Source organism: Listeria immobilis, from assembly GCF_014322845.1.
GTDB classification, from domain to species: domain Bacteria; phylum Bacillota; class Bacilli; order Lactobacillales; family Listeriaceae; genus Listeria; species Listeria immobilis.
This window is the reverse complement of record NZ_JAASUA010000015.1, coordinates 1-41,220: the sequence shown is the minus strand read 5'-3', so window position 1 is coordinate 41,220 and position 41,220 is coordinate 1. Positions and strand designations below refer to the sequence as shown.

Here is a 41,220-nt window from a genome sequence, read left to right as displayed (position 1 = left end):
TATTTAAATAATACTATATATATTTAATACCTGTCAATATAAAAATGAAATCGTTTTCTTTTTATAACAAAAAAACTCTGAGTGAAGCTTCTCAGAGTTTTTTCTTATTCAAATAACATAGCAATAATTGCTTCTTTTTTAATATTTCCAAAGTATTTTTTCATATCGACTGACTCAAAAATATTACTAACCGTTTGTCGTTCGAAACGAATTCCACTCATTTGATTAGCTAATTCAGCAACATCTTCTGTACCAAAAAAATCACCATAAATTGTCACTTCTTTTATTCGACCTTTATTTAACTCCAATTGAAATTCAATTGTGCCTGCTGGAAATCTTTTTTTGCGTTTTATGCTAGCTTTAGGTGACTTTCCATAGGTCCAATCCCAGTTGCGGTAACGTTCCACACGTAATTTTTCGATACCGTCCATATCCGCTTTTGTAAAATGATACCGCGGAATATTTGTTGTACCAAAAATTGATTCTAATAAAATTTGTTTAAAAGAGTGAATATCCATATCTTCTGCTAAATGTTCACGTATCGTTGTCACTCGGCTTCGGACAGATTTCACGCCTTTCGATAGATACTTTTCTGGGTCAACTTGCAATGCAGCTTCAAGCCTATCTAGATCAACATCAAAAAGTAGCGTTCCATGGCTATAAAGTCGACCTTTTGTGACAAACTGGGCATTACCACTTATTTTCTTTCCATCTACCTCGATATCATTACGACCACTTAGCTTGGCATTAACACCTAACTTTTGAAGGGCCTGAATAACCGGTTCTGTGAATTTAGCGAAATTTTGAAAGCTATCTCCATCATCTTTGGTAATCATACTAAAGCTGATATTTCCCTCATCATTATATACCGCTCCACCACCAGAAAGCCTTCGCAGTACATCAACATGATGCTGCTCCACAAATGTCTGATTGATTTCTTCTAACGTGTTTTGATTTTTACCAACAATAATCGTTGGCTTCATGCGATAAAACATAAAATACGTTTCATTTTCATCTAAAAAACGCAAAGCATATTCTTCCATTGCAAAATTATATGCTTGATCAAGCACGTCTTCATTATCTAAATAAATCACGTTTTTAAGACTCCTTTTTTGCTTTAAGTGTAATCTGTATCACTTCTGGGTCGTTGAAAAGTCGTGGGATTATAGTAGCATTTCCAAGTCCACGGCTAACAATTAGCGCTTTTTGGCCAGCACGATGAATACCTGCTGTCCATTTTGGTAAAAAGCCTTGACCAGGAGCGAATAATCCTTCTGTAAGCGGAAATCTAAATTGACCTCCATGAGCATGACCAGATAATACGACATCAACCGGATAGGCTTGATATAAAGGCCAAAACTCCGGTCGATGCGCAAGTAAAATCGTAAAGTAATCAGGTGATAAATGATACGTTGCTTCGTCAAGTGATGCCGTTAATGCTTCTTTTTCCCATTCGCTTTTTGGTAAATCGGCTGCTAACCAATCCTCTTTCGAAAAACGTGGATCCATTACGCCTGCAATCATAATAGCAGCGTCATTTTTCTTTAGAAAGTAGCGTTCATTCTCAAGTACTGTGACTTGATGGGCTTCCATATCCGCCTTAAAATCTTCATAAAAAGCGCTTCTACCTTCATGATTTCCGCTCACATAAAATGTTGGAAAAGCTTTTGCAAGTTTTCGCACTAAAGCCATTGCGACAACAGGAGATTCATCCCCGTCCAGTATATCGCCTGTTAAAAATACGGCATCTGGAGCTAGTTCATTCACCATACTTAACAAAGGATTATTATATAAACCAAAACTTGCACTGTGCTGATCTGAAAGTTGAACAAAGCTTGCTCCATCCCATTCTGCTGGTATTTTATCAGACACTATTTCATAACTAGTGCATGTTAAATGTTTTGTCGACCAATACGCATACCCTGTAAAAGCAGCCACTGCGCCAAGTATACCCCAACCTGTTTTTTTCATAGATAGAATGCTCCTAACTAAATTTGCTGTATGGTTCATTATAGCAAATCTAATAAGAACTCGCTTTATTTAATTACACTTCTATCTGATATTTTTTTAATTTTTGTAGGTCTGCCGGGCTCACTTCTGCTAAGATTTTTGTTCCATTTTCCAGATACTCAGTCTCCAAAACTTTGGCATGATCATTTAAATAAGCAACAATTTGTCCTGCTTCAAATGGAATCAGATATTCACATTTTTCATAGCTCGCGAATAGTTCTTTTTTAATGATTTCAGTTAAAAATGCTAAACTTGGTTGTTCTCGTGCGGAAAAAACTATTGTATTGTCGGTTTGTTTTGGATAGATTTCGTCCTCTAAAAGGTCTGCTTTGTTATAAGCATAAATAACGGGAACATCTTCTACACCAACAGCTTTCAATGTTTCTTCAGTTGTTTTCATCATCGTTTTGTAATGCGGGTCAGAATAATCAACTACATGAATGAGTAAATCTGCATCACGAGCTTCTTCTAGCGTGGAACGAAACGCTTTGACAAGTTGATGTGGTAACTTACTAACAAATCCAACTGTATCTGTTAGTAAAAATTGTTTATTGTCTGGTAACACGATTTCGCGGACGCTTGTTTCGAGTGTCGCAAAAAGCATGTCCTGCTCAAAAACTTGTTTATTTGTTGTTTCACTATAAGCTCGTACCAAACCGTTCATTGTAGTTGACTTCCCAGCATTAGTATAACCAACAAGTGATACGACCGGAATTTCATTTTTCTTCCGTTTACGACGACGTACTTCGCGGTCATCCACAAGCACGGCTAACTCTTTTTGTAAATGACGAATTTGATCTTTAATCGTTCTGCGGTCTGTTTCAATTTTCTTTTCTCCAGATCCCCGGTTGCTAAGTCCGCCTTTTCCGCTTTGTTGATCCATATCTTCGCCTTGCCCAAAAATTCGTGGTAGTTCATATTGAAGTTTTGCAATTTCTACTTGAAGTTGGGCTTCTTTTGTTTTTGCTCGATTCGCAAAGATGGCTAAAATCAAACCCGTTCTGTCCATCACATCCAGTTCAAGTGCTTCTTCTAAGTTTCGTATTTGTGACGGCGATAGTTCATCATTAAAAATAATTAACTGAGCTTCTTGCATTTCTGCTAGCCCTTTAACTTCATCTACTTTTCCTTTACCAACATAGGTTGCTCGGTTTTCACGATCCATATTTTGTCGCAGTTCTCCCACAACTTCCATATTATTTGCAGCCGCTAAGTTGGCTAATTCTTCCATTGAATAATCAAAATCTTTTTGTTTTTGGCTCACACCAACGATTAATACTTTTTTCTCCATAAAAAAGGACCTCCTGAAATAGATTCAGCGCGGTCAGGGTTTCTGAGTAAAATAAAACACAAAAATAGCATCAAAAAGATACTAGCTTGCTGTTAAAAAAGGGAAAACTCCCCCTTATTCTACCCATATTTATTTTGGGTGCCATACATGCACGCAAGACCAATCCCGTTATCCATACTAAATAAGCATAGATATTCCCGCACTATTAAATTAGTTGCATAGATTCTTTGGGAAACGTAGTCTAATGTAACGCATGATGGACAACCCTCCGTTCGATTTAAGTTGCTCTTAGTTTAACATGATGGCTATTGTTTCGCAACTACTTATTACTAAATTGGCCGTTCCAACTGAAAAATTTCACCTAGTTTTGTATAATCATTTCCAGCCATTCGTCCAACTGGTGCCAGTGCTTCTGGTAAAATGTATCCATTCTCTTTATCAAAAACTGTATCGTCTACTTCATATGTCTCTACACGCGCAAGTATTAAGTCAGCCACCACTTGTCCTTCATCATCAGCAATTGGAATTAACGCCTCTAACTTAGTCGTTAATACGATCGTTGCTTCTACAATTTTAGGTGTTTTCATCTCTTGTACAGGCGCTAAATGTAAATTAGTAAGTGTCATTTCACTAACGTCAGGAGCCAGTCTAGCAGCAGTTTTATTTACTTCTTCTACTATTTCTTCATTCACAATATGAATATTTAGCTCTTTAGTAAAAGCAGCATTTCTTGCAGTATCTTTCTGCTCTCCGTTTACACGCTGAACGGCAATGGAAATAATGGCTGGATCACTTGAAACTATATTAAAAAAACTGAATGGGGCAGCGTTCACCGTCACCCCATCTTCAGCAAGTGTTGTTACAAAAGCAATTGGTCGCGGAATAATACTTCCTGTCAAAAATTTATAATTCTCTTTTTGTGTTAAATCAGCACTTTTAAAAATAGCCATCTGTCTACCTCACTTTTGGTTGTTTTGATACCATTTTTTTGCTTCTTCTAATTCTTCCATTGTTAATGCATGCCCTGCAGCTGTCCAAACTGTTTCTACTTTTGCTCCACGTTTTTCTAGAATTTCCACAAGTTCTTTGGAAGCTTCCGCGGTAATTAGTGGGTCATTTAAACCTGCTGATAAAAAGACACTTCGATGGTTAATTGAAAAATCTGGTTGGTTATTTCCTGCTGGCATTGCATGAAACAAAATTGCTTGGTGAAAACTATCTTCTGCTTGAAGTAGGGCATTAGCTGCAATATTGGCTCCATTAGAATAACCAACTGTAATAATTTTTTCAAAATCCAGCTCATATTTCTGCGCTAATTCCCGTGTTGTGTCAATTAGCTCTTTTGTTTTAATCTCTAAATCATTTAAATCCAAACTGCCATCATGGAATCGTTTAAAAAATCGATTTGCACCGCCCTCTTTAATATCACCCCTTAAAGAAAGAATTGGCGCATCACTATTGATAAATTCAGCTACTTCGATAAGTGATTTCTCATCTCCACCTGTACCATGAAGTAATAACAATGGTGCAAGGTCGTTCTTCTTACCTGGAATAAAAAGATGTTCCATGGATATTCAACTCCTTTTTGTATCAATGGGACGAACCATTTTTTCGATTTCTGCTCTTTTTGGTTCTAAAAATGGTGGTAAAGCAAGTTTTTCTCCTAGCGTTTCATAAGGTTCATCGTTTGCAAATCCTGGACCATCTGTTGCAAATTCAAATAAGATTCTCTCTGATACTGGAACATATAGCGATTCAAAATAAAAACGATTTACATAGCCAGAATTTGGTATTTCAATGGTATTCATTCGTTCAATCCATTTTTGTAATTCATCATTATCTTCTACACGAAAGGCTACATGGTGAACGCCGCCATATCCTTGCATCGCTGCTGGAATATCGGTTCTTTCTTCAACGATAACTTGTGCGCCATTTCCACCTTCGCCAACTTCATATAAATGCAGACTATTTTCTTCTGCTACTTTTCTAAAACCAAATATTGATGATAAGATTGCCTCCATATTAGCTAATGAGCCTACTGTTAAAAATACTGGTCCTAAACCGTAAATAGCATATTTTTCTGGAACAGGTCCATTTTTCCAAGGGGTTCCTGGGGCTACACCTTCATCATTTTCATCTGAAATAAGTTGTAGCTGTTGATCATCAAAATCCTGGAATGTTAGGTATTTTTTTCCAAATAGCGTTTTAATATCACCATGCGGAACTTCTAACTGGTTAAAACGATTAAGCCAATATTCTAATGCGGCATCTGTTGGTACACGGAAAGAAACACGCGAAATACTATCTGTACCATGTCGTCCTTTTGGTAAATTAGGAAAATCAAAAAATGTCATATCTGTTCCAGCAGACCCTTTATCATCTGCAAAAAACAAGTGATACGTATGAATGTCATCTTGGTTTACAGTCTTTTTCACTAAACGCATCCCTAAAACTTCTGTGAAAAACGCATAATTTTTTTCGGCACTACTTGTCATCGCTGTTACATGGTGGATTCCTTTTAACTCTTTAATCATTATTTTTCCCCTCCAAAATAAGTTTCAATTTCCGTTCTTTTTTCTTCTAAAAAGCTTGGTAAAGCAAGTTTTTCTCCGAGTTTTTCTAGTGGTTCATCCAGTGTAAAACCTGGTTCGGCGCTGGCAAATTCAATACGCAGCCCACCCGGTTCTCTGATATATAAACTTTTAAAGTATTCCCGGTCTACAAATTCTTCTATCGTCAGTTGGTTTTGAAGTGCGATTTTGTGCAGTTCATCAACATCTGCTTTTGTCGCGACTGTATAAGCAATATGGTCAATCGTTCCTCGTCCAGTTCGTGATTTTTTCTCTGAGAAAGTTTGATGGAGTCGTGTAAAGCTCATTTGGTTTCTATCTACTAATACCCCATTCTGGCTTTCTAATCCAAAATAAGTCATGAAAAAATGGCTTGATTTGGCTGGATCCGGCACATGATAATCAGCCCCTAGTATCCGAACGACTTGTTTCGCTTCTGGTATTTCAGTATGGATAGTTGGGTGCGATGTGGTTTCGGCGATTTCCGTTAGGATGATACCCATTCGGTCGGGATCGTATAAGCTTAAAGCCTTCTCTGTTTTTTCAAAAGGTATAGCAAAATCGGTTAGCCTTTTTTCCCAGTAGTTGGTTGTGTCTTTAGGTATTCCTAACGTGATATTGCCAAAATAGGAACGTTCGTAATAACTTGAACCAATTTTTGGAACTTCAAAAAATGTGAGCAAAGTTCCTGGAGTACCTGCATAATCTCCATAAAACAAATGTCGCATCTTAATATTTGCTTGATTGACTGTATTTTTGACGAGCCTAAGCCCTAATATATCTGAATAAAAATGGTGATTTAGAGTAAATGATTTGGTTAATGCAGATATGTGATGTATTCCTTGAATCATTGGTTTATACCTCCTTTTTGATTACTAACTACAGTTTATAACTAAACTATTGAAAAAGAAAGCGATATGCTCACAAAAAGTAAGTAACTTTTATTGCACGTAAAAAAGAGCGCTAATTTACGCTCTTTAATAAACATCTCTTTTAGTAAAAATAAAGTAGGATAAGATGAATGCGACTAACATCCAAACTGTTAAAACGAGCATCGAAAAATTCAACGTCATTCCTTCAACTGGTGGACTCGAACCGTTTAAATAGTTGGTCAGTTGTAAATTAACCATAAATAAATATTTCGCACTTGGCCATGAGCTGACGAGATTGGTTAGGATAGTTCCGGTAATTAGAGAAGCAAGCATAATCCCCATTACGGCTGCGGTTGAGCGAACGAGAACCGAAACAAACATGGTTAACACTCCGACAACGACACTAACAAACCAGGCAAGTCCAAATTCCATTAATAAAAGTCGCCAAACAGGAAGCTGATATACATCTGTTGTACTTATTGCACCATCTTTTATACCAAATCCAGTGAGGACAGGAGCATTCCAGCCACCATAACCGAAAACAATTCCTGAAATTAAGTAAGCAATAACTGCCGATAAAATCATAATCGCAGAGATGGATAGAAGCATAGAGATATACTTACTTGTTAATATCCGCCATCTTTTTACTGGTCTCGTAAGTAAGAATTTCATCGTCCCTGCGCTCGTTTCAGCAGAAATTAAATCTGCTGCTATAACCATAATAAACAGCGGAAATAGTAAGCTAATCCCATTTTCGACAAATGTTTTTAAAAATGTTGGTGCGCCTGGTGCATTTGGATTAATATCATTATCTAAATAATATTGGAGTTGTCCGACTAACACTTGGAAATATTTTTGATATTCTTCTGGAAGTCGTCCTGTACCAAGCCTGTTTTCAAGATCGACAATCTCTTGTTGCGTCTGTACATGCCAATCACTTGTTCCCGCTTGTTTTTCATCTTCTTGATACTGTCTAAACTGCGCATATGTAAAAATAGCTACGATGATTGCAACTAATGCTAGGATAACTATTAAACGCTTTTTGCGCCATAGTTTTAGTTGTTCGTTATAAACTAAATTAATCAATCGACTGACCTCCTGTTAACTCTAGGAATAGGTCTTCCAAAGATGGTTTACGTTTATCAATTTCGTGTACTTGAATACCTTGTGATACAAGCTGCTCGTTCCATTCCGCACTCTTTTCATTAACAGGTGTAATCAAATATTCCCCATCAATTTCGAATTTAGTATATTTTTTAAGAATATTTTTTGCGCTTTCAAAAGGAGTTACCCGCCAGCGAAGTTGTTCGCGGGAACTAAGTAAATGCGCTACTTGATCTGTTTTAATAATAGTTCCATCTGTCATAATTGCTACCCGATCACATAATAATTCAATTTCACTGAGTAAATGTGATGAAACGAGTACACTAATTCCTTCATTTTCAGCAAGTGCACGGATAAAATCACGCATTTCGTGAATACCTGATGGATCAAGTCCATTTGTTGGTTCATCCAGAATTAATAATTTAGGATTAGAAAGCAAGGCTTGAGCAATCCCAAGCCGCTGACGCATACCAAGCGAATAGGTAGACACACGGTCATTTATTCTTTTTTCTAAACCTACTAATGCAGTTACTTCTTGCATTCGTTCTTTTTTTATAGATGGATCCATTCGAGCAAAATAAGCGAGATTTTCTTGACCAGTTAAAAAACCATAGAATTCCGGATTTTCAACAATAGATCCAAGACTGCGCATCGCTTCTGTGAAATTTTTTTGAATATCTGCCCCATTAATTAGAATCTTTCCTGACGTTGGCTTAATTAAGCCAACGATCATCCGGATGGTTGTCGTTTTCCCCGCTCCATTCGGTCCAAGAAATCCAAATACTTCTCCTGGCATAACCTCAAAAGAAATTCCTTTTATTATTTCCCGCTTACGAATTTTTTTGTATAAATCAGTTACTTGAAGTGCTGGTGCTGCCATCGCTTTTTTCTCCTCCCGTTTGAATTACCTCGGTTACCCGTTTGCCAATCAATTGATACCCGGCATGATTCGGATGAAATTTATCTGTGGCTAAATAGGCTGCTCCATTTTGTTGGAATAAATCAAACGTCGGAATATAAATAATATCCGGCTCTTTTTGCGTTAAGTTTTGGCTCTCCATATTCCAATTCGCTACTACACTCGACATTTCTGTTGCATTTTCCAGTGTCATAAATGGATTATAAAGACCAATATGAAAAACTGGGGCAGTTGGGCTTAATTTACGAATCGTTTGATAGATTTGTTGCAGATTTTTTTGATAACTAGTTTCTGCTTGTTTAATAGCATCACTTGCAAAATCATCTAAAGCTTCCCCACCACGAAATAAATCATTTCCACCGATTGTCATTAAAATAACATCCGCTGACTTTATTTGGTTTTGTACTTCTTTTTGATCTAACTGTTTTAATAATTGCGCTGATTTTGCACCACTAATTGCTAAATTTACATTTTCCACATTTTTAGTAGTTTTTTTGTAAAAGTCGTCTACTACTCGGACATATCCGCCACCTTCGACATCCCCTACTCCATAAGTAAGCGAATCCCCAAGTGCTGTAATTTTAAAAGTAGTTTGTTTTTCACTCGCTTTTGACTCATTTTGGGTTGGTTCTTTTTTAATTTCGTTTGCTTGATGGTTTTTCTGCCCCAACCAAATGGACGCAACGCCAATCATGCTTAGAATAAGTGCTATAGCTGAAAAAAACAACAGAAATTGAACCGCCTTGCTTTTTTTCATTGCCTCATCGCCCACCTTTTTATGCGGTTTATTTAGGGTTAAGTATACCATATTTCGAGTTTTACCTCTTTTATTTATCTTACAATCTGGAAGCCACTTAAATCTTCCTCCGATTAAATTTTAACGCAAATTATAAATGCCGTTTTTCCTAAATTAAAAAAGTGTCATATGACAAAAACCTCTTGTCATATAACACTTTTTTCATTCTAGTTACTGTAAAATCGCCTTTGTCAAATCGTCCACAAAGTCTTGTTTATTCTCGCTTTTTGAAGCTTCTGAAATTGCATCGATATCTTTTGGTTGTTTATCCCAACGTCCAGAATCAGCGGTAACTGCGATATGGATACTTTTATCTTTGTTATCATTCATAAATGTAGTGACATTTTCAGGAATATCATCGGATTGAACGGTTGTAAATAGGACTACTTTATCATAATCATCCGCACTTACTTTATCTAATTTGGTTGTATCCATAATCGAAATATGCACATTTTTATTCGCCATATCTTGCTCAATTTGGTCGATAACACTATCTTTAAAATCGCTTCCTTGTGTAGCTAATAATACGTGATCTCCTGTTGCTGATTCATTTATTTCCGTGTTTGGAGTAACATCCATTGATTTTAAGAAGCGATATGAAAGCATCACTCCGGCAAAGATAACTACGGCAATTCCTACAATTATAAGACTGATTTTTACTGGTTTTTTCATTTTTAAATTCCTCTTCTCATTTTATTCTGATCGTAAAGCTTCTGCTGCGTCGAGTTTTGCGGCTTTTGTACTCGGATAGATGGAGAAAATAAAGCCGATAGTAATGGTTATTGCAAGTGTTACTAGGAAATTCCAAATAGAAATATGAATCATTTCTTCAAAGCCAATCCTTGTTTCTAAAATCGGACTCACAAGTTTTGCGATAGTAATTGCTACTGCACTTGATAACACGTTGGCTAAAATAATGATATAACTTGCTTCCATCATAAATAGTCCGCGGATATGGCGCTTACGATAACCAATCGCTCGAAATACACCAATTTCTCTTGTCCGTTCTACAACACCGATATAAAGTACAATTGCAATCATTACTCCAGCAACTGCTAAAGAAAGACCTGCAACAAAAGCAATTAAATACACGATGATGTCAGTAAATTGACTAAAAGTATCTACAAAAGCATTCGCATTAGTAATCGAATAGTTTGCCCATGACTTATCATTCTCGTATTTTTCCACTACTTCTTCGGCTTGTTTTGTTGTTTTTGTAAAAGCATCTACAGAAAGAATCGGTTTTTCAATTCCTGTATTTTTTATAAAATCATTCATCGTTTTTGTAGAAACATTAAATCCACTTGCAAACCCTTCTTTAGACGGATTTGTAATACCAGTAATAACTGTTTCTGTTTTTACAGTATTGGTCGTTTCGCTATTTCTACCGGCAAATAGTAAAGTTATTTTTTTACCGATTAGTTTATCAGCTTCTTTTTTAGTTAATTCAGCTGTATCTGATTTCCCAAGCGCTTTTTTAGCAACACTTGACGGAATGACTACTCCTGCTTCATCACTTTGAACCATTTCCCCGCTCAGTAAATATTCATCTTCTACTGTTAAATCTTCATAACGTGCTGGTTTAAAATTCGCTTCTTGCATTTCATTTGATGCACCTTGCAAATCTTTTCCATTGTATTCAAATTTTATTCCTTGAATTGTTGTGCGCTCATAAACTTCCGAAATATCTTCATCCTGATAAAGCTGCTTAATTTTTTTAACTTCACTTTCGGTTAATGGTGTTGTTGGTTCGGGTGACTTTGATCCACCATCTTCCATATAGTAGGTGGTTATTTGATTAGGGGAGAAAGTTGTTCCGAATATTTGAGACAAACTTTGGTTAACACCATTCCCAAGACCAAAAGCTAATAAAATGGCGATAATTCCAATGGATGTTCCAAGTGCAACAAGCAAGTTTCGAAATTTCCGATTAAAGAAACTTCGAAAAGAAATTTTAGCAATCGCCCAGCCATTTAACCGCAACTTCTTTCCTTTTTTCAGAGTGAATTTTTGCGTTATTTCTTGCTTTCTTTCAAATGAAACTACTTCCCCGTCCGCAAGTCGAAGGACCGCATCGGTTTTATCAGCAATGTTTAAATCATGTGTAACTACAATAACGGTTGTGCCTTGTTTAGTTAAATCTTTTAACAATTTAATAATCTCAGCGGATGTAACACTATCAAGTGCGCCGGTTGGTTCATCAGCAATAATCATATCTGGGTTATTAGCTAATGCTCTTGCAATTGCGACTCGCTGTTTTTGTCCGCCAGAAAGTTGTGACGGTTTTTGCTTCTCAAAATCTTTTAAACCAACTTGTTGAAGCAAATCCTTTGCCCGTTTATTTCGTTCGCTTTCCGATAACTCTGGATTTAAATATAACGGAACTTTTACATTTTCTAAAACAGACATATGTCCGACTAAATGGAAGCTTTGGAAAATAAAGCCAATATGATTAAAATGATATTTATCCAAATCAATTGTTTGTAAATCTTCCCCATTATATAGAACTGATCCGTCATAATCCGTATCTAACCCGCTAATAATATTTAGCAACGTAGATTTTCCACTTCCACTTTTGCCGATAATGGTAGCGAATTCTCCGTCTTGAATTGTAGCATTAATATTTTTCAAGACAGGAACTTCATTTTTCTTTCCTAATTTATAGGATTTTTGTAGACCTTTAATTTCTAACATTTAGTTCTCTCCCTGTGTTTAAATTGTGTCGACTTTTTTCGTTTTATAATAAAGATAACTTCCTGCAATAATCGCACATAAAGCTCCATTCCAAACAATCGATAGTAATGAAATCTCAAAATGACCATTTGGCAAAATTGAAATAACTCCTGCGCTATTATAAATATGCAAGTAGTACTCTGCTAATAAATTGAAGATTAAGATGCCAAACAGAAGAAAAATCACGCCTGCTTTTTGAACATAGCTTGTCTTCACATGGTCCTTCAACCAACTTACTGGAATCACAAAATAACAAACAAACATAGAGATAAACAAAAACATCATACCTATTCCTGATACAAAAGCTAGTGCATCGCCTGCTTCCATACGTCCAGCTTCCAGTCCGTAATACCAAATAAACGCACTTTGAACTAGAATTATGACAACTGCTGCTAAATAGGCAGCGAATAGTTTTCCAAAGAATTTAGTTGTTTCTGAGTGCCGTGAAAGAGATACAAGTGTTAAGTTTTCTTTTGAAGTGTCTAGTTTAGTAATTTTCCATGTTGTTATAAGAACCAGTAGCAAGCTCATTACCGTCGTTCCTCGGATGGCTCTAAAAAGTAAATCCGAACCTTCCAATAGGTTCATTGTCACTCCAACTAAGTTAAGTCCTAAAATTATTGCAAGCCCGATAACAAGAATTGGGCTGATTTGTTTGAGATAAAAAGTAATCATTTTTTTCATTTGTTCATTTCCTCCTTATAAAAATCAATTAATGAATTGCCAGTTTCTTCGCGGTAGCTTTCTGTATCAATTGTTTTAAGCGCACCTTTTTTAATAAGCCATAGCTGATTGTAAAGTTGCTCGGTTCCTTCTAGATGATGTGATGAAATAATAGTTATTCCATCTGGGTCAGTTCCACTTATAATTGCTTTCATTACTTCTGAACGAGCTAGAATATCTATATTGGCAAAAGGTTCATCGTAAAGGTAGAGCTTCACCTTCCTCGCTAGAACACTACCAATTTTCACTTTCATTAGCATGCCAGTAGATAATTCTGCTAACTTCAATTGTTTATCAATTTGCCAAGTAGCGAGTAACTTTTCCCATTTTTCTAATTGAATATCTTCAAAAAGAAAAGCATGTTGTTTCATATAAGCTTCAATGGTGATATTTTTTGAAGTAAACAGATCGTTACTTAGATAAGCTATATGCTGGCGAATATCATTATTAGTGAACATTTGCCCATCTAACTCAATCGTTCCATTATCTGGTTTATTCAAATTAGCTAAGATATTTAGCAAAGTTGTTTTACCACTACCATTTTCTCCTGTAAGCACAATCATATCGCCAGGTTTTGCTGTAAAATCAACTTGCTGAAATATTAATTGATTGGAGTATGATTTTGAAATATTTGTTCCAATTAACATTAATTTACATCCTCCTTTGTTTTTTTCACCCAAGCGATTATTTTTTCTTTGTTTAAACCTAGTTTCAGCATTTCTCTAATGAAGGTTTCTGTAAGTTGTCTTGCTGTCTCGTTTTCCAATTGTGTAATTCTCCTCTTATCTTCTGTCAAATATTTGCCAGTCCCGCGAATAGTGTAGATAATTCCTTGCTCTTCTAATTCAGCGTAGGCTCGTTGTACTGTTGTCGGGTTTACTTCTAGTTTTAAAGCCAACTCTCTTACAGACAATAATTTGTCGCCACCTTTAAAAACTTCTGTGATTATTTCTCTATGAATAAAGTGAACTATTTGTTTATAAATAGGTTTACTATCATCAAATTTCATAATTGCCTCCTTTCGTCCGTGTCACTGTATCACTTAGGTCACACTGGCTATGCATGTAATATACCAAAAGAAAATCCGGTCATTTATACATAATATATATTTAAAAGCTGACATTCTGCTTGTTTTACTCTTTTTTAAATTTAAAAGCCTGTGTTTACAATCAATTAGACATAGTCACAAACCTTTCACAACTAATTTTTAGGGAAAATAAAGTATAATAAAGAAAATCAGATGGAAAAGGAGTTTTTATATGTCTGCCAAACTGGATACCGTTCTTAACTATTTAAAAGAGTTTCCTGATTACTATAAATATGTATCTAAAAAAACGTATACAATGAACGATAAGATTATTTTTAAAGAAGAAAAGTCCAAACATATTTTCTTTGTCGTAGAAGGTTTTGCTGCTGTGGAACTTGAGGATTCGCTTAGGAAAACAAATTATATTTCGATTTTTGTATTGCCGAGTAATATTTTAGGTATTGATACTTTTTCTAGCTATCCGAAAAAACAACATAGTATTACTGTCATGAGCAATAGACTTGTTCTTTATAAAATCGAAGTGGAGTTTTTACTAAATGTGTTAGCAATGAAACCTGACGTAAATGATTTCTTATTATCAAGTATGGCGGACGTTTTTGCGAGGCACTATGCGTTACTTGGAATGATTGCCAAAACACCAACAGAACGTATTTATATAGCTTTCAAGAATCTAGCTGCGGAAATGGGGATAGAAAGCGAAAATAAGGAAGAGATTATTCTACCGGAATTTATCAATCAATCCGTTTTAGCAAGATATTGTCGAACAACACAACCAAATATTTCTAATTTATTAACGGAATTAGTGGAAGAAGGATTTTTGCTAAATAAAAAAAGCCCTTATCGGATCGCACAGCACTTCCACTAAAAAGAAAATAAAAAAACGTTATTCGCCGTATATCCTAAACAGAACACCAGCAAATAATGTTTTCATTACTTACTAAATCTATAATAATCCAACTCATAAAAGATGAACTTAAATAGTATAATAAAAAAATTAGGCTGTTTGTTTCCCATTAATTTCAGGAAACAAACAGCCTAATCAAAAGTATTTTTATTCCATTCTCCCTTTTTCATGTCAATGCATTACATAATTTCACGTGTTTCAATTATAATTAATCACTTTCCAATTATTTCAATCACTTTTTATCCGTTTTGTAGCCTAATTGTCCATGCTCACATTGTAATTAGTTTATCGCCAATCTGAGTATTTCCTTGTGTAGCTAGCTTCACTTCTTTTTGCGGATTAGTAATTAAAATTGGCGTAATTAAATTATATTTTTCCTCTAATATTTTTTCTCTATCAAAAAGAACTAATGTATCTCCTTTTGAAACGTTCTGTCCTACTTTTACTTTAACATCGAAGTATTTACCAGCTAATTCAACTGTTTCAAGGCCAATATGCATTAAAATTTCCGTCCCTTTGCTTGACCTCATTCCAATTGCATGTCCAGTTGGAAAAGCTACCACTATTTCGCCATCCATTGGAGCAACTAATTTACCTTCTGATTTAAAAATAGAACGTTTTAAATCTCTACCATTCATTTGTTCAAAATCTTGCTTGGATGCACTGATAAGTCTCGTTACTTCTTTGTTCATTGTAATTCCTCCTCAGCTTCTATATCGGCAATCATTTCCACTCGTTTTGCATGACGTCCACCTTCAAATTCTGCTTCTAACCAATTTTGAACGATCATTTTTGCCAGCTCAGCGCCAACTACTCTAGAGCCAAATGCTAAAATATTTGTATTGTTGTGTTCGCGAGATAATTTAGCAGAATACGGTTCGCTACAAACCACTGCACGAATTCCTTTGACTTTATTTGCGGCGATAGAAATTCCTACACCTGATCCACAAATAAGTATTCCTAAGTCTGAATTTCCAGACGCAACATCTTCTGCTACTTTTTTGCCGTATTCTGGATAATCCGTTCTTTTATTTGAATAAGCACCAAAATCTTTCACTTCATGACCTAGTTCTTGTAAATACTCTATTATAACTGGTTTTAGTTCGATACCAACATGATCATTTCCGATTGCAATTTTCATTGTAATTCCTCCAATTTGTCACTTTTTAATTTCTGGATAATTTCTTGATAACTGGCAGACTTTCCAAATAGCGAAGATGTACCAAGAACGAAACCTTTTACACCCATTTTAGAAAGTTTAGCTATTTTATTTGGAGCAATTGCCCCATCTACCATGATTTCAAAAGAATAATTCTGTTTTACAGTTAATAATTCACTAATTTTCTGATCGACATAATCAAGGTAAGCTTGGCCTGCAAAACCTGGGTTTACGGTCATCACCATGACATAATCAATAAGTGACAATAATTCTTTTACAGTTGTAATTGAAGTCCCAGGATTAATCGCAATTCCAGCTTTTTTCCCTTTTTGTCTTATTTTATCTAATGTTCTTGCTGGGTGGGTGTCTGCTTCTGGATGAATATAAATAATATCCGCTCCCATATCTGCAAAAGTCTCGACATAATTCCCAGGATTCCTAATCATTAAATGAACATCCACTAATTTCTTCGTCTGTTTTCTAATCTCTTCAAAATCTTGTAATCCCATTCCAAAATTCGGTACAAATTGTCCATCCATAATATCAATGTGGAAAATATCGCTTCCCGCTTGATCTAATGCTTCTACTTCCTGCTTAAGGCTAGCAAAATCTGCACACATCATTGAAGGACATATTAACTTATCGTTCATTATTAGTTCACTCCTTTGAGATAACGATTACTCATGGATCAAATAAAAAAGATGGTTTATTTTGAGTAATCGTTTTACCATTTCGAATTAAATATATCACCATAATTTAATTATGTCAACGCTTTATTTTTTATTCTATTTGATAAACTTAAATTTCTGTGCGAAAATAGGGTAATGAAGAAAAACGTTTACTCATAAAAGGAGGACACGATGAAAAAAACTTCCATAAAAGATATCGCAAAATTAAGCGGTGTATCGGTAGCAACCGTATCGAGGGTAATCAACAACAACGGGCGATTTTCAGAAGAAACACGAAAGAAAGTCTTAAAAGTTATAAAAGAAACTAATTATCAAATGAATTTTAGCGCTAAAAGTTTGCGGATGAATAAATCTTTTTCTGTTGGCATTTTAGTTCCTGATATTAGCAATTATTTTTTCTCAAGTGTTGTTCAACAAATTGAAGCGATTCTTTTTGAGGAAGGTTACTCTACTATTATTTGTAATACTGGGCGTAATTTTGATAAGGAAATGGCCTACTTAAACATGCTAGAAAGCAAAATGGTGGATGGGCTAATTGTAATTTCTGGTGCAGATGAATTTGGATTTAAATATGCCAATGCGGAAAATGGAATTCCCTTTGTTTGTATTGACCGTCAACCTAAGGACAAAAACACTATTTTCATTTCTTCCAATCACTATCAAGGAGCTTTTGAAGCAACAGAGGCTTTAATTCAGGCTGGCGTAAAGAACCCAGCAATATTCATGCATAATAGACAGTCTTCTTCTGCCAAAGAGCGTTTGAAAGGTTTTCAAGATGCATTAAAGAAAAATAATATCGTTTATAACGAAGAACTTTCTAAATTCACGGTTGATTTACAAAAAGAGGATTATCAAGAAAACATGCATACTTTTATAAAAAATGCAGCTTGTGTTGATGGCATTTTTGCAATCAATGATAATATTGCTCTCGAGTTATTAGAATTTTTACCAACAATTGGTAAAAAGATTCCAAGCGATATTAAAATCATTGGCTTTGATGACACACCACAATGTAAATACACCGTCCCTAAACTAAGTAGTGTGAAGCAAAATATACCAAAAATCGCTCAAATAACTGTTGATAATTTACTTTCCATTATTGCTAATCCTGATCAAAAAAGAAGTGTCACTGAAATAGTTCCCATTGACTTAACTTTGAGAGAATCGTTATAAAAACAGCAAAAAGTCATTAGCTATTATTTAAAGTTATATGTATAAAGTTTATCTTTTCTAAAACAAATTCCTACAAAAAAAACTGTAAGCAAAATGCATTCACATTTGCTTACAGTTTTTTAATTAACTTGCTTAAAAAGTGTTAGGTGTTTTTCTTGCTAGACACATGATACCAGCAATAACTGCAAGTATACCTGGTACAACCCATAGAAAATTAAGTAAGAAAAATCCGATGATTCCAAGAGCAAGCGTTAAAATACCAAATACTAATGCATTTTTCTTAATAAAAAATGCGAAGATGAATAATGCAATCCCAATAATAAGTGCTACACCAGCTAAAATAACTACTAATCCACTAGTACCAGCTAACTGTTCTGCTTCTGAACCATAAAGGCCTGCCTCAGAAACTACTTCAGGCGATTCCAATAATGCAGACATAATGCCACCGCCAACTATTCCTGTAACTCCTGCAATAACTCCAGTAATTCCTGCTATCAATGTTAAAATAAATTCTGGTTTTCTAAAATTCATTTTCTCAACTCCCTTTTGTAAAGTTTCAAATTCTATTATAGCACCATTTTCACTGAAGAAATATAGATATTTTGTGTATTTTTCTAAAAATTAACTATACTTTTCATCCACAAAAAAAGACTATGTTAATCCACAGCCTTTCGCCACTTTAAAAATCTTTACGTTCCAACCATAAACTTAGTAACACATCATTTTCTTCTTTTATATCTTCTTTTGTCATTTCTGGCTTAATATCTACTTTTTCTAGTATTTCAAAATCAATTGATTCTATCCCGAATTGTTTTGCTTCTTTTGCCATTTCAGGTGGTAGCATATTACCGGCACCGATTTTCACACCAAAAGCTAGCTTATTTGCTATTCCTTTTAGATCCATTGTATTATCAATCAAATATTTGCCACTTTCTCGGCAAATAAAACGATAAACACCTGCATCAGGAGCTTTTTCTTTGTATGCGCGAATCAGTTCTTTTCGATTTTCTTTATTCATATTTGCCACCTCCTTAATAGCCGGCTTCTTGTAAAAGTTTGCTAAGTGTACGAAGTCGCTCACTAAGAAGCTCGTCATTATTTTTTAACACTTGTTCAAAAAGTGCAATATCTTCTTCAATATATTCATTATCTTCACAAACAGAAATTGTCATTGCGTCTCCTTGCAACCCAATTCGATCAAGAGTTGGATTTTCTTTATCATAAAAGCCAGGTAAACGATAGGCTTCTTTAAAATGTACTTTTGTTCTAGCAATTAAAATAGCTAAGTCTAACACGCGATATAATGGTAATTCTTCAGATTGTCTGGACCATTTATCACCAGTATGACGCCAAACTTTAGCAGAAATATCTACTTTCCCGCGATCATTCCACTGGGCGAGTCCAAGAGAAAGTCCTTTAGCATCTGAGTTATAAGCATTCTTGCCATCCACTTCTTCGTAATTTTCAACAACAATTACTGGTTTATGTTTTAAGGTAGTTGGAATCTTCATTAGATTTCTCCTTTTAAATTTTAGTAATTTACTAAATTAGTATATTACTAAAATTATAATTTGTAAAGAAAAAACTTCCCTAACACTAGGAAAGTTGGTTGGTAATATGTAGTTTGTGCAAACCATCTGGTAAGTCTGCTTTAATTATCCGATTATTTGTTAAATCTATTTTAGTTGTGTCCGTTTGATAAGTGCCGCCTGTTGGGAGAACATAATCATCTAAATCCTTCATTTCACCGTTTTTGATTGTTCCAGTAATATACCAAGGATGCCCAAGAAGTTCTTCTGCTTCTTTAAAACGACCACGCCTAATAAAGTCACGAATATTAGTTGAGCTGATTTTTGTTTGATTTGTTTCAATAACTGGGACGGATGTAACGCTTATATGATAAGGCTCGCAAAGTTCACGGAGCAATTCCACATCTGAAGCACGCCCTTTTCCAAAATTAAATTCCGAACCAACAATAATATGCGTCAAATTTAATTGAGTCAAATGCTCTGCTACAAATTGTTCTGGCGTTGTTTCTGCATATTTTGGTGTAAAAGCGGTTTCGATAAGATGATCTACGCCAAAATGGTTTAACCAGCGCTCTTTTTCCATTCGCGGGGTTAGCATTTCTCGGTATACTTCGATTTGTTTTAAAGCCCATAGTGGATGCGGGCTAAAACTAATAGCAGTTAAGATTTCATGCTCTTTTTTTATCGATAAGGCGGTATTTAAAATAGTTTGATGACCGATATGCACTCCATCAAACTTACCAATTGTTAAAACAGCTGGGCGACTATCTTTACTCGGTTCGAGCGTTACATGTGATACTTCCATTAGCTTACTTCCCCCATTCTTATTTAGTTTATAGCAAAACAAGGGGTGGGTGCAAATTTATTGATTTCCGCAAAAAACCTCCTCCAAGCAGGAGAAGGTATTATGCCATTTATTCTACAGTGACACTTTTTGCTAAGTTTCTTGGTTTATCCACATCACAATCACGGTGAAGTGCTGCGTAATAAGCTAGCAATTGACACGGAATAACACTTGCCAATGGCGTTAGCAGTGGATGTACTTGTGGAATAACGAATCGATCTTCTGGTTGTGCCACATTTTCCATTGCAAACACACAAGCTTTTGCTCCGCGCGCTAAAACTTCATTGACATTTCCGCGTATATTCCAGTTAATAGATTCTTGTGTAATAAGTGCTAAAACTGGTGTACCGTCTTCGATCAGCGCAATAGTTCCATGTTTTAATTCCCCACTTGCAAAACCTTCTGCTTGAATATAAGAAATTTCTTTTAACTTTAGAGCAGCTTCCATTGCTACAAAGTAATCAATATTTCTACCTAAGAAGAAAGCATTACGAGAAGTTGCTAAATATTCACCGGCAATATGTTCAATAACTTCTTTACTAGATACCATTGCTTCCATTGCAGTTGCAACAATGCCCAGTTCAGCAGCTAAATTAATCTTAAGTGCTTCTGCGTCTCCAAGTTCGCGCCCAAGAGAAACAGCAAGTACTGCTAAGACAGAAATCTGTGCTGTATATGCTTTTGTTGAAGCAACGGCAATTTCTGGTCCAGCATATAAATACATCGAATGATCTGCTTCACGATCAAGTGTGGAACCTGGTACGTTCGTCAGTGTTAATGTACGATAACCAAGTTCTTTTACTTTTACAAGACATTGACGACTATCTGCAGTTTCTCCACTTTGCGTAATAAAAATAAATAGTGGTTTTTTCGACATTAATGGTAAATTATAGCCAAATTCACTAGAAACATGAACTTCTACTGGGATTTTCGCCATTTTTTCGATTAAGTTTTTTCCAACTAAACCAGCATGATAACTTGTTCCACAAGCGACAATATGAATGCGATCAGAGGATAAGATTTCCTCGATAATTGTTTGGTTGACGTTAATTTCACCGGCTTCATTCTGGTATGCTTGAATGATTTTCCGTGTTACAGCAGGTTGTTCGTCAATTTCTTTTAACATATAGTGCGGGTAAGTCCCTTTTTCAATGTCAGATGCATCTAGTTCTGCTGTATAGCTTGCACGGATAATTTCTTCACCTTCTAGTGTTTCTAAAGTGAAGCCATCTTTTGTAACAATAACAATTTCTTTATCCATAATTTCAACAAATTCATCGGTTTCTTTAAGAACTGCCATTGCATCACTTGCGATGACGTTGAAGTTTTCACCTTTTCCGATTAATAAAGGGCTTTTGTTTTTTGCTGCGTATAGTGTTTCTGTATCGGTTTGGTCAATTAAACAAATTGCATAAGATCCATGAAGTAAAGATAATGCTTTTTTGAATGCTTCTTTTGTTGGAAGTTCTTTTGCAAATAATTCGATTAACTGCACAATTACTTCTGTATCTGTATCACTAATAAATGAATGCTCTTTTAAATATTCATCTTTTAATAGTGTATAGTTTTCGATAACTCCATTATGAACGATTGTAAAACGGCCAGATTCGCTTTGATGCGGGTGAGCATTTTCGTGGTTTGGTTTTCCGTGAGTTGCCCAGCGTGTATGACCGATTCCAGTTGTTCCAAATGCATCGCTTGGTACAAGGTTTGCAAGATCAGCAATCCGTCCTTTTTCTTTTACAACCGTTACTAAATCTTTGTTTTGTAAAGCAATACCAGCGGAGTCATAACCACGATATTCTAATTTTTCAAGTCCTTCTAATAAAATACCTTTCGCATTGTTTGTTCCAATATATCCAACGATTCCACACATAATAAATTCCTCCAATAATTAACTTGAGGGCAGACTTATCCAATTTCAAGCCCTCTAATTTTTTGGTTTCCTTGGAGGTTTCTTGCACATGTTTCATTACTACTCTGTCCACTTGGTCACCCAAATGATTTGTAAGTAAGACTTAACGACTGCATGCACAGCCGGGAGACTCCCGCCGAAATTTCGATTAATCTCCTCCTCGTCAACTGATTCGTTACTTTTCAGGAATTTCACCTTCAAGCATTTTCGTCCCAATCAGTTCTGGCGCTTCTATTCAGTTGTACTATCCTCCTTCAATACTTTTCAAGGAAACAAATTCATTTTACAATAATATGTATACTAGGTCAACCATTATATATAGCCGTTTTATTAAAATTGGTCTATACATTGACAAAAAATATCAAATGACTAATAATATAGTTATGATCTAAAAAGGAGCGAGCAGAATGGTTTTTTCTAAAAAATTGCTTTCAAGTATTATCGTTATTTTCTCACTTGGAATTGCTTATTTCCATTTTGATACTGCACGTGCGCTAGAGAATAATTCGAGCACAGCACTTTTACCAACAACAGGTGATGCATTTTCTATTTGGCCGATAGTTATTGGAGCATTCCTAGTACTACTTGCAATTGTATTATTTCTTAAGAAAAAAATGTAAAAAACAGTTTGAAAGCGCCAAATGCTTTCAAACTGTTTTTTTATGTGATACTACGTTATTTTTGCTTTATGATAATAACCTTATTTATTATAAAAATCTACGTAAAATAGTTTTTAAAGGTGGCATTTTTGCAAAACGGTGATCTTCTAGAACAGATTCAATTTCAAATTTAGTGTAACCGAGTGCTTCATCCATAATAATTTTCCCCGGTAAAGGTGCAGCTGAACTATCGACAGAAACATCTATAATTACTGGTTTTGTCGCAAGTTTTGCACTTTCAAAAGCATTTGTTAAGTCCGCCATTTTTTCTACACGAAAGCCAATACCTCCGCAACTTTCAGCAAATTTAGCATAATTAATATCAGGCAAATCAATCGCATAATTTAGTTCGCCGGCGGATTGTTGTTCATATTTAATAAAAGAAAGCTCTTTATTATTTAAGACAACAATAATCATGGGCATTTTTTGTCCAACTGCGGTAACAAAATCTTGCATTACCATTGAAAAGCCACCATCTCCAACAATGGCTATAGCTTGACGGTTAGGGAAAGCTTTTTTGGCAGCAATTGCGCCTGGTAAACCGCATCCCATTGTGCCTAACCATGCTGAAACAATAAAGTCATTTTCAGGCGTTAAATGCAGATAACGAGTACTCCAAACAGTGGCAGTTCCCACATCTATCGAAAAAATCGCATCTTTATCAGCTATTTTTTGAATGTTTGCCATCACTACTTCAGGTGCAATTGGGTCGGTCGTTTTACTAGTATCTTCCTCCAACCATTTCCACCATTCTTGCATGTTTTCTTGGCATGCTTGTAGAAATTTGCGTTCGTTTACAGGTGCTATTTTAGCTGTTAAATTAGAAATAATTTCAGCGGCATCACCAACTAGCCCTACTGTAGCAGGATAACGTTTGCTTATTACCGCTGGATTAATATCGATTTGAATACAGTCTGCCTTTTTTGGTAAATAATGACTGTATGGATAATCATTCCCAAACATTAACAGTAAGTCTGTTTCTTGCATCGCTTCATACGCGGGTTTAGTTCCGATTTTACCAAGGTTTCCTAAGGCATTAGGATGATCATCTGGAATAATAGTTTTCGCTGGCAGAGAGTTGATAATCGGGATTTTGGCTTTTTCTGCAAAGGCTAGAAGTGCTTCTCCGGCATGTTTTGTTCCTAATCCAGCTAGAATAACCGGCTTTTCTGCTTGGTCAATTAATGTAACTGCCTTTTGTATATTTGCTTCGTCTAATTGAGGATTTTCTTGTTCAAATGAAACTGGCTTTGCTTCTAGGCTCGCTTTTATTGTTTGAGCTGGAATATCGTTTGGGATAGTGAGAACTGCAACACCTTTTTCTTTATACGCAGTGCGAATCGCTTCATCAACAACATCTGCAAGCGTTTCGGCATTATCAATTTGCTTATTATAAACTGCAACATCTTCAAAAATTGCTGGTAAGTTTACTTCTTGGAAAAATCCAGTATTTAAAACATCCGTAGTTACTTGACCCGCTAAAACGAGCATCGGAACATGATCCATTTTTGCATCATACATGCCATTTAATAAATGTATCGCTCCTGGTCCACCAATTGATAATGCCACACCAATTTTTCCAGTTAATTTAGAATAGGCGGCAGCAGCTAGTGTTGCAACTTCTTCGTGGCGGACATGAATAAACTCTATTTCATCTTGCACCTCTCTTAAAGCATCGACCACTGTATCAATCGAATCTCCCGGCAAACCATAAACATGATCGATTCCCCAATTTTTTAGTGTTTGTACGAGTGTTTCACTTGCTTTTACCTTTTTCATTTTGTATTTCCTCCCTCATGTTATCGCTTTTGTCCAATAGTTTTCGTTTACCCTGTTTTGTGAAAAATATTCATAACCGAGCATTGACGAGAAATTCGGAAGTGCTTATAATGAATGTAAGGTGGTGATCAAAGAGATGCAAACAAAATTGCACTGCTCTGTACTTTCTAACAATGGCTTTTGGATTGCCTAGAAAGTAAGAGTAAAAAATAGACTCTTCAATCCCGAAGCTAGTTTAACCAACATTAAACTATTAAAGGAGAATTATAATGAAAGAGTTTATCCAACCATACCAATATAATTTTATAAAAAATCAATTAAACAATATTTCTCGTGCCTACCGTTCTGCAAATGATACTTCCACACTAAAAGCTTTAAAGTCTTTAACAGAGGAAAAAATTAACCAATTATTTCCAAAGGCTGAGCTTGATGAACATCAGGAATTATTTGCACAGCTGCATATGATTACAACTACAAAAGAGGCAGAACCATTTCTTGAAGAATTAAAAGCTTTTGTTATTCCTTTTGCGCCTCCAAGTGATGCAAAATTAAAAAAAGTTTTTGCAAAAACAAAGAAATTAAAAATCCCAGCTTGGTCAAAACTTGATTTACGTGATTACAGTTTTTACGGTTGGAATGATATTGCCCAACAACGAAAATATATTATTACTTATGAAGATGGGAACCTTGTCGGAGTATCTGGAACTATTTCTGCTGATATTCAAAAAGGGGTATGCTCCATTTGCCACTCTCATTCAAAAGTAGCGCTTTTTATGGCGAAAACAAAATCCTCTAGTGACGGAATTTACACCACAAATGGCAACTATATTTGTTATGATAGCGATGTTTGTAATGAGCAAATAAAAACTAGAGAAACATTAGATGAATTTATTGAGGTTGTTAGAAAACGAAAATAGAAGAAAGGCTCGTAATCAACTGATTACGAGCCTTTTCTTAAATTTTCTTATAAACAAACATCCCGCCAATATAAGATACAATCAAGATGCCAAACATCCAGCCAAGCGCTAACCAAATATCATTTGAAAGTGGCGCTGATGCAAATAAGTCGCGCAATGATTGAATAATAGGCGTCATCGGTTGATTTTCAGCGAATATTCGGACAATCTTAGCCATTCCTTCTACTGGCACAAAAGCGGAACTAACAAATAGTAGCATCAAGATAATATATGAAAATGCACCCGCTCCTTCAATGCTACTTGCCATTAAGCCAAACGGAACAGATAGCCATGTAAGCATAAAGGCAAATAATACCAGCAATAATACAATTGAGCCCCATTCTCCAAAACTCGCATCCGTTCTAAAGCCAACCAACCATGCAACAATCAAAACTGCTAAACACGAGATTAACATAAAAATAACAGATGCAACTACATGACCACCAATTACCGCAGATTTTGCGATTGGCATTGATTTAAAGCGTTCAAACATTCCAGCAGTTTTATCTATATTAATACGAAGTGCTGTATACGCTGACCCTGTTGCAATGGTCATCAATAAAATTCCCGGAACTATATAATTGATATAATCTTGCTCAGATAAACCTTCAATTTTAATTGCTCCTCCAAAAATATAGACCATTCCAAGCATTAACATAATTGGCATTGCAACTACTGTAATCATTGTATCTAAGCTTCGGATATTATGTTTTATTATCCGACCAGCTAGTGCAAAAATATCACTAAAATATTCTTTTATCATCATTTTTATCTCACCCTTTCGTTAACGCAATAAATACATCATCAAGCGTAGGACGAATAGTCTCAAAGTCAATTGGCTCAAGCTGATTCATCGATAGCCTTTTTAAAATATCTAAGGTTGTCTTTATTTCTTCCACTAACTCTACTGACAAAAGCACATCACTTATTTCTTTTGGTTTAAAATCAGCTAATACTTCTTTCGCTTTTGCAATATCTTTTGAATCAAATGTGAGTTGTAGACTATTCTCGCCAGCTAAACGTTTCATTTCTTTCGGAGTTCCTGTCGCAATAATCTCTCCATCTTTTAAAAATCCAATTGTATCTGCTAATTTATCTGCTTCTTCTAAATATTGCGTCGTTAAAAAAATTGTTTTTCCATTATTTTTAAGATTCTCAATTACTTCCCATAAATCAAAGCGGCTACTTGGATCCAGTCCTGTAGTTGGTTCATCTAAGAAAAGAATTTCTGCGTCGCCAACTAAACTCATTGCTAAATCAAGACGGCGCTTCATTCCACCTGAGTATGCTGAAACAGATTTATCTTTGCTATCAGATAAGCCAAATTGTTCCAGTAACGATAGCGCAACTTCTTTTGGCTGTTTCACATGGCGAAGTTTTCCAATTAATAGTAAATTTTCATATCCTGTTAAAACTTCATCTACACTCGCCTGTTGCGCATTATAGCTAAACAAGCGCTGTACTGCTTTTGTGTTCTTTTGGACTGATAAGTTTTTGATAGTTACTTCCCCGCCGTCGCTAGCAAGTAGCCCTGTTATGATCCTTAGTAGCGTACTCTTACCTGCTCCATTTGCACCCAGTAGAGCATAAATCTTTCCAGCTTCCACTTGAACCGTGACTTGCTTTAAAACGGCTTGCTTTTTGAAACTTTTTTTCACTTCTCGAATATCAATAATTGCCATAACCTTACACCTTCTTCCTATTTCATTGATTTACGGAGTTTTTTCCGTTCTTTATCTAGCCAAGTTTCTTCTGGAAATTCCAATAGTAAATTATCGGCGAATTCGGCTAAATCATCACCCACGACCTCTTTTAATTCTAGTTTATCAGCAGCTGCATTTTCGAACATTTCTAATACATTTTTTAAAATATAGAACATTCCTGCTCCTTTAGCAAAGCTCCATAAATAAGTTTCAATTGCTTTCATTGCCTGACGATAATCTTCTGGTAAATCATCAATCCTTTTTTTATACAATTTATAATCTCGTTTTTCTGCACGATATTTTTTATACCAGTTAAACATTATGCTTCTCCTCCTTTAACTTTCATCATTTTCGCTTGAATAAATTCCCAACGTTTCCAAAAAATCGCTAATTCTTCTTTTCCAGTTTCACTTAATGTATAAAATTTCCTTGCTGGTCCTAGTTCTGATTTTTTCTTTTCTACTTCTACCAATCCTTTTTTTTCAATACGTAGGAGAATTGTATATACGGTTCCCTCTACTATCTCATCAAAACCTAAATCATTAAAATACTTGGTAATTTCGTATCCATATGTTTCGCCTCTGGAAATACGTTCTAATATCATTCCTTCTAGACTCCCTTTAAGTAGCTCTGTTAGTCCTTTCATTCGAATTCACTCCTCTACTTTGTATTACTAGGTACAACTACATAGTAATACAAAGTAGAATGGATGTCAACCCGTTTGCAAAAAAAATAACTGGCATGTTTAAGCATCACGCTCTCTCAAACACGCCAGTAACTATTTTAGTCATGCGCACCTGCCCAGGTGAAACGCATAATGATATGTCTAATAAACCAATATAGTGGACCGCAAGAAACTAGTAATGGTACATAAATCAACATCATTTGCCAATCAAATATGGAAACTAAAGAAAAAATATTTCCAGCAAATAAGAATAAACAAATAAATGCCGCCATCATCGTTCCTACAAGTAATTTTGTTTTTGGTCCAAATGGATGTCCTACATTAATCAAGGCTACAAAACATGTTGCTCCTGTTAGCATAACATTCATTGTAGAAGTTTGGGCAAACGTTAAACCTAACATATTCCCAAATATTAATATCAATATAATATAAGCAATAACACAAGTTGCAGCTGGTACGGAGGTTTGTAAAACTTTATGCAAAAACTGCCCCTTAATTTGCTCATAATTTGGTTTTAATGCTAAAAAGAATGATGGAATTCCTACAGTTAAAGATGAAATTGGGCTAAGTTGAATTGGTTGGAATGGATAGGCTCCAGGTATAAAAATGAAAGCCAGTGCTAATACAGTAGAATACATTGTTTTAATTAAATAAAGTGCAGCTACACGCTCAATATTATTAACAACTCGGCGTCCTTCACGAAGCACATCAATCATTGAATCAAAATTATTCGATAATAAAACAAAGTCGGAAACGCTTCGTGCTGCATCGCTACCTTCAGCCATTGCAATACTACAATCCGCTTCTTTTAACGCGAGAACATCATTAACCCCATCACCAGTCATTGCCACGGTATGTCCCTGCTTTTGATATGCTTGGATTAATGCTCTTTTTTGATGTGGAGTCACACGTCCAAACACTGTGTATTTTTCAACCAAAGATACCATATCTACCGCTTCACCAACAGTATTCATATCAATGTATTTATCTCCATTTGCAATTCCAGCACGAACAGCAACATTAGAAACTGTAACAGGGTTATCACCTGAAATAACTTTAATTGACACGCCTTCATTGGCAAAAAACGCAAATGTACTTGGAGCTTCTGCACGGATATTATCAGCAATTAAAATATACGCAAGCAGTTCTCTTTTTTCAGGTAGTACCGCCTTTTCGAGTTGTATTGGCGAATGAGCTACTGCTAAAACGCGAAACCCCTGATTTGCATAGTCATCTAACTCTTGTTTATCTTCTTTGGATAAATCTGCAAAAATAAATTCCGGCGCCCCTATTAAAAACGTACCTTTGTCGATAAAACTGCACCCACTCCATTTTCTAGCAGAAGAAAAAGGAAAGCGTGTAGTAACTTTCCATTCTGGATTTTCCAAAAAGTGTTTCTTTAATGCGATACTAGTCGCATTATTATCTGCTAATGAGCCTACGATTGCACCAATGCTCGCACTTATTTGAGTTGCAGTAACATGTGGATTTTTTAGGACAATATCCGTTACATCTAATTTCCCATCTGTAATCGTTCCGGTTTTATCCAAACAGAGTACGTCCACACGAGCTAACGTTTCGATACATGGCATGGATTTTACAAGTACTTTTTGTTTTGCTAAATTAATCACACCAACTGCGAGCGCAATACTTGTTAGTAATACTAAGCCTTCAGGTATCATTCCAATCATTGCAGCTGATGTTCCAAGTACGGATTCTTTAAGTGGCAGACCTTGTAAATATTTCGAAAAAAATAAAGCTAAACCTAGTGGGATGATAATAAAGGTTAACACTTTGATTATTTTCTTAATGGAACGAATGAGTTCGCTATCCGGCCGTTTTTCTTGTTTTACTTCCATAGAAAGCTTGGAAACAAAACTTTGTTCGCCAACAGCTGAAACTTCGACATAAGCCTGTCCACTAACAATGTAGCTCCCGGACATTACCTTGTCTTTCGCTTTTTTTAAAACAGGTTCTGATTCCCCTGTTAATTGGGATTCATCTACTTCTATACCATCTGTTTGAAAGATAATGCCATCCGCGCAAATTTGATCTTCACGATTTAACACGATGATATCACCTAACACAATTTCGCCCTGCTCTAGTTCACATAATTCACCATTACGCATAACTTTTACTTTCGCCTGAGTTAAAATGGTAAGTTTATCGATATTTCGTTTTGCTCGAATTTCTTGAAAAATCCCCATCGCAGTATTACAAAGCGCCACTCCAAGAAATAGCAAATTTTTATAACTTCCTACAAAAATAATAAAACTTGCAATGACGATATTAATAATGTTAAAAAGGGTAAATGTATTGTCGCGGATAATTCCAGGTATACTACGTGTCAATGGTTTAAGCGCGTGATTAACCTGACCATTTCTTACCCGTTCTGAAACTTCTTCATTAGATAAGCCTGTTGGGGCGTGCGTGTTTGTCTCCATCTTAACAAATCCTTTTCGATTTAGAGTCTTTCCTTTTTTAGCTAATAAAATTCATTCATCTAATGCTTTGCTTTTCCCCAAACAAAAAGAAATATTCCCTTTTAACATCTATTTTTTCTTTATCTAATATAAAATAATTATCCTATTTTTTCTTAATGTAAGTATAACACTTTTAACCCGCTTTATTATGAACATTTAGTGAGTATTTGGACAAAAATTAGAAAGAATATTGGTTCGTTGTCAACTTCTTGAGAGTAGCTCCATTATTACAAAAAAAACAGCTAGCTGATATATCAATGGAAAATCACTTAGTATTCGATTACTATTTTTTAAAACTCAGAAAATACCCTTTCACTCTGCTACTTTTGACTCACTTTGGCTTCCTTTACACAACTAGCATATATTGTTATGATAAAAACAAACAGAAAATCAATAACACTGAAAAAAACAAGTCGCTGATTCAGAAATTTCATCTAATGTCGAAATTTTAAAAAACGGCATCAAAACTAGGTACGGATGAACCTATTTCCAGCCAACAACTTGTTACCGCAATTAATCAATTAAGGATTTTTAGAGAAAATTATAAATCAATATAATTCAGAGAGGATGGTACGATGTATATCGAAATTTATACCGCAAACGGAGAATCAATTCGACTTGATGACGACGCAAAAATCAACAACATCAGCATCCACGAATTATCTAAAACAGACTTAAAAAACCTTTTTAACGAAAAATGTATTGAGCTAACCAAATATGACTTAACTTATTTTATTAACACCAGCCAAGTAAATTGGTTTCTTGTAAGTGAAGGAATCCATTAAAAGCGATTCTAAAAAAATAAAACGAGCCAGGATTTAACTCCTAGCTCGTTTTATTTTTAAATATCAAATTTACTATAGCCATCTCCATATTGGTTTGGCCCATCACTTTCAAAACACATAAAGATTAAAATAATAATTCCTCCAAAAAAAGGAATTAAGCCAAGAAAAGCCAAAAATCCACTTTTCCCAGAATCATGCAATCGTCTTACAATAAGACTAATTGTCGGAATTACAATCGCAAGCGAATACAACCAAATCACAATTAAAATAAAGAGTGCACCGCCGCCTCCAACCATTCCCATACCAGTCATGTAACCTTCCATCATTGCTGATAAACCGAAAATACTTGCAATAACATAAAGCGCCCCAACAACAATTATGTTCCAAATCACTACATACCAATATGCCGAAGCTGGTGCACGACCACTAAAATTGACATAATTCTTCCAAAATGACTTATAAGCTTCTAAAAATCCCATGTTTCCTCCTATGTACCTATATTTTATCGTTCTCCTAAGAATATACATAGCCACAGCATTATACAAGGATATAGCAAAAAGTTTCATAAAATAGACACATTTCTATTTTATTCACTAACTAGCGCTATATTCACTTAACATTTAACATATAGCACACTAGAACTCCCTCTTTTTAGAAATATTTAACAAAAAAATACCTCTAGCAGCTGCAAAACAACCACTAAAAGTATAAAAGGGAGTTTAAGGTAAGTAAAGACAATCCATACAAAAAAGGGAGAAAAAGTAATGGCATTGTCATTGCTTATGTCTATATAATACCCGTCTTTACCAGCCCAAACCCTTTTTTTGTATTAAAATTAGATGACGATTTTAACTAAAATGAGACAGAATTTACTTCGCTCCAATCTAATTAACTTCTTAATCCTCTTCCCTTATTAATTAAATACCAACAAATCGCATATAGAATCACAATAAATAAAACGAGGATTAACATGGAAACCATTATTGGCACGTCAGTTACACCAAGAAAACCATAGCGAAATCCTGAAATCATGTATACAATCGGATTTACTTTGGAAATAGCTTGCCAAATTGGCGGAAGCATAGAAATAGCATAAAACACTCCACCAAGATATGTTAATGGCTGTAAAACAAATGTTGGCACAATGGAAACATCATCATAAGATTTAGCAAAAATCCCATTAAGAAGACCTGCCAGCGAAAATACAATTGCTGTCATTAAAAAGGTAATTATTCCGATTGACCAAGAAAATACATGAAGTGGTACAAAAAATAATGAAATAATAGTAACAAGTGCACCTACTAAAATACTTCTACCAATTCCACCAATCAAAAATCCCCATATGATAATATGAGTTGGTACTGGCGCCACTAAAATTTCCTCAATATTTTTTTGGAATTTTTGTGAGAAGAACGAAGATGACACATTGGCATAGGAACTAGTAATTACCGACATCATAATCAGTCCTGGAACGATGTATTCCATATAAGAAAATCCGCCCATATCGCCAATACGGCTCCCAATCATTTTCCCAAAAATAATAAAGTAAAGTGATGTTGTAATGACTGGTGGCACGAGTGTCTGAACCCAAATCCGCATATAACGATTAGTTTCTTTTGCTGCTAAACTTTTTAAAGCTGTAAAATATAGATTAAACATGTTTTTCCCCCACTTGATGTTTTTCATCCGTAATTTTCAAAAATAATTCTTCCAAACGATTCGATTTATTACGCATTGAAAGAACTTTTATTCCTTTTTCACTTAATTGTTCAAAGATATGATTCACACCTTGGTTACGTTCCACTTCCACAGAAAGTGTCTGTTTATCCTCAAAAACATGTTGATAACCCGTAATTTCAAATGCTTGATCATATGGCTCCAAATCAAAAATAAAAGTTTCAAACTGCAATTTTGAAAGCAATGATTTCATACTCGTATTTTCAATAAGCTCTCCTGATTGAATAATTCCGATGTTTCGGCAAAGCATCTCTGCTTCTTCTAGGTAATGAGTAGTCAAAATGATTGTTGTTCCACTTTCATTTAGCTCCCTTAAAAAAGTCCACATATCTCGTCTAAGCTCAATATCGACTCCTGCAGTTGGTTCATCTAAAATAAGTAATCGCGGTTCATGCATCAAAGCACGTGCAATCATCAAACGTCTTTTCATTCCACCCGAAAGCATTCGTGCCCTTTCATGGCGTTTTTCCCATAAATTAGATTGTTTTAAATATTTTTCGCTTCGTTTAAAAGCTTCTTTACGAGAAACACCATAATAGCCTGCTTGGTTAACAACAATTTGCTGAACTGTTTCGAACGGATTAAAATTGAACTCTTGCGGAACAAGACCAATTTGCTGTTTTGCACGAACAATATCCGTATCCAAATCATAACCAAACACAGTTACTTTTCCTGATGTTTTATTAACAAGGGAGGTGATAATACCAATTGTGGTTGATTTACCAGCACCATTAGGACCAAGAAGTGCATAAAAATCCCCTTCTTCTACTGTTAAATCCACACCGCGCAGAGCTTCAACTCCAGTAGAATATATTTTTCGTAAGTCTTTTATTTCAAGTGCATATGTCATGTATTTGCTGTCTCCTTATAAAATATGATTCCTTTATTTTATCACTAATTTGCCAATAATAAAAAATAACCGTCTTTATACCGAAACTAGTACAAAAAGACAATTATTTTTTATTTAAAATTAACTTAATAAATGCTTCTAACTCTTCTCGATACACCTAAAATTAACAAGAACCAACCTACAACAAACAAAATTCCTCCAATTGGTGTAATCGCGCCTAAAATAGATACTTTTGAAATACTTAACACATATAAACTTCCAGAGAAGAAAACAATCCCCGTCGAAAATAAAATAGCTGCCCAAGTATACAGCCGGCTGTCTTGTTTTTCCATTAGCAATCCAACAATTAAAATACCTACTGCATGAAACATTTGATACTGTACACCAGTTTCCCACGTGCTCGCATAACTTCCAAGCATATCTTTTAATGCATGTGCTCCAAAAGCGCCAAGTAAAACTGCCAACCCAGCAAAAATGGCTCCAGCAATAATTGTTTTTTTCATAATGCCCCCCTAAAAATCAAGCAAAGAATCTCCATTTGCTCCATCATCTAACTCCATTTTCTTTCCATCCATATGAACGATTTGCGTTGATTCAGCTTTTGGAATAGCACTTTTCTCTATTTCCATTCCTGTTTCGTCTCCAGTTTTTGCAAGCTGAACAAGCAACATTAAACCATGCAAGTGTTTATCCTGACTGGCCTTTGTCGTTGCCGCCCTTGCTTTTGCAAGCTCACTTTCCATCTGTTCAAAAATCTTTGCATCTGAAATAATCATTTTTCCGTTACCTCAATTGTTTTGATTACTCGTGCAGGATTTCCGGCTAAAACGACATTATCAGGGAAGCTTTTTGTTACAACTGACCCAGAAGCAACTACAACATTATTACCAAGTTTTACTCCCGGATTAATAATCGCTCGGCCACCAAGCCATACATTGTCACCAATTTCTACAGACTTACCAAGCTCAAGTCCACTGTTTCGCTCTACTGGATCAAGTGGATGAGTTGCTGTATAAATATGAACCCCTGGCGCCATCATACAATTATCGCCAATATGTACTTCACAAACATCTAAAATAACACAATCAAAATTAGCATAAAAATTTTCGCCAACATAAATATTAGAACCATAATCCACTCGAAAATCAGGTTCTACATAAACATTTTCTTTTGTACCACCAAATAGACGCTTAAGTACGCTTTGACGGGATTCAGCATCCATCGTATCATTAATCTCCCGACAGAACTTACGAGCACGACTTCTTCCATGTACTAGCTCTCTATCACTAGGATTATACATTTCTCCTGCAATCATCTTTTCTAGCTCTGTTTTCATTCTGACACATCCAATCCACGTTTTATTCTTATTCATTATAACTAAATGACGGAAAGAAATATAGTAAAGTAACTATTAAACATAAAAAACTGCGTACAACTACCGCTTGTGCATTTTTCTTTAAAAAATGCTATTCTAGTATGGTAGGTAAAATTGGAGAGGAATGAAATATTATGATTAAAGTTATTGCTTCAGACATGGATGGGACACTACTTAACTCTGATATCGAAATTGCACAAGAAAACGTTGAGGCAATCGAAGCCGCACGCGCAAAAGGTATTCATTTCGTTCTTTGTACTGGACGTATGTATAATGACGCAATGAGCCTTATTAATAAAGTCAATTTGTACGCACCAGCAATTTGTATGAATGGTGCCGAAATTCGTGATGAACATGGTAAAATCATTTTGCAACATCCGATTGATAAAGAACTAGCACGAGACACTTACAATACATTAACGGAGCTAGGAATGTATACAGAATTTTTCACAGATATGGGACCAATTACAACAGATAAAGAACGCGGTAAAAAATTTATGATTGAAATGTACAAGCGCATTTTCCCTGATGCTCCTGTGACCGGCATCACTGATAAAGTAGCCGAACGTTTTGAATCAAAAGATGTACATGAAATTACTGATGTAGAGCGAATTCTAAATAATAAAGATTTAACCATATTAAAGTTTATTTCGTTTTCACCAGAAAAAGATGTACTTGCAAAAGCAAAGAAAAAATTAGAAAAAAATAATGATTTAGCTGTTACTTCCTCCTTTTCCGATAATATTGAAATTACAAATCGTGAAGCCCAAAAAGGCATTTCTCTACAATATTATGTAGAAAAACTAGGCGTAACACTTGATGAAACTTTTGCAATTGGAGATAATATGAATGACATTTCGATGCTCAAAATGGCTGGTTATAGTGTCGCAATGGGCAATGCCGAAAATGAAGTAAAAGATTTAGCAGATCATGTTACTGTTTCTAATGATGAACACGGTGTCGCAGCTGCTATCTATAAAATGCTTGAAACAAATGACTAAAGTTTAGTTTTAGGAGGAAATACGATGACAATCAAAAAAACATTAACAATTGCAGGCTCTGATTCTAGTGGTGGCGCTGGTTTACAAGCAGATTTAAAAACATTTGAAGAATATGGTACTTATGGTTTTAGCGCGATTACAACTATCGTAACAATGGATCCAGACAATAATTGGGCACATGGCGTAACTCCAATTGATGCGGGGCTCGTACGTGAACAATTAAAAACCATCCTCTCTGGTGGACCTGTTGATGCAATGAAAACAGGTATGCTCGGCTCTATTGATATCATTAAAGCCACTCGTGAAGCCATTGATAAATACGATTTAAAAAATGTTGTTATCGACCCAGTTATGGTTTGTAAAGGCGAAGATGAATTAATCCAACCGGAAAACGCAGAAGCTATCCGTGACTTGTTACTTCCAAAAGCAACAATCACAACACCAAACCTGTTCGAAGCTGGTCAATTATCTGGTCTTGGCAAATTAACAACTTTAGACGACATGAAAGCAGCTGCGAAAAAAATTATCGAATTAGGTGCTAAATACGTTGTTATCAAAGGCGGAAAAGCACTAGAAAGCGACAAAGCAATCGACCTACTTTATGATGGCAAAGATTTCACCGTATATGAAGTAGAAAAGATTTCTCCAAGCCACAATCACGGCGCTGGTTGTACTTTCGCTGCCGCTATTACAGCCGGTCTTGCAAAAGGATTATCTGTAGAAGAAGCTGTTTCTAAAGCGAAAGACTTCGTTACAGCTGCAATCAAAGGCGGATTTGCACTAAATGAATTTATCGGGCCAGTTTGGCATGGTGCTTATAATAAAGCGGAGAATAGATAAGATACATTTAAAAGATAAATTAAAAATGGATTTGGTTACGTTTATTAAAGACGTCACCAAGTCCATTTTTTTATATAAGACCAACCAGATAGTATTTATAACAAAGCAAATAAATGCTATTCCCTTCGCCTAATCAAACTTATCACTTAAATTTCTATTGACTTCTATATAGTAAGTGTTATTATTATAAGCAGACTTACAAAAAGGAGGAATTAATATGAATTTTAGTTTTGAATTAAAAACAAACATATCAGCTGAAAAAATTTGGGCACAATATGCAGATGTCAACAAATGGTTTACTTGGGAAGAAAACTTAGAAGGAATAGCTTTAAATGGGGAATTCGTGGAAGGTACAACAGGTGAAATGAAATTATCCGGACAGCCGACAATGAATTTTACATTAGTTTCTGTTTCTGAGAATAAACATTTTACTGATAAAACTTCAATCCCTACTGTTGGAGATATTTATTTTATCCATGAATTAAGTAATGAAGGACAACATACGCTTATCAAGCATTCAGTTGAGTTTGTTCCTTTGGAAAGAGCGACAACTAAAGAAGATGCCAACTTTATTGCACGAATATTTTCTGATGTCCCTTCGTCTGTTTTTGCATTGGTTGAAGCTAGTCATGACTAATTTTCCTTCAGAATTTAAAGATAATGCCTCTAATTCCACTGGTTTATCTTTTATTAAAGTCTATAATTTGTAGTATAGATCTATCAAAAACACACTAAAAGAACTGCAGTTGACCCATCCGCAATTTATTGTTATGGCATCCACTGGTTACTTGCAGCAAACGAACAAAGAAGTTAACCAAGTAGATATCTCCAAACAATCAGACATAGATGTTATGACTGTCTCTACTATTATTAGAAATTTAGAAAAAGCTCAACTGTTGATTAGACAAAGTTTTTCGATTGATTCCAGGGCTAAAGTAATTGAACTAACAAAAGCCGGAGAACAACTTTTATCAAAAGCACTACCTTTAGTTGAAAAGGTAGATACTAACTTTTTTGAAGTTTTGCAATCGGTCCAAGCAACCTTTAATTCCTTACTGCTTCAACTAGTAGCAGAAAATCTAAAAGATAAGACAAAATCCTAAAATGACTATTTCGCAAAATAATTAAGTAAGCTATCATTTTTAGTTGTATTTTGCATAGCTTTAAAAGAAAATTTACACATAAAAAGCGGAGGAGCTCTGATTACAGAACTGCCTCCACTTTTTTTATTTAGCGAATATTAAGGCTGGAATTTTTTTGTATAACACTAATATATTGAAGTATAATTTTGACAAGTATGTAGTGTTCCTCCGAATCGACTACCTTGTACAAAAATGTCATCACTAATACTACCTAATTCTTTTTAATAAAATGATCATTACTAAGTAAATGTTGATTATTATAGATTTCAAGGTCTCTTCATTTAAATAGAAGAACAAACCGAATTTAAATGGTTTGTTCTTCTAAATTTGGGTCTGCGCTTACTATCTAGTGGTTTTCATTTGATTACCAGTCTTGTGGTAAGGTACCCTTTTAAATTGTATATTTTCATTATGTTTGTGACAATTTAACAATTACTTTTTGAAAAGAACTATTTTGACCTATTTCTATTTCTAATTGCTCTAAAATGTTTTCGGGTAAAATTTTATTACTCTCAACAATATTCTTTAGTATAATTTCTTTGATTTCTTCCTTTTCTATTTGCGATTCCAAAATATTTAAAGAAATATCATAAAAACTATCATCTACTTTTAAACAATAACCATTTATTCTTAAATAACTATATGTTGTCACTAATGCAGTTCGCTTATTTCCATTATAAAAACAATGATAATTGGAAAGTGCATACCATATATAAGCTGCCTTATCAAAAATTGTAGGGTACAATTTCACACCAAAAACTTCTTGATTTAATGATTGGGAGATCAGTTGAATAGAGTTTTTGTCTTTGATACCATACATAGGTTTAACAACATTTTCAGTTGATTTTTGAAGAAAATTATTAATATCACTTATTAGCTGTTCATCCATAATTTTTTACAAACCTTTCTAACTCTTCTAAAGAGTAAAATGATTCTCTTATATTTATTGATTTCCCAAATATCGATATACGATATTCTAATAAATTTTTAGCTTGGTATATTCCTATAATAAAGTAATCCACCTCCGTATTAGAAAGTCCTTTTTCCACTAAATAAAACAGCTGATTCATTTTCGTAAAATCAATTTTAATATCTAGACTCTCCATCATTTCTTTTTCAAAGAGTTCAATTGAATTAGTATCTCCACCACAAATACTTGAGCCTTCTTTTGTATCAAAAAGGACTACTGTATAATTATTATCTTCTCGTTCTGAATCATATTTAACTGTAAAGTTCGCTTTATTTTCCTTTAAGAATGTTTGCAATTTCTGCTACATTTGTTATCTCCTTTCTACCTAATTTGTCAATTAAATCCCATTTTTGAGTATCACTCAAAGGTGATTTCAAGTTTAAATCACCCAATAACATGTTTAATGTTTCAAATGCTGTTCTTTTATTTCCATTTTCAAATGCATGATCTGCAATACTTCTAGTTACTGCCGAAGTTTGTTCCCAGGCATCTTCGTAAAAAGAAACGATTGCACTCAATCGCTCCCTTTCTCAAAAATAAATTTTTCTTACAATGAATACAAATTAGCTTTGGTTAGCTTTTGGCAACTTGATTAGTGAGATTGTGCTTACTATTCAAGGCTTTACTATCCGACGCCAATCAGATAGTAAAGTGCCTTTTTTATTTTACTGATTTTGATTAAGAATATAATCAACTCTTGACTTAGTATTAACATTAGTTTCTATCATATCAAAATTTTGTTCTTTTAGTTTCTCTTGATATTTTAGAAAATCTTGCTTTAATTGACTTGATTCATTGTTATCCATTTTTAGAATGTTATTACCATAAAATTCAAGTTTGTCATACAAAAAATCAGAAAGTTGGTTTTGTTTAATTCCATCTAATGCTAAAGTAAGCAGATATGAATATTTTACACATTCATCTTCATTAATATCTTGCCACTCTTCTTCAAGAATTTTTGCGCTTGCTTGCGCAATAGTTAACCCATCTTCATTAACATATTCATCCAAATCTAGTTGAACAGCCTCAACTATATCATCATAAGTTGGTAAATTTTCTTTCAAGATAAAAACTCCTTTCATTTATTTCAAAGTATTATTTGTTATTACATTTATCTTAATATTAGGATATTTTTTTCTAAACTCTAGTATCAAATTTGTACAACTTTGACAACAATCTAATTCTGAAAACAGATTAATTTCTCCTTTTGTATTAGGATCTTTTATCTTAGACGCTATATCTTCTAAGATTTTAGCTTCTGTATCATTATATCTTGGATAACCATCTTCAACATAATTTTTTAAAACTCTATCTTTTTCGCTTGGTGCAATTGAAAAATCGTCCATGTATCCTAATGAATCATTAGATTGTACTTGGCTATGAGCTTTAAAATCTTTTTTTAATCCGGGAATATCAACTTCGGCTGTTGCAACATTTCCTTTTCCTAATCTATCTAATTTACGATTAACTATTTTTCTTTGTGAATTAGATAGGTTTAGGTATTCATCAGAATTTTTGTAGTTTTTTATAAAATCATCTAGATTATTTCTCATATTTTTTGATTGATTTTGTAAGTTCTTACCAACATTTGCTCCACTAGCTTTCTTCGTACTTTTTTCTACCGCTTTCACCTTGTCTGCTTTTTTATGAATCTTATTTGCGTCTTCTATGCCTTCGTAAACAAATTTAAACCCTTTGCTCCCATATTTGCCTACTTTCGCAAGTGGAATGATAAATAACAAGGACAGTCCTCGTTCGCCCCATGATAGCTTGTCTCCGGTTATCGGGTCTTCTCCTGTCATAACTCTAGCACCGTCTCCGAGCGGTGTAAAGAAGTCGGCTATTTCTTTTATTGCTTTCACTGGGTCAAAGTCTTTCGCTTCGGCTTTCATTGCTTCGGCTTGGGCTAGCATTTTCCCTAATCCACCATCTTTTCCTGCCCATTTATCATGTTTTACGGTGAATTGAATATCGTC

The 41,220-nt window shown here is 34.9% G+C and carries 49 protein-coding genes; 9 read left to right on the top strand and 40 right to left on the bottom strand.

Annotation, left to right across the window (positions count from 1 at the left end; genetic code table 11):
• Window positions 1-104: 104 nt before the first annotated feature.
• From lplA to HCJ45_RS14195, 15 genes are all read right to left on the bottom strand, one after another.
• On the bottom strand, window positions 105-1,094 hold the full coding sequence (gene lplA / locus HCJ45_RS14265; RefSeq protein ID WP_187125246.1) for a lipoate--protein ligase: 990 nt from the start codon (window positions 1,092-1,094) through the stop codon (window positions 105-107).
• 4 nt (window positions 1,095-1,098) lie between these two features.
• On the bottom strand, window positions 1,099-1,971 hold the full coding sequence (locus HCJ45_RS14260; RefSeq protein ID WP_187125245.1) for a metallophosphoesterase: 873 nt from the start codon (window positions 1,969-1,971) through the stop codon (window positions 1,099-1,101).
• Between the two features lie 73 nt (window positions 1,972-2,044).
• Window positions 2,045-3,301 carry a GTPase HflX gene (hflX, locus tag HCJ45_RS14255; RefSeq protein WP_187125244.1) on the bottom strand — a complete coding sequence of 419 codons (1,257 nt, stop codon included), beginning with the start codon at window positions 3,299-3,301 and terminating at the stop codon, window positions 2,045-2,047.
• 329 nt (window positions 3,302-3,630) lie between these two features.
• Entirely contained in the window at window positions 3,631-4,251 is a 621-nt protein-coding gene (locus HCJ45_RS14250; RefSeq protein WP_187125243.1) for a flavin reductase family protein, read from the bottom strand.
• Window positions 4,252-4,260: 9 nt separating this feature from the next.
• Window positions 4,261-4,869, bottom strand: a complete 609-nt coding sequence (locus HCJ45_RS14245; RefSeq protein WP_187125242.1) for an alpha/beta hydrolase — start codon at window positions 4,867-4,869, stop codon at window positions 4,261-4,263.
• A gap of 6 nt (window positions 4,870-4,875) precedes the next feature.
• On the bottom strand, window positions 4,876-5,835 hold the full coding sequence (locus HCJ45_RS14240) for a ring-cleaving dioxygenase (protein WP_187125241.1): 960 nt from the start codon (window positions 5,833-5,835) through the stop codon (window positions 4,876-4,878).
• Window positions 5,835-6,722, bottom strand: coding sequence for a VOC family protein (locus HCJ45_RS14235; protein ID WP_187125240.1), 888 nt, complete (start codon window positions 6,720-6,722; stop codon window positions 5,835-5,837). The genes HCJ45_RS14240 and HCJ45_RS14235 overlap by 1 nt, the downstream gene beginning before the upstream one ends.
• A 126-nt stretch (window positions 6,723-6,848) precedes the next feature.
• Window positions 6,849-7,829, bottom strand: coding sequence for an ABC transporter permease (locus tag HCJ45_RS14230; RefSeq protein ID WP_187125239.1), 981 nt, complete (start codon window positions 7,827-7,829; stop codon window positions 6,849-6,851).
• A complete protein-coding gene (locus HCJ45_RS14225) occupies window positions 7,822-8,727 on the bottom strand; it encodes an ABC transporter ATP-binding protein (RefSeq protein WP_187125238.1) in 906 nt (301 codons plus the stop codon). Before HCJ45_RS14225 ends, HCJ45_RS14230 begins: the two co-directional genes overlap by 8 nt.
• A complete protein-coding gene (locus HCJ45_RS14220) occupies window positions 8,699-9,523 on the bottom strand; it encodes an SGNH/GDSL hydrolase family protein (RefSeq protein ID WP_187125237.1) in 825 nt (274 codons plus the stop codon). The genes HCJ45_RS14225 and HCJ45_RS14220 overlap by 29 nt, the downstream gene beginning before the upstream one ends.
• A gap of 210 nt (window positions 9,524-9,733) precedes the next feature.
• Window positions 9,734-10,234, bottom strand: a complete 501-nt coding sequence (locus HCJ45_RS14215) for a hypothetical protein (RefSeq protein ID WP_187125236.1) — start codon at window positions 10,232-10,234, stop codon at window positions 9,734-9,736.
• Window positions 10,235-10,255: 21 nt separating this feature from the next.
• Entirely contained in the window at window positions 10,256-12,256 is a 2,001-nt protein-coding gene (locus HCJ45_RS14210; RefSeq protein ID WP_187125235.1) for an ABC transporter ATP-binding protein/permease, read from the bottom strand.
• 18 nt (window positions 12,257-12,274) lie between these two features.
• Window positions 12,275-12,979 (bottom strand): ABC transporter permease, encoded by a 705-nt coding sequence (locus HCJ45_RS14205; protein ID WP_187125234.1) that lies wholly within the window; start codon window positions 12,977-12,979, stop codon window positions 12,275-12,277.
• Entirely contained in the window at window positions 12,976-13,665 is a 690-nt protein-coding gene (locus HCJ45_RS14200) for an ATP-binding cassette domain-containing protein (RefSeq protein WP_187125233.1), read from the bottom strand. Before HCJ45_RS14200 ends, HCJ45_RS14205 begins: the two co-directional genes overlap by 4 nt.
• Window positions 13,665-14,027 (bottom strand): GntR family transcriptional regulator, encoded by a 363-nt coding sequence (locus HCJ45_RS14195; protein ID WP_187125232.1) that lies wholly within the window; start codon window positions 14,025-14,027, stop codon window positions 13,665-13,667. The genes HCJ45_RS14200 and HCJ45_RS14195 overlap by 1 nt, the downstream gene beginning before the upstream one ends.
• A 250-nt stretch (window positions 14,028-14,277) precedes the next feature.
• Between HCJ45_RS14195 and HCJ45_RS14190 the strand changes: the two genes are divergently transcribed.
• On the top strand, window positions 14,278-14,931 hold the full coding sequence (locus HCJ45_RS14190; RefSeq protein WP_187125231.1) for a Crp/Fnr family transcriptional regulator: 654 nt from the start codon (window positions 14,278-14,280) through the stop codon (window positions 14,929-14,931).
• Between the two features lie 308 nt (window positions 14,932-15,239).
• On the opposite strand, the gene HCJ45_RS14185 is transcribed toward HCJ45_RS14190, so the two are convergent.
• From HCJ45_RS14185 to rpe, 3 genes are read right to left on the bottom strand one after another with little or no spacing between them, the layout of a single operon-like run.
• Window positions 15,240-15,662 carry a PTS sugar transporter subunit IIA gene (locus tag HCJ45_RS14185; protein ID WP_281384490.1) on the bottom strand — a complete coding sequence of 141 codons (423 nt, stop codon included), beginning with the start codon at window positions 15,660-15,662 and terminating at the stop codon, window positions 15,240-15,242.
• Entirely contained in the window at window positions 15,659-16,111 is a 453-nt protein-coding gene (gene rpiB, locus HCJ45_RS14180; RefSeq protein WP_187125230.1) for a ribose 5-phosphate isomerase B, read from the bottom strand. Before rpiB ends, HCJ45_RS14185 begins: the two co-directional genes overlap by 4 nt.
• Window positions 16,108-16,779, bottom strand: coding sequence for a ribulose-phosphate 3-epimerase (rpe, locus tag HCJ45_RS14175; protein ID WP_187125229.1), 672 nt, complete (start codon window positions 16,777-16,779; stop codon window positions 16,108-16,110). The genes rpiB and rpe overlap by 4 nt, the downstream gene beginning before the upstream one ends.
• 210 nt (window positions 16,780-16,989) lie before the next feature.
• Between rpe and HCJ45_RS14170 the strand changes: the two genes are divergently transcribed.
• Entirely contained in the window at window positions 16,990-17,991 is a 1,002-nt protein-coding gene (locus HCJ45_RS14170) for a LacI family DNA-binding transcriptional regulator (protein ID WP_187125228.1), read from the top strand.
• Window positions 17,992-18,123: 132 nt separating this feature from the next.
• Here the strand turns inward: HCJ45_RS14170 and HCJ45_RS14165 are convergent, their stop codons facing one another.
• From HCJ45_RS14165 to glmS, 5 genes are all read right to left on the bottom strand, one after another.
• Window positions 18,124-18,522 (bottom strand): DUF4064 domain-containing protein, encoded by a 399-nt coding sequence (locus HCJ45_RS14165; RefSeq protein ID WP_187125227.1) that lies wholly within the window; start codon window positions 18,520-18,522, stop codon window positions 18,124-18,126.
• Window positions 18,523-18,670: 148 nt separating this feature from the next.
• Window positions 18,671-19,009 carry a GIY-YIG nuclease family protein gene (locus HCJ45_RS14160; protein WP_187125226.1) on the bottom strand — a complete coding sequence of 113 codons (339 nt, stop codon included), beginning with the start codon at window positions 19,007-19,009 and terminating at the stop codon, window positions 18,671-18,673.
• A 13-nt stretch (window positions 19,010-19,022) separates the two neighbouring features.
• Window positions 19,023-19,502, bottom strand: coding sequence for a DUF6530 family protein (locus tag HCJ45_RS14155; protein WP_187125225.1), 480 nt, complete (start codon window positions 19,500-19,502; stop codon window positions 19,023-19,025).
• An 85-nt stretch (window positions 19,503-19,587) separates the two neighbouring features.
• Complete coding sequence (locus HCJ45_RS14150) at window positions 19,588-20,325, bottom strand: FAD synthetase family protein (RefSeq protein ID WP_185397519.1); 738 nt, start codon at window positions 20,323-20,325, stop codon at window positions 19,588-19,590.
• A gap of 109 nt (window positions 20,326-20,434) precedes the next feature.
• Window positions 20,435-22,240 (bottom strand): glutamine--fructose-6-phosphate transaminase (isomerizing), encoded by a 1,806-nt coding sequence (glmS, locus tag HCJ45_RS14145; RefSeq protein ID WP_185344940.1) that lies wholly within the window; start codon window positions 22,238-22,240, stop codon window positions 20,435-20,437.
• Between the two features lie 446 nt (window positions 22,241-22,686).
• Between glmS and HCJ45_RS14140 the strand changes: the two genes are divergently transcribed.
• Entirely contained in the window at window positions 22,687-22,899 is a 213-nt protein-coding gene (locus tag HCJ45_RS14140) for an LPXTG cell wall anchor domain-containing protein (protein WP_185344938.1), read from the top strand.
• Between the two features lie 87 nt (window positions 22,900-22,986).
• Here HCJ45_RS14140 and HCJ45_RS14135 read toward each other — a convergent pair whose 3' ends face one another.
• Window positions 22,987-24,717, bottom strand: a complete 1,731-nt coding sequence (locus tag HCJ45_RS14135) for a pyruvate oxidase (protein ID WP_187125224.1) — start codon at window positions 24,715-24,717, stop codon at window positions 22,987-22,989.
• A 269-nt stretch (window positions 24,718-24,986) separates the two neighbouring features.
• On the opposite strand from HCJ45_RS14135, the gene HCJ45_RS14130 reads away from it, so the two are divergent.
• Window positions 24,987-25,634, top strand: coding sequence for a FusB/FusC family EF-G-binding protein (locus HCJ45_RS14130; RefSeq protein WP_187125223.1), 648 nt, complete (start codon window positions 24,987-24,989; stop codon window positions 25,632-25,634).
• 37 nt (window positions 25,635-25,671) lie between these two features.
• On the opposite strand, the gene HCJ45_RS14125 is transcribed toward HCJ45_RS14130, so the two are convergent.
• From HCJ45_RS14125 to HCJ45_RS14105, 5 genes are all read right to left on the bottom strand, one after another.
• Window positions 25,672-26,439, bottom strand: a complete 768-nt coding sequence (locus HCJ45_RS14125; protein ID WP_187125222.1) for an ABC transporter permease — start codon at window positions 26,437-26,439, stop codon at window positions 25,672-25,674.
• Between the two features lie 7 nt (window positions 26,440-26,446).
• Window positions 26,447-27,355, bottom strand: coding sequence for an ABC transporter ATP-binding protein (locus tag HCJ45_RS14120; RefSeq protein WP_187125221.1), 909 nt, complete (start codon window positions 27,353-27,355; stop codon window positions 26,447-26,449).
• A gap of 17 nt (window positions 27,356-27,372) precedes the next feature.
• A complete protein-coding gene (locus HCJ45_RS14115) occupies window positions 27,373-27,696 on the bottom strand; it encodes a DUF1048 domain-containing protein (RefSeq protein ID WP_185344928.1) in 324 nt (107 codons plus the stop codon).
• Window positions 27,696-28,022: a PadR family transcriptional regulator gene (locus tag HCJ45_RS14110; protein ID WP_185344926.1), complete on the bottom strand. Its 327-nt coding sequence runs from the start codon at window positions 28,020-28,022 to the stop codon at window positions 27,696-27,698. Before HCJ45_RS14110 ends, HCJ45_RS14115 begins: the two co-directional genes overlap by 1 nt.
• A gap of 137 nt (window positions 28,023-28,159) precedes the next feature.
• The gene (locus tag HCJ45_RS14105; RefSeq protein WP_187125220.1) at window positions 28,160-30,505 is read right to left on the bottom strand and encodes a cation-translocating P-type ATPase; all 2,346 of its coding nucleotides are present in this window, start codon (window positions 30,503-30,505) and stop codon (window positions 28,160-28,162) included.
• A 614-nt stretch (window positions 30,506-31,119) separates the two neighbouring features.
• On the opposite strand from HCJ45_RS14105, the gene HCJ45_RS14100 reads away from it, so the two are divergent.
• Window positions 31,120-31,329 (top strand): lmo0673 family protein, encoded by a 210-nt coding sequence (locus HCJ45_RS14100; protein ID WP_014092119.1) that lies wholly within the window; start codon window positions 31,120-31,122, stop codon window positions 31,327-31,329.
• A 56-nt stretch (window positions 31,330-31,385) separates the two neighbouring features.
• On the opposite strand, the gene HCJ45_RS14095 is transcribed toward HCJ45_RS14100, so the two are convergent.
• The 6 genes from HCJ45_RS14095 to HCJ45_RS14070 form a co-directional block, all read right to left on the bottom strand.
• Window positions 31,386-31,808 (bottom strand): DUF805 domain-containing protein, encoded by a 423-nt coding sequence (locus tag HCJ45_RS14095; protein ID WP_187125219.1) that lies wholly within the window; start codon window positions 31,806-31,808, stop codon window positions 31,386-31,388.
• 409 nt (window positions 31,809-32,217) lie between these two features.
• The gene (locus tag HCJ45_RS14090) at window positions 32,218-32,988 is read right to left on the bottom strand and encodes an ABC transporter permease (protein ID WP_187125218.1); all 771 of its coding nucleotides are present in this window, start codon (window positions 32,986-32,988) and stop codon (window positions 32,218-32,220) included.
• Window positions 32,981-33,916: an ABC transporter ATP-binding protein gene (locus HCJ45_RS14085; protein WP_185344918.1), complete on the bottom strand. Its 936-nt coding sequence runs from the start codon at window positions 33,914-33,916 to the stop codon at window positions 32,981-32,983. Before HCJ45_RS14085 ends, HCJ45_RS14090 begins: the two co-directional genes overlap by 8 nt.
• A gap of 125 nt (window positions 33,917-34,041) precedes the next feature.
• The gene (locus HCJ45_RS14080; protein WP_187125217.1) at window positions 34,042-34,419 is read right to left on the bottom strand and encodes a DUF423 domain-containing protein; all 378 of its coding nucleotides are present in this window, start codon (window positions 34,417-34,419) and stop codon (window positions 34,042-34,044) included.
• Between the two features lie 9 nt (window positions 34,420-34,428).
• Window positions 34,429-34,692 carry a DUF5327 family protein gene (locus HCJ45_RS14075; RefSeq protein WP_187125216.1) on the bottom strand — a complete coding sequence of 88 codons (264 nt, stop codon included), beginning with the start codon at window positions 34,690-34,692 and terminating at the stop codon, window positions 34,429-34,431.
• A complete protein-coding gene (locus HCJ45_RS14070) occupies window positions 34,689-35,252 on the bottom strand; it encodes a maltose acetyltransferase domain-containing protein (protein ID WP_185344912.1) in 564 nt (187 codons plus the stop codon). The genes HCJ45_RS14075 and HCJ45_RS14070 overlap by 4 nt, the downstream gene beginning before the upstream one ends.
• Window positions 35,253-35,425: 173 nt before the next feature.
• Between HCJ45_RS14070 and HCJ45_RS14065 the strand changes: the two genes are divergently transcribed.
• The 4 genes from HCJ45_RS14065 (at window position 35,426) to HCJ45_RS14050 (ending at window position 38,235) form a co-directional block, all read left to right on the top strand.
• A complete protein-coding gene (locus HCJ45_RS14065; RefSeq protein ID WP_187125215.1) occupies window positions 35,426-36,292 on the top strand; it encodes a Cof-type HAD-IIB family hydrolase in 867 nt (288 codons plus the stop codon).
• Window positions 36,293-36,316: 24 nt separating this feature from the next.
• Complete coding sequence (gene pdxK / locus HCJ45_RS14060; RefSeq protein ID WP_185380560.1) at window positions 36,317-37,132, top strand: pyridoxine/pyridoxal/pyridoxamine kinase; 816 nt, start codon at window positions 36,317-36,319, stop codon at window positions 37,130-37,132.
• Between the two features lie 217 nt (window positions 37,133-37,349).
• Window positions 37,350-37,769: an SRPBCC family protein gene (locus HCJ45_RS14055; protein ID WP_187125214.1), complete on the top strand. Its 420-nt coding sequence runs from the start codon at window positions 37,350-37,352 to the stop codon at window positions 37,767-37,769.
• An 82-nt stretch (window positions 37,770-37,851) separates the two neighbouring features.
• Window positions 37,852-38,235, top strand: coding sequence for a MarR family winged helix-turn-helix transcriptional regulator (locus HCJ45_RS14050; RefSeq protein ID WP_425489970.1), 384 nt, complete (start codon window positions 37,852-37,854; stop codon window positions 38,233-38,235).
• Between the two features lie 448 nt (window positions 38,236-38,683).
• On the opposite strand, the gene HCJ45_RS14045 is transcribed toward HCJ45_RS14050, so the two are convergent.
• The 5 genes from HCJ45_RS14045 to HCJ45_RS14025 all read right to left on the bottom strand — a co-directional run.
• Window positions 38,684-39,163 (bottom strand): type II toxin-antitoxin system death-on-curing family toxin, encoded by a 480-nt coding sequence (locus tag HCJ45_RS14045; RefSeq protein ID WP_187125213.1) that lies wholly within the window; start codon window positions 39,161-39,163, stop codon window positions 38,684-38,686.
• Window positions 39,156-39,539, bottom strand: a complete 384-nt coding sequence (locus tag HCJ45_RS14040) for a hypothetical protein (protein ID WP_246456584.1) — start codon at window positions 39,537-39,539, stop codon at window positions 39,156-39,158. The genes HCJ45_RS14045 and HCJ45_RS14040 overlap by 8 nt, the downstream gene beginning before the upstream one ends.
• Entirely contained in the window at window positions 39,514-39,762 is a 249-nt protein-coding gene (locus tag HCJ45_RS14035; protein ID WP_187125247.1) for a hypothetical protein, read from the bottom strand. Before HCJ45_RS14035 ends, HCJ45_RS14040 begins: the two co-directional genes overlap by 26 nt.
• Before the next feature lie 147 nt (window positions 39,763-39,909).
• The gene (locus tag HCJ45_RS14030) at window positions 39,910-40,308 is read right to left on the bottom strand and encodes a hypothetical protein (RefSeq protein WP_187125212.1); all 399 of its coding nucleotides are present in this window, start codon (window positions 40,306-40,308) and stop codon (window positions 39,910-39,912) included.
• 18 nt (window positions 40,309-40,326) lie between these two features.
• On the bottom strand, window positions 40,327-41,220 hold an 894-nt coding region (locus HCJ45_RS14025; protein ID WP_187125211.1), incomplete at its 5' end, for a deaminase domain-containing protein.

What these genes read in the sequence shown, in the direction of transcription:
- HCJ45_RS14110 (WP_185344926.1), bottom strand. Translation starts at nt 28,022, where the DNA reads ATGAAAGGACTAACAGAGCTACTTAAAGGGAGTCTAGAAGGAATGATA.
- pdxK (WP_185380560.1), top strand. Translation starts at nt 36,317, where the DNA reads ATGACAATCAAAAAAACATTAACAATTGCAGGCTCTGATTCTAGTGGT.
- HCJ45_RS14045 (WP_187125213.1), bottom strand. Translation starts at nt 39,163, where the DNA reads ATGGATGAACAGCTAATAAGTGATATTAATAATTTTCTTCAAAAATCA.
- HCJ45_RS14250 (WP_187125243.1), bottom strand. Translation starts at nt 4,251, where the DNA reads ATGGCTATTTTTAAAAGTGCTGATTTAACACAAAAAGAGAATTATAAA.
- HCJ45_RS14260 (WP_187125245.1), bottom strand. Translation starts at nt 1,971, where the DNA reads ATGAAAAAAACAGGTTGGGGTATACTTGGCGCAGTGGCTGCTTTTACA.
- HCJ45_RS14215 (WP_187125236.1), bottom strand. Translation starts at nt 10,234, where the DNA reads ATGAAAAAACCAGTAAAAATCAGTCTTATAATTGTAGGAATTGCCGTA.
- HCJ45_RS14090 (WP_187125218.1), bottom strand. Translation starts at nt 32,988, where the DNA reads ATGTTTAATCTATATTTTACAGCTTTAAAAAGTTTAGCAGCAAAAGAA.
- hflX (WP_187125244.1), bottom strand. Translation starts at nt 3,301, where the DNA reads ATGGAGAAAAAAGTATTAATCGTTGGTGTGAGCCAAAAACAAAAAGAT.
- HCJ45_RS14075 (WP_187125216.1), bottom strand. Translation starts at nt 34,692, where the DNA reads ATGATTATTTCAGATGCAAAGATTTTTGAACAGATGGAAAGTGAGCTT.
- HCJ45_RS14105 (WP_187125220.1), bottom strand. Translation starts at nt 30,505, where the DNA reads ATGGAGACAAACACGCACGCCCCAACAGGCTTATCTAATGAAGAAGTT.
- HCJ45_RS14065 (WP_187125215.1), top strand. Translation starts at nt 35,426, where the DNA reads ATGATTAAAGTTATTGCTTCAGACATGGATGGGACACTACTTAACTCT.
- rpiB (WP_187125230.1), bottom strand. Translation starts at nt 16,111, where the DNA reads ATGAAAATTGCAATCGGAAATGATCATGTTGGTATCGAACTAAAACCA.
- HCJ45_RS14070 (WP_185344912.1), bottom strand. Translation starts at nt 35,252, where the DNA reads ATGAAAACAGAGCTAGAAAAGATGATTGCAGGAGAAATGTATAATCCT.
- glmS (WP_185344940.1), bottom strand. Translation starts at nt 22,240, where the DNA reads ATGTGTGGAATCGTTGGATATATTGGAACAAACAATGCGAAAGGTATT.
- rpe (WP_187125229.1), bottom strand. Translation starts at nt 16,779, where the DNA reads ATGAACGATAAGTTAATATGTCCTTCAATGATGTGTGCAGATTTTGCT.
- HCJ45_RS14135 (WP_187125224.1), bottom strand. Translation starts at nt 24,717, where the DNA reads ATGAAAAAGGTAAAAGCAAGTGAAACACTCGTACAAACACTAAAAAAT.
- HCJ45_RS14210 (WP_187125235.1), bottom strand. Translation starts at nt 12,256, where the DNA reads ATGTTAGAAATTAAAGGTCTACAAAAATCCTATAAATTAGGAAAGAAA.
- HCJ45_RS14245 (WP_187125242.1), bottom strand. Translation starts at nt 4,869, where the DNA reads ATGGAACATCTTTTTATTCCAGGTAAGAAGAACGACCTTGCACCATTG.
- HCJ45_RS14055 (WP_187125214.1), top strand. Translation starts at nt 37,350, where the DNA reads ATGAATTTTAGTTTTGAATTAAAAACAAACATATCAGCTGAAAAAATT.
- HCJ45_RS14195 (WP_187125232.1), bottom strand. Translation starts at nt 14,027, where the DNA reads ATGAAATTTGATGATAGTAAACCTATTTATAAACAAATAGTTCACTTT.
- HCJ45_RS14125 (WP_187125222.1), bottom strand. Translation starts at nt 26,439, where the DNA reads ATGATGATAAAAGAATATTTTAGTGATATTTTTGCACTAGCTGGTCGG.
- HCJ45_RS14160 (WP_187125226.1), bottom strand. Translation starts at nt 19,009, where the DNA reads ATGAATAAAGAAAATCGAAAAGAACTGATTCGCGCATACAAAGAAAAA.
- HCJ45_RS14085 (WP_185344918.1), bottom strand. Translation starts at nt 33,916, where the DNA reads ATGACATATGCACTTGAAATAAAAGACTTACGAAAAATATATTCTACT.
- HCJ45_RS14225 (WP_187125238.1), bottom strand. Translation starts at nt 8,727, where the DNA reads ATGGCAGCACCAGCACTTCAAGTAACTGATTTATACAAAAAAATTCGT.
- HCJ45_RS14155 (WP_187125225.1), bottom strand. Translation starts at nt 19,502, where the DNA reads ATGAAGATTCCAACTACCTTAAAACATAAACCAGTAATTGTTGTTGAA.
- HCJ45_RS14115 (WP_185344928.1), bottom strand. Translation starts at nt 27,696, where the DNA reads ATGTTTAACTGGTATAAAAAATATCGTGCAGAAAAACGAGATTATAAA.
- HCJ45_RS14130 (WP_187125223.1), top strand. Translation starts at nt 24,987, where the DNA reads ATGAAAGAGTTTATCCAACCATACCAATATAATTTTATAAAAAATCAA.
- HCJ45_RS14185 (WP_281384490.1), bottom strand. Translation starts at nt 15,662, where the DNA reads ATGAACAAAGAAGTAACGAGACTTATCAGTGCATCCAAGCAAGATTTT.
- HCJ45_RS14205 (WP_187125234.1), bottom strand. Translation starts at nt 12,979, where the DNA reads ATGAAAAAAATGATTACTTTTTATCTCAAACAAATCAGCCCAATTCTT.
- HCJ45_RS14080 (WP_187125217.1), bottom strand. Translation starts at nt 34,419, where the DNA reads ATGAAAAAAACAATTATTGCTGGAGCCATTTTTGCTGGGTTGGCAGTT.
- HCJ45_RS14095 (WP_187125219.1), bottom strand. Translation starts at nt 31,808, where the DNA reads ATGGGATTTTTAGAAGCTTATAAGTCATTTTGGAAGAATTATGTCAAT.
- HCJ45_RS14220 (WP_187125237.1), bottom strand. Translation starts at nt 9,523, where the DNA reads ATGAAAAAAAGCAAGGCGGTTCAATTTCTGTTGTTTTTTTCAGCTATA.
- HCJ45_RS14100 (WP_014092119.1), top strand. Translation starts at nt 31,120, where the DNA reads ATGTATATCGAAATTTATACCGCAAACGGAGAATCAATTCGACTTGAT.
- HCJ45_RS14240 (WP_187125241.1), bottom strand. Translation starts at nt 5,835, where the DNA reads ATGATTAAAGAGTTAAAAGGAATCCACCATGTAACAGCGATGACAAGT.
- HCJ45_RS14190 (WP_187125231.1), top strand. Translation starts at nt 14,278, where the DNA reads ATGTCTGCCAAACTGGATACCGTTCTTAACTATTTAAAAGAGTTTCCT.
- HCJ45_RS14165 (WP_187125227.1), bottom strand. Translation starts at nt 18,522, where the DNA reads ATGAATTTTAGAAAACCAGAATTTATTTTAACATTGATAGCAGGAATT.
- HCJ45_RS14150 (WP_185397519.1), bottom strand. Translation starts at nt 20,325, where the DNA reads ATGGAAGTATCACATGTAACGCTCGAACCGAGTAAAGATAGTCGCCCA.
- HCJ45_RS14140 (WP_185344938.1), top strand. Translation starts at nt 22,687, where the DNA reads ATGGTTTTTTCTAAAAAATTGCTTTCAAGTATTATCGTTATTTTCTCA.
- HCJ45_RS14170 (WP_187125228.1), top strand. Translation starts at nt 16,990, where the DNA reads ATGAAAAAAACTTCCATAAAAGATATCGCAAAATTAAGCGGTGTATCG.
- HCJ45_RS14235 (WP_187125240.1), bottom strand. Translation starts at nt 6,722, where the DNA reads ATGATTCAAGGAATACATCACATATCTGCATTAACCAAATCATTTACT.
- HCJ45_RS14200 (WP_187125233.1), bottom strand. Translation starts at nt 13,665, where the DNA reads ATGTTAATTGGAACAAATATTTCAAAATCATACTCCAATCAATTAATA.
- HCJ45_RS14120 (WP_187125221.1), bottom strand. Translation starts at nt 27,355, where the DNA reads ATGGCAATTATTGATATTCGAGAAGTGAAAAAAAGTTTCAAAAAGCAA.